This is a genomic window from Acrocarpospora pleiomorpha (assembly GCF_009687885.1).
Taxonomy (GTDB): Bacteria; Actinomycetota; Actinomycetes; order Streptosporangiales; family Streptosporangiaceae; genus Acrocarpospora; species Acrocarpospora pleiomorpha.
Genome location: NZ_BLAF01000071.1, coordinates 1 through 55,015, shown reverse-complemented (window position 1 = coordinate 55,015; position 55,015 = coordinate 1). Strand labels below are relative to the sequence as shown.

Annotated in this window: 37 protein-coding genes; 25 read left to right on the top strand and 12 right to left on the bottom strand. The window is 69.4% G+C overall.

Annotation, left to right across the window (positions count from 1 at the left end; translation table 11 throughout):
- Positions 1-210: 210 nt before the first annotated feature.
- The 3 genes from Aple_RS42480 to Aple_RS42470 are packed head-to-tail and all read left to right on the top strand — an operon-like array spanning position 211 to position 2,376.
- Positions 211-1,569, top strand: coding sequence for a S8 family peptidase (locus Aple_RS42480; RefSeq protein ID WP_155350443.1), 1,359 nt, complete (start codon positions 211-213; stop codon positions 1,567-1,569).
- A gap of 4 nt (positions 1,570-1,573) precedes the next feature.
- Entirely contained in the window at positions 1,574-1,813 is a 240-nt protein-coding gene (locus tag Aple_RS42475) for a hypothetical protein (protein ID WP_155350442.1), read from the top strand.
- Entirely contained in the window at positions 1,810-2,376 is a 567-nt protein-coding gene (locus tag Aple_RS42470) for a P-loop nucleotide/nucleoside kinase family protein (protein WP_155350441.1), read from the top strand. Before Aple_RS42475 ends, Aple_RS42470 begins: the two co-directional genes overlap by 4 nt.
- Positions 2,377-2,433: 57 nt before the next feature.
- Here the strand turns inward: Aple_RS42470 and rpsD are convergent, their stop codons facing one another.
- Entirely contained in the window at positions 2,434-3,048 is a 615-nt protein-coding gene (gene rpsD, locus Aple_RS42465) for a 30S ribosomal protein S4 (RefSeq protein ID WP_155350440.1), read from the bottom strand.
- A 72-nt stretch (positions 3,049-3,120) separates the two neighbouring features.
- Between rpsD and Aple_RS42460 the strand changes: the two genes are divergently transcribed.
- Complete coding sequence (locus Aple_RS42460) at positions 3,121-3,846, top strand: DUF2470 domain-containing protein (protein ID WP_155350439.1); 726 nt, start codon at positions 3,121-3,123, stop codon at positions 3,844-3,846.
- On the opposite strand, the gene Aple_RS42455 is transcribed toward Aple_RS42460, so the two are convergent.
- A complete protein-coding gene (locus Aple_RS42455; protein WP_155350438.1) occupies positions 3,824-5,239 on the bottom strand; it encodes a dihydroorotase in 1,416 nt (471 codons plus the stop codon). The two genes, Aple_RS42460 and Aple_RS42455, sit on opposite strands and share 23 nt — an antisense overlap.
- 92 nt (positions 5,240-5,331) lie before the next feature.
- Positions 5,332-6,084, bottom strand: a complete 753-nt coding sequence (locus Aple_RS42450) for an IclR family transcriptional regulator (RefSeq protein WP_155350437.1) — start codon at positions 6,082-6,084, stop codon at positions 5,332-5,334.
- Positions 6,085-6,182: 98 nt separating this feature from the next.
- Here Aple_RS42450 and Aple_RS42445 point away from each other — a divergent pair, with 98 nt between their 5' ends.
- Both Aple_RS42445 and Aple_RS42440 read left to right on the top strand, forming a co-directional pair.
- Positions 6,183-7,379, top strand: a complete 1,197-nt coding sequence (locus Aple_RS42445) for an NAD(P)/FAD-dependent oxidoreductase (RefSeq protein WP_155350436.1) — start codon at positions 6,183-6,185, stop codon at positions 7,377-7,379.
- Positions 7,376-8,056: a transporter substrate-binding domain-containing protein gene (locus Aple_RS42440; protein WP_155350435.1), complete on the top strand. Its 681-nt coding sequence runs from the start codon at positions 7,376-7,378 to the stop codon at positions 8,054-8,056. Before Aple_RS42445 ends, Aple_RS42440 begins: the two co-directional genes overlap by 4 nt.
- Before the next feature lie 26 nt (positions 8,057-8,082).
- Here Aple_RS42440 and Aple_RS42435 read toward each other — a convergent pair whose 3' ends face one another.
- Complete coding sequence (locus Aple_RS42435) at positions 8,083-9,219, bottom strand: ROK family transcriptional regulator (RefSeq protein ID WP_155350434.1); 1,137 nt, start codon at positions 9,217-9,219, stop codon at positions 8,083-8,085.
- A 130-nt stretch (positions 9,220-9,349) separates the two neighbouring features.
- Here Aple_RS42435 and edd point away from each other — a divergent pair, with 130 nt between their 5' ends.
- The 4 genes from edd (at position 9,350) to Aple_RS42415 (ending at position 13,926) form a co-directional block, all read left to right on the top strand.
- The gene (gene edd / locus Aple_RS42430; RefSeq protein WP_218038783.1) at positions 9,350-11,170 is read left to right on the top strand and encodes a phosphogluconate dehydratase; all 1,821 of its coding nucleotides are present in this window, start codon (positions 9,350-9,352) and stop codon (positions 11,168-11,170) included.
- A complete protein-coding gene (locus tag Aple_RS42425; RefSeq protein WP_155350432.1) occupies positions 11,171-12,130 on the top strand; it encodes a glucokinase in 960 nt (319 codons plus the stop codon).
- Positions 12,127-12,756, top strand: coding sequence for a bifunctional 4-hydroxy-2-oxoglutarate aldolase/2-dehydro-3-deoxy-phosphogluconate aldolase (locus tag Aple_RS42420; protein WP_155350431.1), 630 nt, complete (start codon positions 12,127-12,129; stop codon positions 12,754-12,756). Before Aple_RS42425 ends, Aple_RS42420 begins: the two co-directional genes overlap by 4 nt.
- Positions 12,757-13,008: 252 nt before the next feature.
- Positions 13,009-13,926: a tachylectin-related carbohydrate-binding protein gene (locus Aple_RS42415; protein WP_155350430.1), complete on the top strand. Its 918-nt coding sequence runs from the start codon at positions 13,009-13,011 to the stop codon at positions 13,924-13,926.
- Here the strand turns inward: Aple_RS42415 and Aple_RS42410 are convergent.
- Both Aple_RS42410 and Aple_RS42405 read right to left on the bottom strand, forming a co-directional pair.
- Entirely contained in the window at positions 13,916-14,938 is a 1,023-nt protein-coding gene (locus Aple_RS42410; protein ID WP_174889953.1) for a LacI family DNA-binding transcriptional regulator, read from the bottom strand. The genes Aple_RS42415 and Aple_RS42410 overlap by 11 nt on opposite strands.
- A 10-nt stretch (positions 14,939-14,948) precedes the next feature.
- Positions 14,949-16,559, bottom strand: coding sequence for a glycoside hydrolase family 13 protein (locus Aple_RS42405; protein WP_155350447.1), 1,611 nt, complete (start codon positions 16,557-16,559; stop codon positions 14,949-14,951).
- Positions 16,560-16,972: 413 nt separating this feature from the next.
- Between Aple_RS42405 and Aple_RS42400 the strand changes: the two genes are divergently transcribed.
- Complete coding sequence (locus Aple_RS42400; protein ID WP_155350428.1) at positions 16,973-18,277, top strand: ABC transporter ATP-binding protein; 1,305 nt, start codon at positions 16,973-16,975, stop codon at positions 18,275-18,277.
- A 10-nt stretch (positions 18,278-18,287) separates the two neighbouring features.
- Here Aple_RS42400 and Aple_RS42395 read toward each other — a convergent pair whose 3' ends face one another.
- Positions 18,288-18,914, bottom strand: coding sequence for an ACT domain-containing protein (locus Aple_RS42395; RefSeq protein ID WP_246265170.1), 627 nt, complete (start codon positions 18,912-18,914; stop codon positions 18,288-18,290).
- A gap of 358 nt (positions 18,915-19,272) precedes the next feature.
- Here Aple_RS42395 and pulA point away from each other — a divergent pair, with 358 nt between their 5' ends.
- The 5 genes from pulA to Aple_RS42370 all read left to right on the top strand — a co-directional run bounded on the left by pulA (position 19,273) and on the right by Aple_RS42370 (position 32,051).
- Positions 19,273-24,978: a pullulanase-type alpha-1,6-glucosidase gene (pulA, locus tag Aple_RS42390; protein WP_155350427.1), complete on the top strand. Its 5,706-nt coding sequence runs from the start codon at positions 19,273-19,275 to the stop codon at positions 24,976-24,978.
- 75 nt (positions 24,979-25,053) lie between these two features.
- Positions 25,054-27,045 carry a carbohydrate binding domain-containing protein gene (locus tag Aple_RS42385; protein WP_218038782.1) on the top strand — a complete coding sequence of 664 codons (1,992 nt, stop codon included), beginning with the start codon at positions 25,054-25,056 and terminating at the stop codon, positions 27,043-27,045.
- Between the two features lie 82 nt (positions 27,046-27,127).
- Positions 27,128-29,824, top strand: a complete 2,697-nt coding sequence (locus Aple_RS42380; protein WP_155350426.1) for a carbohydrate binding domain-containing protein — start codon at positions 27,128-27,130, stop codon at positions 29,822-29,824.
- Positions 29,825-30,171: 347 nt separating this feature from the next.
- Complete coding sequence (locus tag Aple_RS42375; protein WP_155350425.1) at positions 30,172-30,621, top strand: toll/interleukin-1 receptor domain-containing protein; 450 nt, start codon at positions 30,172-30,174, stop codon at positions 30,619-30,621.
- Positions 30,618-32,051 (top strand): TIR domain-containing protein, encoded by a 1,434-nt coding sequence (locus Aple_RS42370; RefSeq protein WP_155350424.1) that lies wholly within the window; start codon positions 30,618-30,620, stop codon positions 32,049-32,051. The genes Aple_RS42375 and Aple_RS42370 overlap by 4 nt, the downstream gene beginning before the upstream one ends.
- Before the next feature lie 161 nt (positions 32,052-32,212).
- Here Aple_RS42370 and Aple_RS42365 read toward each other — a convergent pair whose 3' ends face one another.
- Entirely contained in the window at positions 32,213-32,530 is a 318-nt protein-coding gene (locus tag Aple_RS42365; protein WP_155350423.1) for a hypothetical protein, read from the bottom strand.
- A 37-nt stretch (positions 32,531-32,567) separates the two neighbouring features.
- Between Aple_RS42365 and Aple_RS42360 the strand changes: the two genes are divergently transcribed.
- Positions 32,568-32,768, top strand: a complete 201-nt coding sequence (locus Aple_RS42360) for a hypothetical protein (protein WP_155350422.1) — start codon at positions 32,568-32,570, stop codon at positions 32,766-32,768.
- A 110-nt stretch (positions 32,769-32,878) separates the two neighbouring features.
- On the opposite strand, the gene Aple_RS42355 is transcribed toward Aple_RS42360, so the two are convergent.
- Both Aple_RS42355 and Aple_RS42350 read right to left on the bottom strand, forming a co-directional pair.
- Positions 32,879-33,349, bottom strand: a complete 471-nt coding sequence (locus tag Aple_RS42355; protein ID WP_155350421.1) for a hypothetical protein — start codon at positions 33,347-33,349, stop codon at positions 32,879-32,881.
- A 105-nt stretch (positions 33,350-33,454) separates the two neighbouring features.
- Entirely contained in the window at positions 33,455-34,081 is a 627-nt protein-coding gene (locus Aple_RS42350; RefSeq protein WP_246265168.1) for a TetR/AcrR family transcriptional regulator, read from the bottom strand.
- 114 nt (positions 34,082-34,195) lie between these two features.
- On the opposite strand from Aple_RS42350, the gene Aple_RS42345 reads away from it, so the two are divergent.
- Positions 34,196-35,041, top strand: a complete 846-nt coding sequence (locus Aple_RS42345; RefSeq protein WP_155350420.1) for an SDR family oxidoreductase — start codon at positions 34,196-34,198, stop codon at positions 35,039-35,041.
- A 198-nt stretch (positions 35,042-35,239) separates the two neighbouring features.
- A complete protein-coding gene (locus Aple_RS42340) occupies positions 35,240-36,511 on the top strand; it encodes a sensor histidine kinase (protein WP_246265166.1) in 1,272 nt (423 codons plus the stop codon).
- Positions 36,512-36,513: 2 nt separating this feature from the next.
- Here Aple_RS42340 and Aple_RS42335 read toward each other — a convergent pair whose 3' ends face one another.
- Positions 36,514-41,895, bottom strand: a complete 5,382-nt coding sequence (locus Aple_RS42335; protein WP_246265164.1) for a non-ribosomal peptide synthetase/MFS transporter — start codon at positions 41,893-41,895, stop codon at positions 36,514-36,516.
- 214 nt (positions 41,896-42,109) lie between these two features.
- Here Aple_RS42335 and Aple_RS42330 point away from each other — a divergent pair, with 214 nt between their 5' ends.
- The 6 genes from Aple_RS42330 to Aple_RS42305 all read left to right on the top strand — a co-directional run bounded on the left by Aple_RS42330 (position 42,110) and on the right by Aple_RS42305 (position 54,124).
- Complete coding sequence (locus Aple_RS42330) at positions 42,110-48,817, top strand: non-ribosomal peptide synthetase (RefSeq protein ID WP_155350417.1); 6,708 nt, start codon at positions 42,110-42,112, stop codon at positions 48,815-48,817.
- The gene (locus tag Aple_RS42325; protein WP_155350416.1) at positions 48,814-50,415 is read left to right on the top strand and encodes a condensation domain-containing protein; all 1,602 of its coding nucleotides are present in this window, start codon (positions 48,814-48,816) and stop codon (positions 50,413-50,415) included. Before Aple_RS42330 ends, Aple_RS42325 begins: the two co-directional genes overlap by 4 nt.
- 106 nt (positions 50,416-50,521) lie before the next feature.
- A complete protein-coding gene (locus tag Aple_RS42320; RefSeq protein WP_155350415.1) occupies positions 50,522-51,346 on the top strand; it encodes an ABC transporter permease in 825 nt (274 codons plus the stop codon).
- Positions 51,322-52,044, top strand: coding sequence for an ABC transporter ATP-binding protein (locus Aple_RS42315; protein WP_155350414.1), 723 nt, complete (start codon positions 51,322-51,324; stop codon positions 52,042-52,044). The genes Aple_RS42320 and Aple_RS42315 overlap by 25 nt, the downstream gene beginning before the upstream one ends.
- Positions 52,041-53,012 carry an ABC transporter substrate-binding protein gene (locus Aple_RS42310; RefSeq protein WP_155350413.1) on the top strand — a complete coding sequence of 324 codons (972 nt, stop codon included), beginning with the start codon at positions 52,041-52,043 and terminating at the stop codon, positions 53,010-53,012. Before Aple_RS42315 ends, Aple_RS42310 begins: the two co-directional genes overlap by 4 nt.
- On the top strand, positions 53,009-54,124 hold the full coding sequence (locus Aple_RS42305) for an LLM class flavin-dependent oxidoreductase (protein ID WP_155350412.1): 1,116 nt from the start codon (positions 53,009-53,011) through the stop codon (positions 54,122-54,124). Before Aple_RS42310 ends, Aple_RS42305 begins: the two co-directional genes overlap by 4 nt.
- 718 nt (positions 54,125-54,842) lie before the next feature.
- On the opposite strand, the gene Aple_RS42300 is transcribed toward Aple_RS42305, so the two are convergent.
- Positions 54,843-55,004 (bottom strand): tetratricopeptide repeat protein, encoded by a 162-nt coding sequence (locus tag Aple_RS42300; RefSeq protein WP_281361694.1) that lies wholly within the window; start codon positions 55,002-55,004, stop codon positions 54,843-54,845.
- Between the last annotated feature and the right edge of the window lie 11 nt (positions 55,005-55,015).

Below are 55,015 nucleotides of genomic sequence, written 5' to 3'. Positions count from 1 at the left end.
GCCCTTCCCTCGGGCTCCGCCTGCCCCCGTCATCCCCGTGGTTCCCCCAGGACAGCGGCCGTGACAATCCCGGGGGCCAACTCGCCCCTTGGATTTTCGTGACGTATCGCCCGGTCAGGGCGTGTATGACGGTCTTTATGCGGGTGGACGCGGTCGCGGGCGATGTACGAGGGTGGTCAAGTCCGGCAACCCCCTGCTCCGGAGTGACGCATGCGTGTTCTGATCCAGCTCCGCCCCTCCCCCGACCTCGTCGCCGCCGTGGCCGACCCGACCATGGTCGCCACCACCTCCGACGTGTCCGACGGCCTGCCAGGCGTCGTGCTGGACCACTCCTTCACCCCGGTGGCGGTGCCCCGTCCCGTGCCCGCCTCGCCCAGCGGCGACCCGCTGTCGTTGAACCAGCCCCTCGTCTATTCGATGGCGCCGGACGACGCCTCGGTGGTGCTGCGCGGCGAGGTGTCCGACGACGAGGTGAACATCCGCATGTCGCTGCTGCCCGGCCGCCGCGACGTGGTGGCCGTCTACGCCGATCCGGTCATCGAGACCTCGCTCACGTGCGGGGGCAATCCGCCGGTCGGGGACTGGCAGGACGTCGGGCGGCTGCTGCGGGTGAGCGAGCTGATCGCCGAGGGGCTGGACGGGTCCGGGGTCACGCTGGCCGTCACCGACACGGGCATCAACGCCGCCCATGTGGCGCGGCGGCTCGGGCGGGGCCTGACCATCGACCAGGAGCGCAGCTGGACTCCGCCCGGCGTGGCGGGCGGTCCCGGCGAGTTCGCGGTCGACCACGGCTCGATGTGCGCGTTCGACGCGCTGATCGCCGCCCCGCAGGCGTCGCTGATCGACATCCCGGTGCTGCTGTCGGAGCGTCCCGGCGGTTCCGCGCTGGACGGGCTGCTCTCCGACGCGGTGGCGGCGTTCGCGCATCTGCGTACCGTCCTGGACGCGCAGCCCGCCGCGACCCGCTCGCTGGTGGTCACGAACAGCTGGGGCTCGTTCTCGCCGCGCTGGGATTTCACGCCCGGACATCCCGGTAACTACTCCGACAACCCCGCGCACCCGTTCAATCTGATCGTGGGCAGCCTCGCCGAAGCCGGTGCAGATCTGCTGTTCGCGGCCGGGAACTGCGGCCGGGACTGCCCGGACGGCCGCTGCGCCTACCCCGACCGGCCGATCTCGGGCGCCAACTCGCACCCGAAGGTCCTGTCCGTCGGCGGCGTGGACATCACCGGGGAACGCGTCGGCTACTCCTCCCAGGGGCCTGGGCGGCTGACCGAACGCAAACCGGATATTTGCGCATACACCCACTTCGCCGGATCTCGCGCGTTCGGCGAGGAGTCCCCGGACTCCGGCACCTCCGCCGCCTGCCCCGTCGCGGCCGGTCTAGTCGCCGCGATCCGCACCCAGTGGCCCGCCGCCCGCCTGTCCCCCGGCCAGCTCCGCACACTGCTCCGCCGCAGCGCCGATGATCGCGGCGAGCTCGGGTATGACTATGACTACGGCTACGGCATCGTGGACGTGGCCGGAATCATCGGAGCCCTGCGCAGCAGGGCGGACAGAGCGGCATGACGCCATGGTTCTCATCACCGTACGGCTCACGCGGGGAGCGACGATGGACCTCGCGCTCCGCAAGCTCGGCCTGACCAAGCAGGACGTCGACCTCGGCTACGGCCTGATCCCACTGGATCCGGACAAAGGCAGCTACGGCATGCGGGTCACGCCGGAGGCCGCCGCCAAGCTCGCCGACGAAGGGCACGACTTCGAGGGCCCCTGGTCGGACCCCCGGATCGAGCCGTTCGGCCCGCCGCGTTGACCGTCTGGGTGGTCTCGGGCCCGCCCGGCTCCGGCAAGTCGACCGTGTGCGCGGCCCTGCTGTCCCGCCTGCGCCCGGTCCCGGCGCTCCTGGACAAGGACACCCTCTACGGCGACTTCGTCGCGGCCACCCTGGCCTCCCACGACCGCCCGCCGGGCGAACGCGAGGGTCCCTGGTATGACGAGCACATCAAACGCCACGAATACCAGGGCCTGACGGCGACCGCGCGGGAGATCCGCTCACACGGCTGCCCCGTCCTGCTCAGCGGGCCCTTCACCGGTCAGGTGCACGACGCCGAACGCTGGCGGCTCTGGGTGAAGGACCTGGGCGGCTCTCCCGTCCATCTCCTCTGGGTACGCTCCGACGCGGAGACCCTGCGCGAACGCCTGATCGCCCGGGCCTCGCCCAGAGACACCGGAAAACTCGCGAATTTTCCGGCGTTCCTGGACGCGATAAGAGTGGACGAACCGCCTGCCGTGCCGTACCTGGAGATCGACAACCGGCGCGGCGCGCGGTCGGTGCACGAGCAACTCGCGCGTTACCTGTCCGAGGCCGAGGGATGAGGAAGCCCGCCGCCGGTCCGCACCCGCGCAGGCGGAGATCGGCGGCGGGCTCCCGGCTCAGCGGGAGTAGTGCTCGACGACCAGCTGCTCGTCCACCGGGACCACGATCTGCTCCCGAAGGGGACGGCTCAGCAGGGTGGCGGTCAGGTTCTTGTGGTCCACCGATAGATACGGCGCGATCCGGTCATCGGCGTACAAGCCCTCGGCCGCGGCCACGAACGGCTGCGTCGCCCGGGACTTGGCCCGGACGCCGATCACCTGTCCCGGCTTGACCAGGTAGCTGGGGATGTCGACCTTCTTCCCGTCCACGGTGATGTGACCGTGGTTGACGTACTGCCGGGCCGCGTAGATCGACGGCGCGAGGCCCGCGCGCAGCACCACCGACGCCAGCCGGGTCTCCAGGATCGACACCAGCTCCTCCCCCGACCGGCCGGGACGGCGCAGCGCGAGATCCCAGTACCGCCGCAGCTGCCGCTCCGAGACGTCGTAGTACCAGCGCAGCTTCTGCTTCTCCAGCAGCCGCACCCCGTAGTCCCCCGCGCTCCGCCGGTTGGTCTTGCGCCCGTGCTCCCCGGGCGGGTACGGCCGCTGCTCGAAGTACTTCACCGCCTTCCGCGTCAGCGGGACCCCCGCCCGCCGGGACAGCCGCACCTTCGGACCCGTGTAGCGCACGCTCGCTCCTTTGTGGTTAGGTAAGCCTTACTTAGGTAAGACTAACCTTAGCCCATCGCCAGAAGGAGCGTCATGCAGCACCCGGTCACGGCACCGCCCATCCCCGAGCGCGTCCGCAGCCTCGCCGCCGGCGCCGCCCCCACCCACGTCTCCGTCGCGGGCTCGGCCCTCCCCGCCGCCGCCGTCCGCGGCGGCGTCGACGCCCAAGGCCGCCCGGTCCTCCTGGTCAAGCCCGCCGAACTCCTGTACGACCTGACGGACGAGATCGTCGTCACCGTCGACCTGGTCGCCACCCGCGCCATCGACGGCGTGGACCGCGCCCGCGGCATGCTCAAAGTCCGCGGCTGGGCCCAGCCCGTGCCCCCCGAGCAGATCCGCGACACCGCGATCGCCATCTCCGAACGCTGCCCCGACGAGGACCTCTTCGCCGCCATCGAATCCCGCGGCCCCCGCCTCCTCCGCGTCGACGCCGCCCAAGTCGTCTACCTCACCGGCCAGGAATCCGGCGTCCTGGACGCCGAGGACTACTTCACCGCCGCCCCCGACCCCCTCCTAGACGCCGCCGAACGCATCCTCCACCACGTCAACTCCTCCCACCGCCCCCAACTCGTCCACGCCATGACCGCCCTCCTCGGCACCCCCGTCCCCAACGCCTGGATCTGGGAACTGGACCGCTACGGCACCACCATCCGCACCGCCCCCGACCACCTCCTCCGCCTCCCCTGGCCCACCCCCATCACCTCCCCCGACGAACTCGAACACGCCCTCGCCTCCCTCATGTGCCCCAACCGCCACTAGCGGCGGAGCCGGGGGTGAACCGGCCGAACCCCGGCGAGGACCTGACCTCGCCGTGGTCCATGACGATCTCTCCGCGCACGAGCGTGTAGACGGGGGCGCCCTTGGTCGGCATGCCCGCCCACGAGGTGAAGCCGACCTTGGAGTGCATGTCCTCGTCAGCGAGGACGTTCTCCTGGTTCAGATCCACGATCGTGAAGTCGGCGTCGGAGCCGGGCAGGATGGCGCCCTTCTTCGGGTACTGGCCGAAGATCTTTGCGGGCTGCTCGGAGCTGAACCGAGCGAGCCGCTCCAGGGTGAGGCGCCCGGCATTGACCTGCGTGAGCATGAGCGGAACGAATTCCTGGACTCCGGTGACGCCGAGGGGCACGGAGAAGCTGTCCTCCCAGCCGGGCTCGACCTCTTCGCGGGTGTGCGGCGCGTGCTCAAGGACGAGCACGTCCGCGACGTCCTCGTCGAGCGACTGCCAGGCCCGCTCGGGGCTGTGCGCCCAGTAGTAGCTGAAGGGGCCCATCTTCTCGGCCTGCGCGCGGTTCATGAGCATGGCGCCCGCCTCGAGCTCGGCGTAGACCCGCTGGCCCCACTCCCGCTTGGCGAACTTGATCAGGTCGTACGCGCCGACCGGCATGACGCCCAGGTGCAGCACGTAGAGCCGGGCGCCGGCCAGGTGCGCGTAGTAGAGCGAGGACGCGAGACCGGCGACCATGCCGTGGCCGTACATGTAGCCCTTCTCGTAGGCCTCCCTGTAGGACCGGTTGTCGATCTTGCTCTTGTCGATGTAGTCGCGGAAGACCATGCGCTTGGTCCAGGCCGAGTCGTCGTGGTGAACGGACATGACCACGCCGGCGTCCGCCGCGGCTTCGTAGAGCTCGTAGAGCACACCGCGGTCGGTGACACCCAGTTCGGGGATGTAGGGGTAGGCATCCTTGGGGTGGCGGGTGTTGAACGCCTTGACCGAGATCGCGCCTGCCTTGGCCAGGAGCGAGACCTGGTCAGGGATCAGGCCACCGCCGTTGATGCCGAAGTCGACGTGGGCCTTGCGGGCCGCGATGTCGCGCTTCCGCTCGAAGGTCTCCAGCGTGGTCGGCGGCGGGCTGGTGTTGGGCTGGTCGATGCAGAAGGTGATGCCGCCGGCGGCCGCGGCTCGCGTGCCGGACTCGAAGTCCTCCTTCTCCGGGTAGCCCGGGTCGCGGAAGTGGCAGTGCGTGTGCCACAGGCCGGGCAGAACGTGCAGTCCCTTGGCGTTGATCGTCTTCGTCGCCGCGGTCAGCGTTCCGGGTGTCGCGACCACGCTGATGGCGCCGTCTCGAACACCGACGTCGGCGAGCTGAGGACCGTTGGGGAGATATACGGTCCCCCCGAGGATTGCCAGGTCACATGTGGCGCGAGGGGTCATGCTCTCGATCGTGCGCCGGGCCACCGGGGATCACGTAGCGCGTCTATCGCATAGTGAGAATGAGAACGTGTGCGCGCAGTCGCTGGAGGAGGTCAGCCCCAGGAGCCGTCAAGCCGGGTCGCGGCCTGTTGGAGGAGACCCAGGTACGGCGTGATCCGCGTCCGGATGCGCTCACTGGGGCCCGCCACGGTGAGGCTCGCGAGCACCCGCTTCTTGTGGGTGAGTGGCACGGCCAGGCCCGTCGTGCCGGGGTTGATCTCGCCGTCGGTCACGCAGTAGCCCGCCGCGCGAATGTCTTCCAGTTCGCGTTCGAGCGCGTCTCGGGACACGGTGCCGCCCGCGATGAGCGCCTTGCCGTCGGCGTCGGCCACGATGCTCTCGCGGCGCCGCCGGTCGAGGAAGGCGAGAATCACCTTGTTGGAAGCGCCGGCGTACAGCGGCATGGCGCGGCCCACCTCGTAGCTGAGGCGCACGGGGTGGAAACTGTACACCTGCTCCACGCAGACGGCCTGCGACCCGGCCGGCATCATGAGAAGCACCGTCTCGTGGGTCTGCTGGACCAGCCACTGCATCGTGGGCCGGATCGCCCACAGGATTCCCACCTCGGTGTGCCGTCGTGCCGCGTTGGCCAGGTCGAGCGTGGCGACGCCCAGCCCGATGTTCCCATCGGGCAGCCGCTGGACCATCCCCGCCGACTCCAAGGAGGCGACGAGCCGGTATGTCGTGCTGACCGGCAGTTCGACATGGCGGGCGATGCCGGACACCGACATCGGACGGCGGCCTTCCGAGAGCACCTGGAGCACCTCGGCGACTCGACGGACAGACTGGACACCGCTGGAAGTCATAGGCGTCACATTATCACTATGTGAGAGACAAGCTTCTTGAGCGGGGATCACTGGGCGCAGCTTGGACGGGTCGTCGCATCTGTTTCCGGAGGATTCCCATGACGCGGCAGAAGTACGACGTCGTCGTGATCGGTGCCGGGGTGCTTGGCGCCAGCAGCGCGTTCCACCTCGCCGAACGCGGCCTGCGGGTCGCGGTGGTGGAGGCGAGAACCGGCTACGCCGAGGGATCCACCGGGCTTTCCCTCGCCTCCGTCCGTGCCCAATGGGCCGACCCGCTCAACATCGAACTCTCCTGGCGAAGCATCCAGCGGTGGCGCGACTTCGAGAAGACCTACGGGTTCGACGTGGGCTACCTGCCCAACGGCTACCTCCTTCTCTTCCCCGAGGACACGTGGGCACGGCAGCTTGAGGCGGTCGAGACGCAGCGGTCCTTCGGAGTGCCAGTCGAGGTGCTCACGCCGGAGGAGGCGCAAGCGATCTCGTCATTCGAGTCCGGCGGCATCGCCGGTGCGACATGGTGCCCGACAGACGGGCAGCTGGATCCCCACGGCGCGACCGGTGCCCTGCTCGAATTGGCGAAGCGGCGGGCGGCCAAGGTGATCTACCGCTTCCCGGTCGACCGGATCGAGGCCCAGCCTGACGGCTCCTGGCTCGTGGGTGCGGCTGATCGGGCCGTCAGCGGTGAATACGTGGTGAATACCGCGGGCGGTTGGGCCGGCGAGGTCGGTGCGCTCGCGGGCTTCGAGCTCCCGGTCGTCCCTGTCCGGCACAATGTCTACGCGACCGCCGCCGGCACGGTGGACAAGCTCGTTCCCCTCACCATCGACTGCGGGAGGAGTCTCTGGGTCCGCTCCGAGGGAAGCCGCCTGCTGTTCGGGGCACCCCGACCAGACGAACCCGGCGGATTCAACACCCAACTGGACTGGGAATGGCTGGAAGGAGTCATGACCCTTGCCGCCGACCGCTTCCCATTCCTCCTCGATCTTCCCCTCGACAGGTCGGCCAGTTGGGCCGGCCCTTACGAGAACACCCCCGACCATGACGCGATCCTTGGCCCGGAGCCGTCGGCCCCGACCTGGATCAACCTGTGTGGCCTCTCCGGACACGGAATCATGCAGGCGCCCGAGCTTGGGCGGGTCGTGGCCGAGCAGGTCGCCGACGGAGCGATCACGAGCTACGACGCGACTCGCCTGTCGGTCGAGCGCTTCCGCGACGGCGGCGGACGCGATACCAGCGGAGCCGAGAGCGCCCCGATCGTGGCGACTCCGGGTCGAGTGACAGGAATCCGGACATGAGATTCGCATGGATCGACGAACGACCGTTCAACTACGAGACTGACGGTGTCCTGGCCGGGTGCGATGTGGCGCTCGCCCGCGCGGCGTTCGCCGTGCTCGGGCATCCCTTCGAACCGGTCCATGCCACGTTCGGCGAGATGCTCCCCGGACTCGAGGACGACCGGTGGGACGTGACGACGGGCATGTTCATCACGCCCGAGCGGGAGCGGCGGGCATTCTTCACACGCCCCGTTTGGTCACTTCGTGACGGACTGCTCGTGAGCGACTCCCATCGGTACATCTCCGGCTACGCCGCGCTCGCGGAGGGAGAGTTCATGGTGGCGGTGCTGTCGGGGCAGGTGCAGCGGGATCACGCGCTGCGGCACGGAGTCGCTCCCGCTGATCTCGTCGAGTTCGACACCTACGACGAGGCGGCCGCCGCGGTGCTGGATGGGCGCGTGGCCGCCTACGCGAGCGTGGCGCTGGCCCACGAGGAGCACCTCGCCCTCGATGACCGATCCGGGCTCACCTGTGTCCCGGTGCCGTCATCGGAGGTAGCTCCCGCCCCGGGCGCCTTCGCGTGTGCCTCCGAGGAGATCCGCGACGCCCTCGACAAGGCGCTCGGCCGGCTGCTCGGACCCGGCCTCCCCGGCGAGCCCTCGGCGGACCCCTCGGCGTGGCCGGCTGGGCGCGGCTGAGTCCTGGGTCCGCCCGGCGGCGAACCCTAGATGGCCTCTGGGGACAGGATGTGGTCGGTGACCAGGAGGGCGGAGCCGGTGAGGCCGGCGGCGGGGCCGAGGCGGGTGCGTTCGATGCGGAGGGTGCGGGTGGCCAGTTGGGTGGAGCGGCGGTAGACGACTTCGCGGACGCCGGAGACGAGGGGCTGGAACATTTCGGCGACGTCGCCGCCTAGAACGACGACAGCGGGGTTGAGGAGGTTGACGGCGCCGGAGATGACCTCGCCGAGGTGGCGGCCGGCCTGGCGGACGACGGCCATGGTCTCGGCGTCGCCGGCGCGGACGAGGGCGGTGACGTCGGCGAGGGTGTGGACGTCGCGGCCTTTGGCGCGCAGGTCGCGGAGGATGGCGGTGCCGCTGGCCAGGGAGTCGACGCAGTCGGTGTTGCCGCAGCGGCAGAGCACGCCGCCGCCGTCGCGGACGGGGATGTGGCCGATCTCGCCGGCCGCGCCGAGGGCGCCGCGCAGAATGGAGCCGCTGGAGATGACGCCGGCGCCGATGCGGGTGGAGACCTTCACGAACAGCAGGTCGCCGAGTTCGGCGGCGTAGGCGGCGCGGTGCTCGCCCATGGCGATCACGTTGACGTCGTTGTCGACCAGGACGGGGACGGGGAAGCGGGCGGCGATCAGGGGCGGGATCTCGACGCCGGTCCAGCTGGCCATCACGCGGGCCGATTCGGTGCGCCCGGCGGCGAACTCGACGGTGGCGGGCACGCCGAGGCCGACGCCGACGACCGGGGCGCGGCCGTAGAGCAGCTTGTCCCAGGTGTCCATGACGAGCGGGAGCACGACGCCGGGGCCTTCCTCGACGTCGATGACCACCTCGGTGCGGTCCAGGATGGCGCCGGACAGGTCGCAGACCGCGATCTGGGTACGGCTCGCGCCCAGCGACGCCACCGGCACGAACCCCCCGGCCGTGTTGAACCGCAGCCGCACGGGCGGGCGGCCCCCCGTGGACGGGCCTTCCGCGTCCTCCACGACGAGGCCGCGCTGGAGCAGTTCGGTCACCCGGTGCACCACGGCGGGCCGGGACAGGCCGGTCACCCTGCCGAGGTCGGCGCGGGTCACCGCCTCTCCGGTCCGGATGAGCTGAAGGACCTCGCCGGTCGTGGCTAGACGTGACATCACGCCGAAGCTAAGCACACGAACGAACCAAAGTTCAACGACTTTTCTATTCGGAGTTACAAAACTCGGCTTGAAAGAGCACATAACTTCGCGCTAATGTCCCTCGTGTCACATGAGTCAGGAGCCCCCGATGCACCCGATCGTCCACGAGGTCACCGAGCGGATCAGGAGCCGTGGCCGCGCGAGCCGCGCCGCGTACCTGGCCCGCGTGGACCAGGCCGCCGCCGAGCTGCGCGCCGAGGGCCCGGCCCGGGGACGGCTCGCGTGCGCCAACCTCGCGCACGGCTTCGCGGCGGCCGAGGGGGACAAGCCCGCGTTACGCGCCGCCGTCCGGCCGGGTGTGGCGATCGTGACGTCGTACAACGACATGCTGTCGGCGCATCAGCCGTACGAGACCTATCCGCGGGAGTTGAAGCACGCGGTGCGGGCGGCGGGCGGGGTGGCGCAGGTGGCGGGCGGGGTGCCGGCCATGTGTGACGGGGTCACGCAGGGGCGGGCGGGGATGGAGCTGTCGCTCTACAGCCGGGACCTGATCGCGATGTCCACGGCGGTCGCGCTGTCGCATGACATGTTCGACGCGGCGCTGCTGCTCGGGGTGTGCGACAAGATCGTGCCGGGGCTGTTCATCGGGGCGCTGCGGTTCGGGCACCTGCCCGCGATGTTCGTGCCCGCGGGGCCGATGACCTCGGGCCTGCCGAACAAGGTCAAGGCGCGGGCCCGGCAGCGGTTCGCCGAGGGCCGGATCTCCAGGGACGAGATGCTGGACGCGGAGGCCGAGTCCTACCACTCCCCCGGGACCTGCACGTTCTACGGCACGGCCAACTCCAACCAGCTGCTGATCGAGGTCATGGGGCTGCACCTGCCGGGCGCGACGTTCGTCAATCCGCGTACGGAGCTGCGGCAGGCGCTCACCCAGGCCGCGGGGCGGCGGATCGTGGAGCTGACCGCGCACGGCGGCGAGTACACGCCGATCGGGCATGTCGTGGACGAGCGGGCGATCGTGAACGCGGTGGTCGCGCTGCTGGCCTCCGGCGGTTCCACCAACCACACGATGCACCTGGTCGCGATGGCGGCGGCCGCCGGGATCGAGCTCACCTGGGATGACATGGCCGACCTGTCGAAGGTCGTCCCGTCGGTGGCGCGGATGTACCCGAACGGCCAGGCCGACGTGAACCACTTCCAGGCCGCGGGGGGCATGCCGGTGTTCATCGGCACGCTGCTGGAGGCGGGGCTGCTCTGGGAGGACGTGCTCACGGTCGCGGGCCGGGGGCTGCGGTCGTACCTGAACGTCCCCGAGTTGAAGGACCTGGAGGTCGTCTGGACCGAGCGGAACGGCGGTAGCGGCGATCTGGACGTGCTTCGCCCGGCGAGTGAACCTTTCTCCCTCGACGGGGGAATTCATATGATCTCGGGCAATCTGGGGCGCGCGGTGAGCAAGGTCTCGGCGGTCAAGCCGGAGCACCTCGTCATCGAAGCCCCCGCGAAGGTGTTCGACGACCAGCGCGACCTCCTCGGCGCGTTCGAGCGGGGCGAGCTGGACGGGCAGGATTTCGTGGCCGTCGTCCGGTATCAGGGGCCGAGCGCGAACGGCATGCCCGAACTGCACAAGCTCACGCCGCCGCTGGCCGTCCTGCTGGACCGGGGACAGCAGGTGGCGATCGTCACCGACGGCCGGATGTCCGGCGCGTCGGGCAAGGTCCCGGCCGCGATCCACCTCTCCCCCGAGGCCGCGGACGGTGGCGCCCTCGCGCTGCTGCGTGACGGCGATCCCATCCGTCTCGACTCGGTCGCCGGCACGCTTGACGTGCTGACCGACCTGTCGGGACGCACGCCGGCGGGCTTCCCGCCCCCGGCCGACAAATGGGTTGGAACCGGGCGCGAGCTTTTTGCGGCCTTCCGTCGTACGGTTGGACCCGCGGAACGCGGTGCCAGCATCTTCGGAGGGTTCTAAGTGAGCTACCCCTGGCTCGTCGCCGACATCGGCGGCACCAACGCACGTTTCGGAATCGTCACCCAGTCCGGCTCGCAGCCGGAATCGGTGGCCGTCCTGAACGTCGCCGAGCGACAAGGCCTAGCCGATGCCGTAGCCGCCTATCTCGCAGACCATGCGGGCGGAGTTCGGCCGGGGGCCGCGTGCCTGGCGATCGCCGGACCGGTGAAAGGAGACACCTATCGCCTCACCAACGCGTCCTGGAGCGGTTCCGTCCAGGAACTGGCCATCCCGCATGTGGAACTGCTGAACGACTTCGAGGCTCTCGCGGTCTCGCTGCCGCACCTGGCGGGCGACGACCTCACCCCGCTCGGCGGGCCCGCCCCGACGGCGGGCATGGTCAAGGCCGTGCTCGGCCCGGGCACGGGCCTCGGCGTGGCCGGTCTGGTCCCGGCCGGCTCCGGCTGGGTGCCGGTGCCGGGCGAGGGCGGGCACGTGTCCATCCCGTGCGTCACCGACCTGGAGTTCGAGATCGTCCGGGCGCTGCGCGCGGACGGCCTGCCGTATGTGGACGCCGAGCACCTGCTGTCCGGGTCCGGGCTGCCCCGCCTCTACCGGGGGCTCTCGCTGGTCCGGGGGATCGGCGCGGGGCGCAAGACGGCGTCGGAGATCGTGGCGGCCGACGACGCGCTGTCGGTGGAGACGATCGAGGTGTTCCTGGCCCTGCTGGGCGGGTTCGCCGGGAACGTCGCGCTGACGATGGGCGCGCGCGGCGGGGTCTACCTGGGCGGCGGCGTGCTGCCCAGGATCGTGACGCGGGTCAGGGACAGCGAGTTCCGGACCAGGTTCGAGCAGACCAGCCCTGGGCTGGTGGACTATCTGAGCCCGATCGCGACCTCGTTGATCGTGGCCGAGCAGCCCGCGCTGACCGGCGCGACGGCGTGGCTGGCGCAGCGGGCGGGCAGCGTGGAGCTGGTATGAGCATTCTGGATATCGCCCCGGTCATCCCAGTAGTGGTGATCGAGGACGTGGAGACCGCGGTGCCGCTGGCGCGCGCGCTGGTGGCGGGCGGCCTGCCGGTGATCGAGGTGACGCTGCGGACTCCGGCCGCGCTGGAGTCGATCAGGCGGATCGCCGCCGAGGTTCCGGACGCGGTGATCGGCGCGGGCACGATCCTGGTCCCCGGCGACGCCGCCAAGGCGGTGGCGGCGGGTTCCCGGTTCCTGGTCTCCCCCGGATCGACGCCGTCGCTGATCGACGCGCTGATCGACACGACGGGCGCGAGCGGCGTGCCGTTCCTGCCGGGCGTGGCCACCGCCTCGGAGGTGCTCGGCCTGTACGAGCGCGGTTTGCGGGAGATGAAGTTCTTCCCGGCCGAGGCGGCGGGGGGTGTGCCGTACCTGAAGGCGCTGGGCGGGCCGCTCCCGGGGGTGCGGTTCTGCCCCACCGGGGGGATCAGGAGGGAGACCGCGTGCGACTATCTCGCCCTTCCTAACGTAGGATGCGTCGGCGGCACTTGGCTGACCCCGGCCGACGCGCTCGCGACCGGCGACTATGCCCGGATCGAGAAGCTCGCCGGGGAAGCCGCCGCCTTACAACTCCCATAACACTCCTGACCTCGTCGGCCCATGCCATCCTCCCTCGGCTGGGCCGACGGCCATGCTCGTGTCCGAAACCCGGAAACACGATCATGGGTAACGGGCCCGTGACTCCCAACCGGGAAAGTCACGGGCCCTCTCCATATATTCCGGGCATTCCACAACAAGCTCCACAATTATCAATAATTGCTTTTCAGGCCCGCGTGGTGGATGACATTCGGCTTTGATTGACTCCGGAAGTCACCCTCTAGCGAGGCGGGAATGTCAGTTCAGAATCGCAGGAAACGCCGCGTCCGCCCGAATTCCAGCGCGCCCTCGGAATCGGGCAGACAGAAGATCATCCTCTGGGTCTGCGGCGCGGTGCTGGCTCCCCTGCTGGCCGGAATCCCCGCCTTCCTGGCGTACTCGGACGCGCAGGCGCCCACACCCGAGCTGTTCCAGAACGAGCGCAAGATCGTCTACACCGGCAACGGCACGATCTTCGCCGTCGACCGGGACGGAATCCTCCGCCGTTTCCAGCATCTCGGATTCGAGCGGGGCGAAAAACGATGGTCCGACCCGCCCGGCATTGAAGTGGGCGAAGGCTGGCAGCGTTTCGTCTGGCTTATCGCCGGAAATCCGGGCACGCTCTACGCGGTCGACTTCGAAGGGCGCATGTTCCTCTTCGATTATCTGTCCGGGCGGATGGACGCGGGCGACGGCAGGCTCATCAAGATCGGGCTTCCCTCGTTCAAGAGCTTCACGGGGGCGTACGACGTCTTCTACGGCCTTCGCGAGGACGGCGGGGTGTGCTGGTACCGGCATCTCGGGGCGGGCACCTGGGCCGACAACGGCACGTGCGCGCTGGTGAAGCACGGCATGCGCGGCTACGACCGCCTGATCGCCACCGGGCAGGGCGTGGTCTTCGCCATCGACGCCAAGGGCGACCTGCGCTGGTTCCGGCATCTCAACAGCGCGCTCGGCGGCTACACCTGGCAGGGCGACGCGTACGGCCCCAACGGCCAGGGCTGGATCGGGGACCTGGACGTGACGTCCCTGGACGGCGTCGTCTACGCCCTCACCCCGGGCTACGCCCTGAAGTGGTTCCGCTACGACACCCCCCAGGTCTACAAGAGCGGCGTCGAGGGCTGGTACAACCGGGGCATCATGCTGCTCCCGGCCGCCGGGGTCAGCGGTTGACCAGCGGCCCGGAACCGGTGGAGCCGCGCACGACCAGCTCCGGCTGGAAGACCAGCTCCAGGTTCTTGGCGGGGGTGCCGCCGATCACCTCCAGCAGGGTCTCCACGGCGGCCGAGGCCATCGAGCCGATCGGCTTGCGCACGGTGGTCAGCGGCGGGTCGGTGAACGGGATCAGCGGCGAGTCGTCGAAGCCGACCACCGAGACGTCGCCGGGCACCGACAGGCCGCGTTCCCTGGCGGCCCGGACCGCGCCGAGGGCCATCAGGTCGCTGGCGCAGAACAGCCCGGTGCAGCCGCGGTCGATCAGCGCACCGGCGGCGGCCTGGCCGCCCTCCACGGTGAACAGCGAGTGCTGGATCAGGTCGGCGGTGTCGGTGACGCCGAGCAGCTGCCCCATGGTCTGCCGGAAACCCTCGATCTTCCTGATCACCGGCACGAACCGGCGCTGCCCCAGGGCCAGGCCGATGCGCTCGTGGCCGAGGTCGACCAGGTGCTGCACGGCCAGCCGGGTGGCCAGCCGGTCGTCCGGCGAGATGAACGGCGCCTGGATGTTCTCGTTGTAGCCGTCCACCAGCACGATCGGCAGGCCCCGGTCGGTCAGCCGGGTGTAACGATCCATCCGGGCCGTGGTGTCGGCGTGCAGCCCGGAGACGAAGACGATGCCGCTGACGCCCCGGTCGATGAGCATCTCGGTGAACTCGTCCTCGGGGGCGCCGCCGGGCAGCTGGGTGCACAGGATCGGCGTGTACCCGTGCTGGGTGAGCGCCTTCTCGATGGCCTGGGCGAAGGCCGGGAAGATCGGGTTGTCCAGTTCGGGGGTGACCAGGCCGATCAGGCCGTTGCTGCGCTGCCGCAGCCGCTGGGGGCGCTCGTAGCCCATCAGGTCGAGCGCGGTGAGCACGGCCTGGCGGGTGGCGGCCGAGACCCCCGCCTTGCCGTTGAGCACACGGCTTACCGTGGCTTCGCTGACGCCTGCCTGGGCCGCGATGTCGGAGAGCCGCGCGTTGTTCATGACCGTTACTTTAGACATTCTCCACGGCCCACCATGTGGCCGAATCGGGAGCGAGCCGTACAACATTGCCGGAAATTGATGGATTAGAGCTCGCAAGCAGTGACTCGCCCGGACGATCCACCTCAATCCAGTCAGCGGTGAGGTTCATCAGGCACCGGAACGCGGGGCCGCGATCGAAGGCGAGCACGCCGTCCGGGGACGGGCGCCAGGTGAGGGCGCCGTCGCCGAGCGACGGGTGGGCCTTCCTGATGGCCAGCGCCCGCGTGTACAGGTTGAGGATCGAGTCCGGGTCGTCGAGCTGGGTCTCCACGGCCAGGTCACGCCAGGCGGGCGGGACCGGGAGCCAGGTCTCGGTGATGCCGGGCGGGGAGAAGCCGAACGGCGGCTCGCCGGTGGCGCTCCACGGGAGCGGGACCCGGCAGCCGTCCCGGCCGCTCTCGGCGTCGCGCAGCCGCTGCGGGTCGCACAGCACCTCCTCGGGCAGGTCGAGCACCTCCGGCAGGCCGAGCTCCTCGCCCTGGTAGACGTAGCTGGAGCCGGGCAGCGCCAGCATCAGCAGGGCGGCGGCCTTGGCGCGGGCCAGGCCGGCGGCGCCGCCGCCGTAGCGGGTGACGTGGCGTTTGACGTCGTGGTTGGAGAGCACCCAGGTGGCGGGGGCGCCGACCAGCGCGACCGTCTCCAGTGACACCTCGATCACGTGCCGGAACCGCTCGGCGTCCCAGGGGGTGTTGAGGAAGTGGAAGTTGAACGCCTGGTGCAGCTCGTCGGGGCGGACGTAGTTGGCCAGGCGCTGCGGGGTGGGCGCCCAGGCCTCGGCGACGCCGATGCGCTCGCCCGGGTAGCCGTCCAGGATGCGCCGCCAGGAGCGGTGGATCTCGTGCACGCCGTCCTGGTCGAAGTACGGCACGACCTGGGTGCCGACCATCCGCGCCTGCCCCGAGTAGCCCACGTCGGGCAGCCCCTCGGCCTTGACCATGCCGTGCGCGACGTCGATCCGGAACCCGTCCACGCCCAGGTCGAGCCAGAACCGCAGCACGTCGGCGAACTCGGCGTGCACCTCGGGGTGCGCCCAGTTGAGGTCGGGCTGCTGCGGGGCGAACAGGTGCAGATACCACTGCCCGTCCGGCAGCTGGGTCCAGGCGGGGCCGCCGAAGATCGACTCCCAGTCGTTGGGGGGCGCGTCGCCGTCGCGGAAGATGTAGCGCTCGCGTTCCGGCGACCCGGGCCCGGCCTGTACGGCGGCCTCGAACCAGGCGTGCCGGTCGGAGGTGTGGTTGGGCACCACGTCCACGATGATCCGCAGCCCGAGCGCGTGCGCGTCCTCGATCAGCGCCCTGGCGTCCTCCAGCGAGCCGAACACGGGGTCGACGCCCCGGTAGTCGGCCACGTCGTAGCCGAAGTCGGCCATCGGGGACGGGTAGAACGGCGTCAGCCAGATCGCGTCGACGCCCAGGTCGGCCAGGTAGCGCAGCCGGCTGCGGACGCCGAGCAGGTCGCCGATCCCGTCGCCGTTGCCGTCGGCGAAGCTTCGCACGTACACCTGGTAGATCACGGCGTCGCGCCACCAGCGGGTCGCCGGGACCGGCTCGGCGGGCAGGACGTCAGGCGAGAGTGCGCTCATCTTGGGGTCCCCGATTGTCGCGAAGGTCATCTCATCAACATGAAAGACCTTACAGAAAGTTGCCGCAAACCCTGCCAACCCGTCGATGCGACACTGTGACCTGGGAACGTCCCATGATTGGACGATATTTCGCCATTTTGGCGCTCCGGTATTCGTTGTCAGTAAAGGCAAATAGGGATGTGTCAAGACCCAGCAACACCGCAGTAACCGGCACGTTCCCCATTTTTCATGGCATGTATGGACATGGACCGTGCCGACACGATGTACTACCTCATCAATCACAACTGACATGGCGGGATCCGGGCACTGCGCGCCCGGGAGGAACGAGTTTCCATGATCGAGCGCCGCTCGCGAGGTATGACGGCCCGCGTACAGTGCACGAGCACATCCGTGCCGCCAGGCGAGGAGCAGGCATGAGCACGGTCGTCCTCGACAACGTGACCAAGGTGTACCCGGGTGGGTACCTCGCGGTCGACCGGATGAATCTGCGTGCCGATGACGGTGAACTCCTGGTCCTGCTCGGCCCTTCCGGATGCGGCAAATCCACCCTGCTGCGCATGATCGCCGGTCTGGAGGAGATCACCGGCGGCGACCTCTGGCTCGGCGGCAAGATCGCCAACCATCTGGCCCCCCGGGACCGGGACGTGGCGATGGTGTTCCAGAACGGCGCCCTCTACCCGCACCGCACGGTCCGCGGCAACCTCTCCTTCCCGCTGGAGATCGCCAAGGCGGACCCGGCCGTGGTCAAGGAACGGGTCATCGAGCTGTCGAAGGCCCTGCACATCGACGAGACTTTGGACCGGCGGCCTGGAACGCTCTCCGGTGGCCAGCGCCAGCGGGTCGCGATGGGCCGGGCGATCGTGCGCCAGCCGTCCCTGTTCCTGATGGACGAGCCGCTGTCCAACCTGGACGCGGGCATGCGCACCGAGTTACGCATGGAGATCTCGTCCCTGGTGCGCGCCCTCGGCGTCACCACCATCTACGTCACGCACGATCAGGTCGAGGCGCTCACGCTGGCCGACCGGATCGCCATCATGAACCGGGGCGTGCTGCAGGACATCGGCACCCCCGCCCAGGTCTACAACGACCCGGCCACCGCGTTCACCGCGGCCTTCCTCAGCTCCCAGCAGCTCAACCTGCTGGCGGCTACGGTGCGTACACCACAGAACCAGTTCATACTCCTCGACTTCGGTACGCACCAGATCACGATGCCCTGGACCGATCCACGCGCTTACGCCGTGTCACAACACACGGGCAGCCAGATCATCGTCGGCATCCGTCCTGACGCGCTCGCGCCGATGCCGGAGAAGGTGGACGGCCCCTCGTTCATGGGCCGGGTGCGGACCCTGGAGTACCACGGGCACGAGTGGCTGGCGTACGTGGAGGCGGGCATCCCGGCGGTGGCCGTACCGGAGCCGCCGGATCCGCGGATCCGCAACGGATACGCCAACGGCCACGGGAACGGCGTCGGGAAGGCGCGGTCGATGATGCGCCGCCTGCTCGGCCCGGCCGAGCAGGAGTTCGCGCAGGGCGAGTCCGTGCAGTCGGCGACCGCCGCCGCGCTCGGCAGCGGCTCGCACCGCCGGGCCGACCTGATCGTACGGCTCGGCTCGCGCCCCTTCTGGAAGGCCGGCGAGCACGCCCGGGTCGCCGTGGACGTCTCCCGCCTGATGCTGTTCACGCAGTCGGGCGCCAGGATCGACCCGCCGCGCAGGTAGTCAGGCGCAGTCAGGCCCGCTGCGCGCCGGCGTGCGCCAGCACGGAGACCACGTCGACCAGCCGGGCGACGCGGTCCAGTTCGGCCTTGTGGAAGGCCGGTCCCTCCCGGCGGGCCACCACCAGGTGCACGTCCTCGACCGGCACGCTGGCCAGGTGCAGCGCGCCCTCGGTGTGCGCGGTCGGCCGGATCGTGGTGAACTTCGCGGCGGGCACCACCTCGGGGGCCTGCGAGCTGCCGTGCATCACCGCGCCGGTGGCCGCGTCGAGCGCGACCGCCCATTCCGCGCTGACCAGGTCGGGCACCGCGTCGACCAGGGTGATCACCGCACGGCTGGGATCGCTCGCGATGTGGCCGAGCAGGTCGTAGTCGGGGTTGGCGCCGGGCAGTTCCCTGGTCGGCCAGGCCGCCTCGACCCGCACGCCCGGCACGACCGAGATGCGCTCGCTCAGCTCGGCGGCGCTGAAGATCGCCGACCAGGAGACGGTGAAGTCGTCGACCGCCCGCCCGGCCTCCCGCTCCAGCACGGTGACCTGGAGAATGTCCGCGCCCATCACGCCGAACGCGCGAGCCACCTGACCCAGCACGCCGGGCCGATCCGGCAGCGACACCCGTAGCCGCAACAGCACCTCGATCACCTCTCCTTCTGTTAACCAGAAACCCGTCCCATAGACAGCCGCATGGCCGCCGACCAGGCGGTTCACCGCTGCGGCTGTCCAGATCACGACTTTCTAGTTAAATCCGCCACGCGGTGTGGGCTCCACAGTGCCGCAGGCACGTTTCGGCGACGTTCCGGGGAGATGTCCAGCATAAAGCGGTTATGCGTGCGAGGTCCGGTTCGTACGGCTGTTCCGGGCCGCCCGCCGCCCACTTCTCCCCGATTCCCGAAATCTGTCGTTCTTGCATGAAATTTCAGCAAAGGATTGCATCCGGGCGGCAGCTTGAGTAACTTCCGGGCAACACCCCAGAAACAAGATTCCCGTGGAGGCACCCCCGATGCACCCCCCACGGCCCGCGACATCCGCGCGGCTTCGCCGGGCGGCCGCCGTCGTCGCGACGGCGTTGCTCGCCACGGTCACCCCCGTGTCCCTCGCGGTCCCCTCATCTGCCGCTTTATCCGGTTTATCCGGATTATTGCACTTAGCCGATCCGGTGGTGTCGGCGGTCAGCCGTTCCGCGCAGCCGGGTGACGCCCAGCTCGCCGGGGACGCGCTCCGCGCCGATCTGTCCCGGGAGCGGCTCTACTTCGCGATGACCGACCGTTTCGCCAACGGCGACCCCGGCAACGACCGCGGCGGCCTGACCGGCGACCGGCTGAAGACCGGCTTCGACCCCGCCGACAAGGGCTTCTACCAGGGCGGCGACCTGGCGGGCCTGATCGGCAAGCTGGACTACGTGAAGGGCCTGGGCAGCACCGCGATCTGGCTGACGCCCTCGTTCAAGAACCGCCCGGTCCAGGGCAGCGGGAACGACGTGAGCGCCGGATACCACGGCTACTGGATCACCGACTTCACCCGGATCGACCCGCACCTCGGCTCCAACGCCGACATGAAGCGCCTGGTCAAGGAGGCGCACAAGCGGGGCATGAAGGTCTTCTTCGACATCATCACCAACCACACCGCCGACATCATCGACAACCAGGAGAAGACCTACTCCTACCGCGGCAAGGGCCCCTACCCGTACGTGGCGACCGACGGCACCGCCTTCGACGACCGCGCGTACGCGCTGAAGGACACCTTCCCGAAGGTGAACGCGGAGTCGTTCCCGTACACGCCGGTGGTGACCGCGAACTCGAAGGTCCCGGCCTGGCTGAACGACCCGCTGATGTACCACAACCGGGGCGACTCCACCTTCACCGGCGAGAACTCCGAGTACGGCGACTTCTTCGGCCTGGACGACCTGTGGACCGAGCGTCCCGAGGTGGTCAAGGGCATGATCGACATCTACCAGACGTGGGTGAAGGACGCGGGCGTCGACGGTTTCCGGATCGACACCGCCAAGCACGTGAACATGGAGTTCTGGCAGCGGTTCACCCCGGCGCTGCACGGCTACGCGGCCAAGCTGGGCAACGAGAAGTTCTTCATGTTCGGCGAGGTGTTCAGCAGCGACGTGGCGTACGCGTCGCGGTTCACCACCAAGGGCGGCATGGACGCGACGCTGGACTTCGCCTTCCAGGAGAACGCGCGCTCGTTCGCGAGCGGCGCGCCCGCGTCGGGGCTCGCGGGCCTGTACGCGGCCGACGACTACTACCTCGACGCGGACTCCAATTCGGCGTCCCTGCCGACGTTCCTGGGCAACCACGACATGGGCCGGATCGGGTCGTTCATCAAGGCCGACAAACCGGGCGCTCCGGACTCGGAGCTGCTGGCCAGGGACACGCTCGCGCACCGGCTGATGTATCTCACCCGGGGCCAGCCGGTCGTCTACTACGGCGACGAGCAGGGCTTCACCGGCGCGGGCGGCGACAAGGACGCGCGGGCGCCGATGTTCGCCTCCCGGACGGCCGACTACCTGGACGACGACCTGATCGGCACGGCCGCGACGCACGCGGCCGACAACTTCGTCACGACGCATCCGCTGTACCAGTCGATCGCGGCGCTGGCGAAGCTCCGGGATCAGCATCCGGCGCTGGCGGACGGCGCGCAGGTCCAGCGGCTGGCCGAGGGCAACGTGTACGCGTTCTCCCGGATCGGGGCCAAGGAGCAGGTCGAGTACGTGGTCGCGGTGAACAGCGCCACGACGGCGGCCACGGTCCAGGTCCCCACTTATACCGCGAACGCGGGATTCACCACCGTCTACGGCGGGACCGGCGCGGTGACCTCCGGCGCGGACGCCAAGGTCGCGGTGAACGTCCCGGCGCTGGGCGCGGTGGTCCTGAAGGCCAACGCGAAGCTGGGCGTCCCCGCCGCCGCTCCGGCGGTGTCGATCACGCTGCCCGGCACGGAGATCAGGGGCACCGCCGAGGACGGCCGGGTGCCGGTCACGGCGGACGTGCCGGGCACCGGCTTCGACCAGGTGACCTTCGCCGCCAAGATCGGCAACGGCCAGTGGAAGGTGCTCGGCACCGACGACGCCCCCAATGGCCGTACCTTCCGGATATTTCATGACCTGAGCGGGATCGCGGCGGGGACCACCGTCGCGTACAAGGCGGTCGTGAAGGACTCGGCGGGGCGGGTCGCCTCGGCGAGCGCGTCCGCGACGGTCGCGCCGGAGCCGCAGACGCCCGGCGGCGGCACGGTCAAGCGCGACTACCTGGTCGTGCACTACCAGCGTGACGGTTACGACGGGTGGGGCCTGCACGCGTGGGGCGACATCGACCAGGTCGTCGAGTGGGGTTCCCCGGTCGCGCTGGAAGGCGAGGACTCGTTCGGCCGGTTCGCCTGGATCAAGCTCAAGCCCGGCGCGTCCAGCGTCGGCCTGATCACCCACAAGGGCGACGAGAAGGACGGCGGCGACCGCCTGGTCAACCCGCAGCAGACCGGCGAGGTCTGGCTGGTTCAGGGCAAACCCGACGTGTACGGCTCCCGCGCCGCGGCCCAGGGCTACGCCACGATCCACTACAACCGCCCGGACGCGAGCTACGACGGCTGGGGCCTGCACCTGTGGGGCGACGCCGTCAGCGAGCCCACCGACTGGACCTCGCCGCGCATGCCGGACGGCGTGGACGCCTACGGCGCGTTCTGGAAGGTCCCGCTGAAGGACACGGCTCCCCCGCTCAACTTCATCATCCACAAGGGCGACGAGAAGGACGGCGGCGACCGCGCGTTCGTCGCGGCGACGCAGTCCGACGCGTACGTGAACGCGGGCTCGGCCATCCTGCACCCAACCCTGGCCGCCGCCCAGAACACCCTCATCCTGCACTACAACCGCCCCGACAAGACGTACACCGGCTGGGGCCTGCACGCCTGGGGCGACATCGAGGGCACGGTCGACTGGGGTAACCCGATCCAACCGGCGGGTACGGACCAGTTCGGCCCCTTCTTCCGGGTGCCGCTCAAGCCGGACGCGAAATCGGTCGGCTGGATCCTGCACAAGGGCGACGAGAAGGACCAGCCCGCCGACCAGGCCGTCGATCTGACGGTCAACGGCAACGAGGTCTGGAAGCTGTCGCAGAAGGAGGGCTTCGTGCTGCCGCAGCCGCCGGGCACCGGCGCGGACGCCGACCTGACCAAGTCCACCGCGCACTGGCTCGACCGGACGACGGTGGCTTGGAAGGGCAAGACGTCCGCTTCGTCGAGATACGCCCTCGCGTACTCCCCGAAGGCGGACATCGCCTACGACGACCAGAAAGGTGACCTGACCGGCGACATCCACCTGATCCGGCTCACGCCGGGCGCACTGACCGACGCGCAGAAGGCCAAGTGGCCGCACCTGAAGGAGTACGGCGCGCTCACCGTGGACCCCAGGGACGCCGACCTGGTCAGGGCCGCGCTGCGAGCCCAGCTGGTGGCGATCGAGCGGGATCCGTCCGGCGGCCTGCTGACCGCGACCGGCGTGCAGATCCCGGGCATTCTGGACGACGTCTACGCCCCGGCCGCCGCCGGCGACCTGGGCCCGACCGGCGGCGTGCTGCCGAAGTTGTCGGTGTGGGCGCCGACCGCGCAGAAGGTCGAGCTCAAACTCCAGAGCCAGACCGTGCCGATGCGGCGCGACGACACGACCGGCGTCTGGTCGGTCACCGGCCTGCCCACCTGGTACGGCCGCTACTACACCTACCTGGTCACCGTCGTCGCGGGCGGGACGCTGGTCACCAACGAGGTGACCGACCCCTACAGCCTGTCGGTCTCCACCGACGGCAAGCGCAGCCAGCTGGTCCGCCTGGACGGCTCGACGGTCAAACCGTCCGGCTGGGACCACCTCGCCAAACCCGCCGCGGTCCGGCAGGACAAGGCGTCCGTCTACGAACTCCACGTCCGCGACTTCTCCGCCTCGGACACCTCAGTCCCGGCAGCCGAGCGCGGCACCTACAAGGCGTTCACCGGGGACGGCTCCGGCATGAAGGAGCTCAGGAAGCTCGCCGCCGACGGCCTCACCCACGTGCACCTGCTGCCCGTGTTCGACTTCGCGACCGTGCCCGAGCGCAAGGCCGACCGGACCGAACCGGCGTGCGACCTCGCGGCCATGCCCGCCGACTCCGAACAGCAGCAGGCCTGCGTCACCGCGACCGCCGCCAGGGACTCCTTCAACTGGGGGTACGACCCGCTGCACTACACCGTGCCGGAGGGCTCCTACGCCACCGATCCTGAGGGGTCCGGGCGGATCAAGGAGTTCCGGGGCATGGTGCAGGGCCTCAACAAGGCCGGACTCCGGGTGGTCATGGACGTGGTCTACAACCACACCCACGCCGCCGGGCAGGCCGAGGGCAGCGTGCTCGACCGGATCGTGCCCGGTTATTACCAGCGGCTCCTTGAGGACGGCACGGTGGCCAACTCCACCTGCTGCGCCAACACCGCGCCCGAGCACGCCATGATGGGCAAGCTCGTCGTGGACTCGGTGGTCACCTGGGCGAAGGCGTACAAGGTGGACGGGTTCCGGTTCGACCTGATGGGCCACCACCCGAAGGCCAACATGCTCGCCGTCCGGCAGGCCCTGGACGCGCTGACCCTCGCCAGAGACGGCGTGGACGGCCGCTCCATCCTCCTGTACGGCGAGGGCTGGAACTTCGGGGAGGTCGCCAACGACGCCCGCTTCGTCCAGGCCACCCAGGGCAACCTGGCCGGGACGGGGATCGGGACGTTCAGCGACCGGCTGCGGGACGCCGTACGGGGCGGCGGGCCTTTCGACGCCGACCCCGGCATCCGCGGCTTCGGTTCCGGCCTGGCCGATTCGCCGGGCCCGCAGCTGACCAACGCCGAAGAGCTGATCATGGTCGGCCTCACCGGCAACCTGAAAGACTACGTGCTGCCCTCCGGGAAGAAGGGCTCGGAGGTCTCCTACAACGGCTCCCCCGCCGGGTACGCCGCCGCCCCGCGCGACACGGTCACCTACGTGGACGCGCACGACAACGAGACCCTCTACGACGCGCTCGCCTACAAGCTGCCCCCGGACACGCCGATGGCCGACCGGGTCAGGATGCAGTCGCTCTCGCTGGCCACCGTGATGTTGTCGCAGGGCACCGCGTTCCTGCACGCGGGCACCGAGCGGCTGCGCTCCAAGTCGCTGGACCGCAACTCCTACGACTCCGGTGACTGGTTCAACCGGCTGCTGTGGGACTGCGCCCAGGGCAACGGCTTCGGCGCCGGGCTGCCGCCCAAGGCCGACAACGAGGCCAAATGGCCGTACGCCAAGCCGCTGCTGGCCGATCCGGCGCTCAAGGCGGACTGCGCGGCGATCAACGCCTCGCGGGCCAGGTTCGGCGAGCTCCTGAAGATCCGCTCCTCGTCGCCGGCGTTCGCGCTCGGCTCCCTGGCCGAGATCCAGAACCGGCTGACGTTCCCCGCCGCGGCGACCCCGGGTGTCATCACGATGCGCCTGGACGCCGCCGGCGTCGACCCGCGCTGGAAGTCGATCACCGTCGTCTTCAACGCGACCTCGCAGGCCAGGCAGCAGACCGTTGCCGCGCTCGCCGGGGCCACGGTCACGCTCCACCCCGTCCAGGCCGCCTCCGGCGACGCGATCGTCAGGCAGTCGGCCTTCGACGGGACGACCGGCACGTTCACGGTCCCCGCCCGGACGGTGGCGGTGTTCGTGCAACCGGTCTAAACGAAAAATCGGGTCCGGGTGTCGTAACCACCCGGACCCGAGACGGGTATCCCTCCACGCAAGAAGAAGGCCCCGATGAGACGATACAAAACCCTGATCGCGATCGCATCAAGCCTGATTGCGGCCATGATCGTGATCATCCCGCGCGCCGAGGCCGCTCCCGCCGGCTACGGCCCGATCGTCAAGCTCTGGAGCTGGAACTGGAACTCGGTGGCACGCGAGTGCACCGACGTGCTCGGCCCCGCCGGGTACGGCGCCGTCCAGGTCTCCCCGCCCAGCGACTCCATGTCCCGCGGCGGCGCCGTCTGGTGGGACATCTACCAGCCCGCCCGCTACACCCTGACCAGCAAGTTCGGCACCGAAGCCCAGTTCAGGGCGATGGTGGACGCCTGCCACGCGGCCGGGGTCAAGGTGCACGCCGACGCGGTCATCAACCACATGACCGGCCAGGGCGCGACCAGCTACGGCGGTTACTCCTTCAGCAAGTACGACTACCCCGGCCTCTACTCCGCGGCCGACTTCCACACCCCGTGCGTGATCAACGGCTCCGACTACACCAACGACGCCTGGCGGGTGCAGAACTGCGAGCTGGTCAGCCTGTCGGACCTCAACACCGGCTCGGAGTACGTGCGCGACCAGATCGCGGGTTACCTCAACCGGCTGACCGCGCTCGGCGTGGACGGTTTCCGGATCGACGGGGCGAAACACATCAACCCCGCCGACCTGGCGGCCATCAAGGCGAAGCTGACCGGGTCGCCGTACATCCATCAGGAGGTGATCTACGGCGCGGGCGAGCCGATCCAGCCCAGCCAGTACACGGGCATCGGCGACGTGCACGAGTTCGTGTACGGCCGCAAGATGAAGGAGCAGTTCACCGGGCAGATCAGGTGGCTGTCCACGTTCGGGGCGAGCTGGGGCCTGTCGGTGCCCAGCGACAAGGCCGTCACGTTCATCGACAACCACGACACCGAACGCAACGGCTCCACGCTCAACTACACCTACGGCGACACCTATCGGCTCGCCAACGTCTTCCTGCTGAGCTGGCCCTACGGCCTGCCCCGGGTGTTCTCCGGGTTCACCTGGTCGAACAGTGAGGCGGGGCCGCCGCACAACGGCAGCGGCTTCGTCACCGACACCGACTGCGGCAACGGCCAGTGGACGTGCTTCCATCGGCAGATGTCCGGCATGGTGGGCTTCTACCGGGCGGTCGAGGGCACCTCGGTCGGCAACTGGTGGGACAACGGCGACAATGTCATCGCGTTCAGCCGGGGCGACAAGGGCTGGGTGGCGATCAACAATTCGGGGGCCGCGCTCAGCCGGACGTTCACGACAGGGCTGCCCGCCGGGACGTACCCGAATGTGGCCGGAACGGGCACGGTGACCGTGGCCGGGGACGGGACGGCGAGCGTGAACGTGCCCGCCAAATCCGCAATCGCCATACGAGTGGGCACCTCGGCTACCCCCTCCCCCACTCCTACCGGCGGCAACACCGCTACCATCTACTACGGCACCTCGTGGACCACGGCGAACATCCACTATCAGCCGTCGGGCGGGTCCTGGACGGCCGTACCGGGCGTCGCCATGGATGAGACCGCCTGCACCGGATGGAAGAAGAAGACCATCAACCTCGCAGCGGCGACCAGCCTGAAGGCCGCGTTCAACAACGGCTCGGGGACCTGGGACAACAACGGCGGAAACGACTACACCATCGGCGCCGGCGTCAGCCGGGTCAGCGGCGGGACGGTGACAGCCGGCAACCCGTGCGAGTCCAATGGATCCGTGTCCGCCACCTTCAGCGCCACCGCCACCACGACGTGGGGGCAGAACGTGTTCCTGGTCGGCAACCTGAGCGCGCTCGGCGCGTGGAACCCGGCCAACGCGATCCCGCTCTCGGCGACGGCCTACCCCACCTGGTCGGCCACGCTCACCCTGCCCGCGAGCACCGCGGTCGAGTACAAGTACCTCAAGAAGAACAGCGACGGCACGGTGACCTGGGAAAGCGGCGCCAACCGCACCTTCACCACCCCGTCCGGCTCGACCGTGACGCGCACCGACACCTGGCGCTGACCTTCGGCTGATACGCACGCTCCTGTCCCGGGCATCCTGACCTGGCCCGGGGCAGGCCCTCACCTGACCTGAGGACAACCCCATGAAACGTGTTCATTTCGTCCTGCTCGCGTTCCTCTCCCTCGTGATCACCCTGCTCCATGCCGGCTCGGCGCGGGCCGCCACCAGCGCGACCGTCTTCTACCAGACCGGCTGGACCACGACCAACATCCACTACGGCATCGGCGGCACCTGGACCACCGTCCCCGGCGTACCGATGCAGACCGCCTGCGCCGGGTGGGTCAAACGGGTCATCGATCTCGGGACCGCCACGACTTTCCAAGTCACGTTCAACAACGGCTCAGGAACCTGGGACAACAACAACGGCGCCAACTACACCCTCGGCACGGGGAACGTGACCGTGGCGAACCGGGTGATCGGCTCCGGCGACCCCTGCGCGACCGGTCCCGGGAACACGGCCGAGGTGTTCTACCAGACCGGCTGGACCACGGCCAACATCCACTACGGCATCGGTGGCACTTGGACGGCCGTCCCCGGCGTACCGATGCAAACCGCCTGCACCGGCTGGCTGCAGCGCACCATCGACCTAGGCACCGCCACGACCTTCCAGGTCACCTTCAACAACGGCTCAGGAACCTGGGACAACAACAACGGCGCCAACTACACCGTCGGCACCGGCCGCACAACCATCCGAAACGGCGTCCTCACCCCCTCAGCCCCCAACCCCTGCGCTTCTCCCTCTCCCTCTCCCTCTCCCTCTCCCTCTCCCTCGCCTTCCCCGTCGCCCTCCCCGTCGCCTTCGCCACAGCCGTCGGGTACGCCTCTCGGCGGCGACCCCCGCGAAGACTCCATCTATTTCGTCATGACCGCCCGATTCAACGACGGCGACCCGGCCAACAACAGGGGCGGCAGCCAGCACACCCGCTCCGGCAACGCCGCCAACAACGACCCCATGTTCCGCGGCGACTTCAAGGGCCTGATCGACAAGCTCGACTACATCAAAGCCCTCGGCTTCTCCGCGATCTGGATCACCCCGGTCGTGCTCAACCGCTCCGACTACGACTTCCACGGCTACCACGGGTACGACTTCCACCGGATCGACACCCGCCTCGAATCCCCCGGGGCGACCTACCAGGACCTGATCAACCAGGCCCACGCCAAGGGCATCAAGATCTACCAGGACGTCGTCTACAACCACAGCTCACGCTGGGGCGCGAAGGGCCTGTTCACCCCCACCGTGTACGGCGTGCGCGACAGCCAGTGGAGCTGGCTCTACCAGCCCACGGTCCCCGGCCGCGAATACGACCCCATGGTCGAGCACCAAGGCGACGACCCCACCCTGACCACCGCCCAGAACGCCATGGCCAAGGGCAGGCCGTACAACGGGGACCAGTGGTCGACCACCGTTCCGCCCGGCAACACCTGCCAGAACTGGGGCCTGCCCACGCAGTACACCAGCCCAGAAGGTTTCCGCATCTACAACTGCCAGTGGCCCAGCCCCACCTCCGGCATGTTCCCCGCCCAGTACTACCACCAGTGCTGGATCGGCAACTGGGAGGGCGAGGACGCCCGCAGCTGCTGGCTCCACGACGACCTGGCCGACTTCAACACCGAAAGCCCCGCCGTCCAGAACTACCTGATCGACGTCTACAACAAGTTCATCGACATGGGCGTGGACGGCTTCCGCGTCGACACCGCCGTCCACGTCCCGCGCAACACCTGGAACCGCCGCTTCCTCCCCGCCCTGCGCCAGCACGCCACCGAGAGGTTCGGCCCCGAGAAAGCCGCCGACTTCTACGTCTTCGGCGAGGTGGCCGCCTTCGTCCACGACAAATGGAACCGCGGCTCCGTCAACCACTCCGCCCAGTTCTTCACCTGGAAGGAACGCCGCACCTACGACCCCGACGACGTCAAAGCCGCCATCGAGCAGTACGACTACGAGAACCTCCTAGGCCCCGCAGGCCAGCCCACCAGCGACAACGCCTTCCTGAACGGCAACACCTACCACGCCCCCGACCACTCCAAGTTCTCCGGCATGAACGTCATCGACATGCGCATGCACATGAACTTCGGCGAGGCCGCCAACGCCTTCACCAACGGCCGCGACTCCGACGACAGCTACAACGACGCCACTTACAACACCGTCTACGTCGACTCCCACGACTACGGCCCCAACAAGTCCACGGTCCGCTACGCGGGCGGCACCGACGCCTGGGCCGAGAACATGTCCCTGATGTGGACCTTCCGCGGCATCCCCACCCTCTACTACGGCTCAGAAATCGAATTCCAGGCAGGCAAGCCCATCGACTGCGGCCCCACCTGCCCTCTCGCCACCACGGGCCGCGCCTACTACGGCGACAAAATCGCCGGCACCCTCACCACCACCGACTTCGGCGTCGTCTCCGCCGCCTCCGGCCCGGTAGCGACCACCCTCTCCCAGCCCTTGGCCAAACACGTACAACGCCTCAACCAGATCCGCCGCGCCGTCCCCGCCCTCCAGAAAGGCCAGTACTCCACCCAGGGCGTCTCCGGCCAAATAGCCTTCAAACGCCGCTTCACCCAAGGCTCCACCGACAGCTTCGCCCTGGTCACGATCTCCGGCCCCGCCACCTTCACCGGCATCCCCAACGGCACCTACACCGACACCGTCACCGGCGACGCGAAAACGGTCACCACCGGCTCCCTGACCATCCCCCTGTCCGGCAAGGGCAACCTCCGGGCTTACGTACTGAACTCCACAGTAGGCAAGGTCGGCGCGACCGGCCCCTACCTGAACTGACACAACAAGAGGCCCCTGCCTGATGAGGCAGGGGCCCACGCTGTTCGTATTCGCGGCGGTTGGCGCCGCGCGTCGCTCAACGCCTGCCCATGAATCCGCAGCGCATGATTCACACGACCAAGGCTCACCTTTTCCTGCCGTGGTCCGGCTCATATGATCTCCGGCGTAAGCGGGTGCGAATGTTGACCACTTCTCACGACTGGCGGCCATGGAATCGCTCCAGGCGCTAGCCTAACGGCATAGATGTGGCGGAACTGGCCATCACGCTGGCGGGAACTTTGGCTGGCATTGTGGCCTCGTACTTTGCCTGGCTGCAGACTCGCCATTGACCTTCTGGAAAGTCACAAATGACCGTTTCCACCGCGCCACACCATGGGCGCGACGCCTTTGACGTGTTCATTTCCTACTGCCATAGGGACGCCGACGAAGTCGAGAAACTGGCCGTCGCACTCGGCAGCCACGGCGTCCGGGTCGCGATGGACACGTTGTTCCTGGGCCCCACCGACGTGCTCGTCCACAAAGTGGACAAGGCTCTGCGGGATTCGATGCACGGCCTGGTCGTTTACAGTCCCGCCTCGCTGACCAGCACGTGGGTGGCCAACGAATACGCCGTCCTGATGCGACGTGCCATCGAGAACGGCACACGATTCGCCCCGGTCCTCACCGGAAACGTGCGGCTTGACGACGTCCCCGAGTTCGCCCGCGCCCGTTACTTCACCGACCTGCGGTCGGTCACCCCACCGGTCTACGACATTCGCGTCAAAGAGCTCGCCAAAGCTCTCCGGAACCCTTCGTGACCGACGCGTTCATCTCACACGCCCCCGACGACATCGAATGGGTCCGCTGGGTCGCTGAGCGCCTCCGCCAGGAGGCCCTGACCGTTTCGTACGAAGAGTCACTGCGTTCCCCGGGCGAGCTCAAGGTCGACGTGATCGAGAACGCGATCCAGAACGCGGCCCACGGCATCCTCGTCTTCAGCAAGGCCGCTCTCCGCGATCGCTGGGTCCGGGAGACATACGCCACCCTGATTCGCCGCTCCGTCGAGAACGGCCAGCGCCTGATCCCCGTAGTGATCGAGGCTGTGACCCTGCCGGACTTCGCGCGCAATCGTTTCTCCATCGACCTGAGCGGTGCCGACGGCCCTGATCGTGACAGCCGCCTGGAAGAACTGATCCGCGCCCTACGCGGGCAGCCACCGATCCCAGCAGCGCCCCCGGATGACGAGACCCGGCCCGACCGGCCGCGCCACCGCCGCCGTGTGATCATCGCCGCAGTCGCGGCGGGAATCGCGGTGGTGGTCGTGGCAGTGACCGTGGCGGTCCTCGGCCCCTTCGACTGGCGGGACCCGGATGTCGTCGACGGGGACCGCGCGAAGCCGTCGAACGCGACGCAGCCGGCCGTCGTGGGCGACGTCCGCAAGGCCGACCCCTGCTCGATGCTCGACGCGAAGGTACTCGCCCGCTTCGGCGACACCAGGATTGACACGAACTACGGAGAGTTCGATAGGTGTGACGTCCTGGTGAGCAAGAAGGACAGCGGCCACGCGGTCGCCCACGTCAACCTCAACTTCGTCAGCAAGCTCATAGGGCCGGGTTCCGTGAGGCGAACGCAGGAGGGCCACGTGGCCGTCGGCGAGCCGCAGAGCCGTGCGAAAGAATGCGCCCAAAACCTCCTGCTCGCCGACGGTAACCAGGTCTTGATCCGGGCGAAGCAGCTCGAGTCCCCGGCGCCCGACCCGTGCGCGCTCGCCCAGGTCGCCACCGACCACGCGGTGACGGTGCTCAACCGCGGTCCGGTGCCGGAGCGGCCGGTGCCTTTCCCCGCGAATTCGCTGGCCAATATCGACGCCTGCGCGCTGCTGGACGACGCCGCGCTCAGCGTGATTCCCGGCATCAGCGCGCATGACCCGGAGCGCGACTTCGCCAACTGGGGATGCGAGTGGAGGAGCACCACGGCCAACGCCGGGGTCGACCTCGAGTTCAGCCAGGACGACGACCTGACGGACAACGGGCAGCCGACACGCCTCGGCGGCAGGCGTAGCTATGTGGCGCCGGAGGACCGCACCTGCGTCGTACATATGGAGCACCGCAGTTACACGGACGCCGTCGGCGAGCCCACCATCGAGGTGGTCATGGTGACCGTGGACGGACCCCAGCCGAACAAAGCGCTATGCGACACCGCCGAGGCGCTCGCGACCGCGGTCGCGAAGAAACTGCCGAAGCCATGAGCTCACCGAGCACGAGAGAGCCCCGCTTTCCGGGGTTCTCGGTGTGAAATACGGTCCGCTACGCGGACCGACGCCTGGGCCGAGAGGTTTCCCTCGCCGGAAGGGAGCCCAGAGCGCGGGCGCGGCGGGCCTGAGCCGATCCGTGCGAGTCCAGGTCGCTTCTAGGCGACTGCCGCCACCACGCGCAGGACGGCCGGTACCGGGGTCATCCCCTCGTGCGTACCGCGGAGAAGCAGCACGCACTCGAACTGCGGGCACGGCGTGGTGATGCACTGCTTGGGCGACGGCACGCATAGGTGCCCGGGCGGGCACACGCCTGGGCATTTGGCCGCCGGGTCCGGCGGGCAGGGGTCTTGCGTATGCGAGCGGACCGCGTCGGCGGCCGCCCACGATGGCATGGCCGACAATCCGGCCCCGAGCATGGCGATCACGATGAGCTTGCGGATCATGTCTCCCCCGAAGACATCCGATGGAACCACTGACACAATCATGATCGCAGGCGGGCGTCAGGGAGCCGTGGAAGCATTCTCCGGGCGCGGCGTGGAGCTCACGGGGCGAAGGGCGCCCGCCGGAAAGCGACGCCCCTCGCTTGTTCAGATCCTGGCCATTGTGGCGATGGATCGCAAGGTCGCCGCGCAGCCGATGTTGTCGTTCATGATCCCCTCGCGAGCGTGGATCCGTGCGCAGCGTCTCGAAACAGCGGCGGGTATTGGCTAGGGCGTGGCGGCACAGTTCCTCCCAGCCCTTGACCGCGTCGCTGGTGCCGAACCGGATATCCCATTGATCATCCGGAGACGGGACGGTAACCCGGTCTCCCCTCTAGGGGCTCATGCGGAGACCTCTACGGGTCCGAAATCTCCCTTTGTGGCTTTGCGCGCCTTGGCGTACTGCGATGGATCGGCCTTGATCCGGGCGGTTGCCCGCCAGCCTGCGATGACCTCCTGCGTGGTGGCATCGACTTCCAGTTCCGCGGCGTCAGAGAGCGCCTCGACCAGTTCGAGGGTGAAGGAACGCAGCTCATCAGGGGTGAGGTGGCGTACCCACGGAAAGACTTCGGGCATGGCGATGACGAGCGCACGGGCGGTCGGATCGTGTTTGATCAAGGCGAGGAACAGGCGGGACGCCGTGGCCAGGGTCTGGTCCCGCTGATCTTCACGGTCGGCGGCCGTCAGGTAGAAGTCCGGGGCATCGCGGTGAGTGACCCGCACTCTGCCCACGCTGGCGGCACGTTCGGCAACCGCTCGGGGGTTCCTTGACAGGTCTGAGAACGTCACAGCGTCGGCATGGCTAGCGCTCATGCCACCATCGTAAGTCAGAATACATTCTGACTGACGGTAACCCGCAAGCTTGGCCCCGCGAATCAGCGACTGGTCGGGCCAGCCCTCGACGACGACTTCCCGCCATCACTGCCTAAGGTCGTCGGGATCTCCTGACGGCTGGCCGAGTGAGTCGATCCAGCGTTCCAAGCGGTCGCCTTCGCGGGTCATGAGCTCGGGGTCGCGGAAGGTGTTGGTGAGCAGCGAGATTCCCTGGTAGGCGGCGATCAGGGCGACCGCGAGGTCGCGGGAGTCGCTTCGGCCCATCGAGCGGAACTGTTGCTCGCTCCAGTCGATCAGGCCCTGCATGACCTTGGCCGCGGTGCGGTCGAGACCGTCGGCGCGTTTGTCGAGTTCGGAGCAGAGGGTGCCGGTGGGGCAGCCGAACCGGGCGGCGAGGTCGCGTTGCCGCACCCAGCCGCCGATGAGCGTTTTCAGCCGGTCCTGCGGAGTGGGGAGCTCGTCGAGTGAAGCGATCATTGCTTGGAGGCCCTGCGCGTGCGCGCCGATGGCCGCCTCGATGAGGTCGTCCTTGGTCTTGAAGTAGTAGTAGATGTTGCCTACGGGGACGTCGGCCGCCCGTGCGATGTCGGCGAGCGTTGTCTTCTCAACGCCCTGCTCATGCAGCATTTTCACGGCGGCGGCGGTCAGGCGCTCCTGCTTGCCCCGCTTCGTGACTACCGGAGCCCGATCGCTCTTCTTCAAGTCGGTCACCTAACTAACTATAGACAGCCGAGGTTCGGCTGCTATGTTGCTACTAAGTTAGTCAACTAACTGAGCCGGGGGAAGACCCCTGGCATGAGTGATCGCAATCCATGGGAGAAGTTCATGATCGTAGTGACGGGAGCCACCGGCAACGTTGGCCGACCGCTCGTGCGGGCACTCGCGGCAGCCGGTGAGCAGGTGACGGCGGTGTCCCGAGGGGTCTCGGGCGGGGCAGTGCCGGAGGGTGTCCGGCACCGGCAGGCAGACCTGGCCGCCACGGAGAGCCTTCGGCCCGTTTTCGACGGCGCTGACGCGGTCTTCCTCCACGATGGCGGTGCCGGTGCGCACCTGCTGAGCCCGCAGGGCATCCTCGATGCCGCGAAAGCCGGCGGGGTTCGACGGGTCGTCCTGCTGTCCTCCCAGGGAGTCGCGACTCGACCGCAGTCGTCCTCCCATGGGGCCGGGGGACGGTCCATTGAGGACGCCATCCGGCAGTCGGGCATGGACTGGACGATCCTGCGTCCTGGTGGCTTCGCCTCCAACACCTTCGCGTGGGCCGAGACGATCCGCGCGCAGCGCACGGCCGCCGCACCGTTCGGCGATACCGGGCTGCCGTTGATCGACCCGGCCGACATCGGCGAGGTCGCCGCCGCGGCCCTGCGCGAGGACGGTCACGCCGGGCAGGTCTACGAATTGACCGGGCCCGCCCTCATCACGCCCCGGCAACGAGCCGAGGAGATCGGCGAGGCCATCGGAGAGTCGATCCGGTTCATCGAGCAGACCCGCGACGAGGCCCGCGCGCAGATGCTGCGGTTCATGCCCGAACCCGTGGTCGAGACCACCCTCGCCATCATCGGCGAGCCCACCCCCGCCGAGCAGCGGATCAGCCCCGACGTCGAGCGAGTCCTCGGCCGCACGCCTTGCACGTTCGCCGAATGGGCGGTCCGCAACATTGCCGCCTTCAGATGACCAACCCGAGGTGACGTTCCGCCGCTTCCGCGCTCCGTTCGGGGCGGGACTTGGGCGTCGCTTGAGGTTGTCGCGGACAGCTGTTGAGGGGCTCGTCAGTAACCTCGGGGGATGTCCCTCCCCTGGTCGCGGATCCGGTCTATACGCGGGCGTCTGACACTTGGCGCGATAGCGGTTGCGGCGATCACTCTCATCCCCGTGGGAGTGGCGACCGACGTGATCACCCGGCAATGGGTCGCCACGAACATCTGGGAGGACGCGAAGGAGGTGGCCTCGCAGGTGGCGACGCGGATCCGCAATGGGGAGGTGGTCATCAACCCGATCCCGCCGCAGGACGGGGTGGACATGATCCAGGTGGTCGCGCCCGGCGGGCGCATCCTGGCGACCAGTAACGCCGCCCGGGATCTGCCCGCGTTGAGCCCGGTCTGGCCGGGGCCCTACGACCGGATCAGGGAGCTGATATCCTGCCCGCTGCCGGACGGGCGGTGCGTGCACGTGACCGCGGTCCGGGCCACTCCGGCGCCGAACTCCCCGGTCGTGTACGCGGGAAAGCAGACCCCGCTCATCGTCCGCAGCCGCATCCTGGCCACGGTGATCGCGGTCCAGCTGGTCCTGTTCATCGTGTTCATCGGCTGGGTGGCCTGGCGGATCGCGGGGCGGGCGCTGCGGCCGGTGGAGGACATCCGGGCCGAGCTGGCCGAGCTCACCGAGAACGATCTGAGCCGCCGGGTGCCGGAGCCGGAGAGCGAGGACGAGATCGCCAGGCTGGCCAGGACCGCGAACCGGGCGCTGGACCGGATGGAGCAGGCCGTGGTGAAGCAGCGGCAGTTCGCCGCCGACGCCTCGCATGAGCTGCGCACGCCGATCGCGGGGATCCGGGCGCAGCTGGAGAGCGGGCGGCTGCATCCGGACGACATGGCGGACGCGATCGAGGCGGCGCTGCGGGACACCGACCGGCTCGAGGCGATCGTCACCGACCTGCTCTTCCTGGCCAGGATCGGCGCGATCCAGACGACGACGCGAGAGGCGGTGGATCTGGCCAACCTGGTCGCCTCCCATGTCGCGGTCCGGCCCGCGCGGGTGGTGGCCAAGCTGAACCTGGAGCCGGGCGTCCGGGTCGAGGCCGTGGTGTCGCAGCTGGCGCGCGCGATCAACGAGCTGCTGAGCAACGCCGACCGGCACGCGGCCACGGAGGTGAGCGTGGACGTGCGGCGCGTCGGCGATCAGGCGGAGCTGACCGTCTGGAACGACGGCGAGCCGATCTCGGCCGCCGACCAGGTGCGGATCTTCGAACGGTTCACCCGGCTGGACACGGCCCGCAGCCGGGACAAGGGCGGCACCGGGCTCGGCCTGGCCATCTCTCGCGAGGTCGTGGAGGCGCACGGCGGAACGCTCAACGTCGAGTCAGAACCCACCGGCGTGCGCTTCGTCATCCGGCTACCGTTCCCCGGCGCCCGGCGTGCCCGATAACGTCACACGGTTTGGCGTTCGGTGGCTTCCGCGCGGCGGCGTTCGACGGTCTGGAGGCCGAGGAGGTCGTCGGGGGGCGCGTCCGGGACGTCCGCGTCGAAGCGGGCCAGCCGCCGCACGCGCAGCGCGATGACCGCGATCAGCGCGATGGCCAGCGCGAACACCACGTACATGAAGCCGATGCCGCGGCCCTCGCCGACGCCGATCACCGCGCCGACGGTTCCGGCGAGCGGGCCGCCTTCGGCCAGGAGCGGCTCGAACAGAGCGCTTCCGTAGGGGGCGACGAGGCCGAACGCGAACGGCAGGGTGGACCAGGCGATGAGCGTGTTGAGCGCGATGACCCGGCCGTGGAACCGCATCGGGACCTTGACCTGGATGATCGTGGCGTAGATCCCGTTGACCAGGGTGAGCGCGAGCGACATGCCGAACGCCCCGGCCGCGATCACGAGCAGGTCCTGCCGTACGCCGGTGACCAGGCAGAACACGGCCAGCACCAGGGTGGCCAGGAGCACGCCGCGCAGGCGGTGGCGGCGCGGGCCGCCCCAGACGGTCATGGCCAGGCCGCCGAGCAGGACCCCCGCGCCTCCCGCGAAGGACACCCTGCCCACGTCGGTGAGCGTGGCGAAGGCCAGTACGAGCGGGCTGAGCAGCAGGAACAGCGGGGACAGGAACACGTTGAGACCGGCGAAGAAGAGCAGCATGGCGCGGAAGTTGCGGTTGCCCCAGGTGTAGCGGAAACCTTCGGCCATCTCGGTGAGCAGGGGTTCGCGGCGGCGGAAGCCCATCGTCTTCGGGAACCGGATCAGCAGCACCGAGGTGAACGCGAACGCGTAGCTGACCACGTCCAGGATCAGGATGCCCTCCAGGCCGATCGCGGCCATCAGGCCGACGGCGATCAGCGGGACGATCAGCTGGGCGGTGCCGGTGACCATCTGCACGATGCCGTTGGCGTGGCCGAGGTATCGCTTGGGCACGAGCTGCGGGATCGCCGCGCCGTACGCGAGTCGCTGGAAGGTGAGGGCCACCGAGAGCAGCGCGAGCAGCGGGTAGACGTGCCAGGTCTGCAGGTTGCCGGTCCAGAGCAGCAGGCCGAGGGCGAGCTGGGTGCCGCCCGCGCCCGCGTCTCCGGCGAGCATGACGCGGCGGCGGTCATACCGGTCGGCGATCACTCCGGCGAGGGGGGCGACCAGCATGCCGGGGACGAGGGCGATGACGGAGAACAGGGCGAAGCTGACCAGGGAGCCGGTGGTGACGTAGATCCAGAGCGGGATGGCGAACTCGGTGAGCGCGGACCCGACGATGGAGACGAGCTGGCCGGCGGCGACCGCGCCGAAGCGTTTCAGGCTGGGGCGGGTGGCGGGCGCGGGCACGTCGCCCGGCGTGGATGTTCCGTGCAGCCACCAGGAGCGGTCTGGCGAGCGTTCTATCCGTTCGGTACGGCCTGCGGCGATCGCGTCCTGCGTGCCCGTGACGATCTCAGCCAGTTCCGCCGCGCGGTGCTTGAGGAAGAAGTGGCCCGCCTCGTCCAGGACGACCAGGGCGGCGGCGTCCGTGAGGTGGTGCCATTCGCGGTAGCGCTCCTGGTAGAACTCGGTGGCCGGGTCGCGTTCGCCGACGACCGAGATGATGGGGGCGGTGAGACGGTCCGCCGTGGTCTCGCTGGCGTACAGCCGGGTGAAGTACGTCTCCGCTTCGCGGGTGCCCTCGCGGCGGTTGCGGATGATGGCCTTGAGCTGGTCGTCGTCGAGTTCCTCGATGTCGAGTCCGGCGGCGATCAGGGCGTTGGCCCAGACGCGGTCGCTGCGCAGGCGTTCGCCCAGGTCGCGGAGCGGGGTGGCCATCGAGGAGGGGCGGGCGAAGGGGAAGATGCCGCCGACGTGGACGGCGTCGACGGTTCTGCCCTCGGCTTCGAGGCGGCGGGCGATCTCGACGACGAGCATGACGCCGAGGCCGCAGTGGCCGTACAGGGAGAGCGGGCCCTGGACGGTGGTGAGGATCTCCTGGACGCAGGCGTCGGCGATCTCGGCGATCGGCCGGGTCTCCTCGTCCAGACCCCATTCCTGCCCGGGTACGGCTACCGAGTGCAGGGACCATTCGGGGGGCATCGCGTCGGCCAGCGGCTGGTAGATGGCCGCGCTGCCGCCGCCGTAGGGGACGCAGACGAGGGTGCGGGTGGCCGGGCGGGCGGGGGTGAGCCGGTGCAGGAAGCGGCGCGGGCCGTCGTCGTCGGCGCGGGAGGCGAGCGCGCGTACGGTCCGGTGGCGGAAGATGTCCATGATGGTGACCGGGCGGTCGGTGACCTTCCGGAGCCGGGCGACGACCTGGGCGGCGAGCAGGGAGTGCCCGCCGAGCGCGAAGAAGTCGTCTTCCGCGCCGACCCGGTCGAGTTCGAGGACTTTCGCCCAGACGTCGGCGATGGCCTGTTCGAGCGGGGTGGCCGGGGGGACGTAGACCTCCTCGGCGGATCGTTCGTCGGAGGGCTCGGGCAGGCGGTCCCGGTCGACCTTGCCGTGGGACTTCAGGGGGAGCTCGTCGAGCCAGACGTAGCGGGCGGGGATCATGTAGTCGGGGAGGCGCTCGGCCAGGTAGCCGCGTAACGACGGTTGTTCCCCGGTGGACTTTCCGACGAGGTAGGCGGCGAGGCGGTCGCGGCGGAAGTCCACGACGGCCTGGGCGACGGCGTCGTGGCGGGTGAGGACGGATTCGATCTCGGGGAGTTCGACGCGGTAGCCGCGTACCTTGACCTGGAGGTCGCGGCGGCCGAGGAATTGCAGTTCGCCGGAGGGTAGCCAGCGGCCGAGGTCGCCGGTGCGGTACATGCGGGAGCCAGGTTCGCCGTACGGGTCGGGGATGAACTTCTCGGCGGTGAGCGCCGGGCGGCCGAGGTAGCCGCGGGCCAGGCGGTCGCCGCCGAGGTGGATCTCGCCGACCACGCCGATGGGGGTGGGTTCGCCGCGTTCGTCCAGGATGTACGCGCGAGTGCCCGGGAGTGGCCGTCCGATCGGGAGCAGGCCGGTGGCGGTGCCGACGTCGTGGGTGGTGACGCCGACGGTGGCTTCGGTGGGGCCGTAGTGGTTGACGACGCGAAGGCCCGGGCGGACGAGGGAGGCAGCCCAGTCGGCCTGGGAGGCTTCGCCGCCGAGGATGAGGAGTTTGCGCGGGAGGACGTCGGCCTCCTGGAGCAGGGACGCCAGGTGGCTTGGGGTGATCTTCAGGTAGTCGGTCCGGCGCAGGGTCTCCGCCAGTTCGGTGGCGGGCAGGCGGGGGTTGAGCAGGTGGAGGGTGCCACCGGTCATCAGCGACAGGTAGAAGATCGTGATGCCGAAGTCGAAGGAGAGGGATTGCAGGAGGGCGTAACTCCCCCCGGGCTCGACGGCCAGGCGCTCGCGCACTCCCGCGAGGTATTCGAGGACCTGGCGGTGCTGGACGGCGACCCCTTTGGGACGGCCGGTCGTGCCGGAGGTGTAGATCACATACGCGAGGTCGCCGGGGCCCGCAGAACCCGAACCATCGGCGTCCCGCGGAATCTGACCTGGGTCGCCGACCGTCGTGACGTCCGGGGACGTCGAGCCCGAAATGACGGCGTCCGGGGGGATTGAGTGATCGACGGGGAGCTGCGCGGTGGTGATCGCGATCCGGATTCCCGCGTCCTCGATCATGTACGCGAGGCGGCTGGCGGGCTGAGCCGGGTCGAGGGGCACGTAGGCCGCACCCGCTTTGAGCACAGCGAGCACGGCGACGGCCACCTCAACGGACTGTTCCAGACATATCCCGATCCGGGTGTCGGCACCCGCGCCGAGCTCGCACAATCGTCCAGCGAGCGCGTCGGAACGCTCGGCCAATTCCGCATATGTCAGGGAATGGTCGCCGCACGTTACCGCGACCCGCGCCGGCGGCCCCGACACGACCTCATGAAGAAGGGCGGCGATCGCCGGTTGCCCGCTGGGGATCGCAGAAGCCGACGCGGAGTCGGCAATGGAGCCGGAGGCCAGGCCAGACACGGAGGCCGAGGTGGCGAACCTCAGGACCTGGGCGCGTTCCTCCGAATCCAGTAGGGCCAGTTCGGACAGCCGCCGATTCGGATCGGCCACGATCTCCCGCAGCAGATTCGTGAAATGTCGGGACATCCGCGCGATGGTCGCCTGGTCGAACAGATCCGTGTTGTAGGCGAACTGACCCACATACCCATCGCCGGTCTCGTACAGGTACAGCGACAGGTCGAACCGGCTGATCCCGGGCTCCACCGGAAACGCGCTCAACCGCAGCCCATGCTGGTCCAGCCCGGTCCTGAAGTTCTGCAGCGCCAGCGTCACCTGCGCGATCGGCGACCTGCTGACATCCCGCTCGACGTTGAGCTCGCTCACGAGCCGGTCGAAGGGCAGATCCTGATGGGCGTACGCGTCCAGGGCGAGCGACCGGGTCCGCGCCAGGAACTCGCTGAACGGCGGATCCCCGGACAGATCGGCCCGCATCGCCAGCGTGTTGACGAACATGCCGACGACCCGATCCAGCTCGGGCAGGCTGCGACCGGCCACCGGCGTGGCGACGGCGAAGTCGCTCTGCCCCGAATACCGGCCGAGCAGCACCTGATAGGCGGCCAGAAGGATCATGTAGGGGGTCGCCCCGCCGACGGCCAGCGACCCGAGCGGCACCTCTACCGGGAAGTCGAACACCGCTCCCGCGTGGCCCATCTCGGCTGGTCTGGGCCGGTCCGTGGGCAGTTCCAGAACCGGGACGCCTTCGAGCCGGTCCCGCCAGTACGCGGTTTCCCTGCCGAGGTCACGGTCACGCTGCCAGTGGGCGTAGTCGCCGTACTGAACCGGGGGCGGCGCGGGCGTCTCGCCCCGGCACAGCGCCAGGAGCTCCGAAAGGATCACGTCGAAGGAGATGCCGTCGGTCACCAGGTGGTGGGCCGCGAGGAGGAGGACGTGGTCGCGGGGCGCCAGCCGTACCAGCAGGGCTCGCAGGAGCGGGCCCGTGGCGAGGTCGAAGGTCCGGGCGAGTTCGGTTTCGATCAGGAGGCGGGCTTCGGCCGGTGAACCGGCGTCGGCCTGCCGGAATTCGGCGCGCGCGCCGGGGTCGACGGTCACGACCGGGATGCCGTCCTCGGTCGCCGTGAAGCGGGTGCGCAGCGCCTCGTGGCGCTGGACGATCTCGCCGAGCGCCGCCTCGACTCCGTCGAGTTCGCCTTCGATCCTGACGGTCAGCGGAACGGTGTAGGTGGTGGTGCCCGGCCGGTACTGCTCCAGGAACCAGAGCCGCTCCTGGGCCGGCGAGAGCACAAGTCCGGCCGAGGGGTCGCGCGGCGGAATGGCGCGGGTCTCCTCGCGGCGGCGTAGCCGCTGGGCGAGCAGGGCCCTCTTGTCGGCCGACAGTGTGCTCACGACATCCTCCGACTGACAGAGATCTGTAAAGATACTTACCGGAAAGAGTCTTTACAGTTTGCGGATGATCGACAGTGTGACACGGTCCATAAACCACCGGCAAGGCGCTAAAACTAGGGCTTGTCGCGCTCGCATGCAGCGTGGTTCACTGACGCCGTCCTCAGATCTGTAAGCAAACTTTCCAGTAATAAACTTTCCAGTTTGGCGGTCTCCGTTGGCACAGCCGCTCTCGTACGGGCAGGAACGGCTCTGGTTCCTGCATCGGCTCGACCCTGAGGACCACTCCTACAACACCTGTCACGCCGACCGGCTGCGCGGCCCGATCGACCTCGAACGCCTGGCCGCGGCCTTCACGGCGGTGGCCGCCCGCCAGGAATCCCTGCGCACCCGCTTCGAGGAGATCGACGGCACGCCGGTCGCGATCCTCTGCCCGCCCGAGCCGATCACGATCACCGTCAGGGACGCCGCGAACCTGGACGAGGCCCGCCAGATCGTCTCCGCCGCCGCCAACGCGCCGTTCGACCTCTCCGCCGCTCCCCCGCTCCGGGTCACCCTGGTACGGCTGGAGTCCGACGACCACATCCTCGCGATCACGCTGCACCACATCATCGCCGACGGCGTGTCGACGGCCCTGCTCAGCGACGAGATCGCCCACTACTACGCCGGACGCCCGCCGCTGCCTCCGCTGCCCCTGCAGTATGCCGAGCACGCCCGCGCGGAACGCGCCAACGGCCCCGCCGAGCTCGGGCGCTGGGCGCAGGCGCTGGCCGGGACGCCCGTGCTGGAGCTTCCCGCCGACCGTCCCCGGCCGCCGCAGCGGACCGGGGACGGCGGCGAGGTCGAGTTCGTGGTCGCGCCCGAGCTGGTGGCGGGGGTCGCGGAGCTGGCGCGGCGGCATCGTTGCACGCCGTTCATGGTGTGGCTGACGGCCTACCAGGTGCTGCTGGCCCGGCACAGCGGGCAGGAGGACTTCTGCGTGGGCTCGCCGGTGGCGCGGCGGGATCGGACCGAGCTGGAGCCGCTCATCGGGCATCTGTCCGGGACGCTGGTGCTGCGGACGGATCTGAGCGGGAATCCGAGTTTCCTGGAGGCGGTCAAACGCACCCGGCGGACGGTGATCGAGGCGATCAGCCACGCGGACGTGCCGCTGGAACGGCTGCTGGGAGCGCTGGAGGTCGAGCGCGATCTGAGCCGGACTCCGCTGTTCCAGACGATGTTCGCGCTGCACACGCAGGTCACCGGGGAGGCGTCGGCGGGTCCCGTGCCGGGGACGGACGCGACGCCGTTCACGCCGGGGTGGATGGCGGCGCGCACCGATCTGTCGCTGGATCTGTGGCCGTCGAACCGGGGGCTGGTGGGGTCGCTCATCTACAGCGCGGACGTGTTCGCGGAGGCGACCGCGCTGCTGCTGGCGGAGCGGTTTCAGGTGCTGGTGGAGTCGATCGTGGGGGCGCCGGAGACGCGCGTACACGAGCTGGAGATGGTGCCCGCGGGGGAACGGGACTGGCTGCTGAGCAGGGGGTCGTTCGCGGAGGTTCCGCCGGTCACGCTGGCCGATCTGGTCCTGGCTCAGGCTGCGGCGACCCCGGACGCGGTTGCCGTCGATGAGATGAAATATGCGGATTTAGTGGGGCGTGCTGCCGGGCTGGCGGCGCGGTTGCGGGACAAGGGCGTCGGGCGGGGGTCGCTGGTCGCGGTTCAGGTCTCGCGAGGGCCGGGGATCCTGGTCGCGTTTCTCGGGGTGACCCTGGCGGGGGCGGCGTATCTGCCGGTGGATCCGGAGTATCCGCAGGCCCGGGTGGATTACGTGCTGCGGGATTCCGGGGCCGTGCTGGTGCTGACCGACGACGATCTCGGTGATATCGGGGAGCCGGTGCCCGGGTGGCTGCCGCGTCCCGATGACACCGCTTATGTGCTGTACACCTCCGGGTCGACCGGGCGGCCCAAGGGCGTGGTCGTGCCGCATGGGGCGCTCGCCAACCTCCTGCTCGCGATGCGGGAGCTGATCGGGTCGACGCCGGAGCACGCCTGGCTGGCGCTGACGTCGACGGCGTTCGATATCTCGGCGGTCGAGCTGTTCCTGCCGCTGATCACCGGCGGCCGGGTGGTGATGGCCTCCGCCGACCATGCCCGCGACGGGATGGCGGCGGCCGACCTGATCCGCCGGAGCGGCGCCACCCACGTGCAGGCGACCCCGTCCGGGTGGCGCATCCTCCTGACCGGCGATTTCCAGGAAATAACCGGAATCACCGCAGGGGAGCCACTATCACCCCAACTCGCCCTCGCGTTGCGCGCCCGCACCACCCGCCTAATCAACGGTTACGGCCCGACCGAGACCACGATCTACTCCTCAACCTGGGACGTCGACTCCTCCGACATCACCATCGGCCACCCAATCACCAACACCAGGGCCTACATCCTCAGCCGATCCGGCCTGTCCCCCATCGGCGTCCCCGGCGAACTCGTCCTCGGCGGCCACGGCGTCACCACCGGCTACCTCGGCAGAGCCGCCCTCACCGCCGAAAAGTTCGTCCCCTCCCCGTACGGCCCCGCGGGCTCTCGCCTCTACCGCACCGGCGACCTGGCCCGCTGGCGCCCCGACGGCACAATCGAGTTCCTCGGCCGCACCGACAACCAGATCAAACTCCGCGGCCACCGCATCGAACTCGGCGAAATCGAATCCGTCCTGGACTCCCATCCAGGGGTACAGCAAGCGGTCGCGACCGTCCACGACGACACCTTGATCGCGTTCATCGTGCCCACCGCCGACGTTCACGACCGTTCGAGCGGATCCGGCGCAGACGGCGACGCTCGCGAACATTCGAGCAAGTCCAATGCGAACAGCGCCGTTCATGACCACACGAGCGAGTCCACTGCGCATGGCGACGTCCACGACCGTATGAGCGGATCCAGCGCGGACGGCGACGCTCGCGAACATTCGAGCAAGTCCACCGCGGACAGCGCCGTTCATGACCACACGAGCGAGTCCACTGCGCATGGCGACGTTCACGACCGTATGAGCGGATCCGGCGCGGACGGCGACGCTCGCGGGCATTCGAGCGAGTCCACTGCGCATGGCGACGTTCGTGAACGTATGAGGGGATCCGGAGCAGGCGTGATTCGCTCGCGGGCCGTCATTTCCATCGCCGACGATGTTCGCGCGCATGCCGCGCGGCTGCTGCCCGGTTACATGGTTCCCCGGCAGGTCATCGTGCTCGACGAGATGCCGATGACGCCCAACGGGAAGGTGGACCGGGGCGCGCTGCCCGGGCACGCCCCCGCCGCGCGGACGGATCGCACGCCGCCCCGGACGGACGCTGAGCGGCTGGTCGTCTCGGTGTTCGCGGAGGTGCTCGGGCGGGACGCGGGCGAGATCGGGGCATATGACGACTTCTTCGCGCTTGGCGGGCACTCGCTGCTGGCCACGATGGTGATCGCGCGGTTGCCGATCCGGGTTCCGGTCCGGGAGGTGTTCACGCGGCCGACCGCCGCCGCGCTGGCGGAATTGCTGGAAGCTCCCGGCGTACCGGATCATGCGGGGCCGGTGCCGAGGCCGGCCGGGGTGACGCCGCCGCTGTCGAGCGGTCAGGAGCGCCTCTGGTTCCTGAACCGGCTGTATCCCGAGACGGACGCCGCGTTCAACATGTGGGTGGTCCGCCGCCTGCGCGGCCCGCTCGACGTGGACGCCCTCCGGAACGCGTTCAGCGCGGTGGCCGGACGCCACGAAAGCCTGCGCACCCACTTCCCCGACGCCGACGGCGTGCCCATCACGGTGATCGGCCCGCCAGGCCCCTTTCCGGTGGAGTATTTGACCGGCGCGGGCGCGATGCAGGCGACCGACCCGCCTGAGAGCCTCCCGGTGGGGCCGTTGGCCGATGTCGACGTGGCACAGGCCGTAGCCGAGCGGGTGAACGCGCCGTTCGCGCTGGATGAGCGGCCGCCGATACGGGTGACGCTGATCCGGCAGAGTGCTGACGATCATGTGCTTTGCCTGGTGGCGCATCACATCCTCGGGGACGGCTGGTCGCTCAATCTGATGCTGGACGAGCTCGCGGACGCCTATTCCGGGCGTTCGCTGCCCGAGGTGCCGTTGCAGTTCGGGGACGTCGCCGCCTGGCAGCGGGGGCGGGATACGGCGGGGCTGCTGGAGTACTGGCGGGACCGGCTGGCCGATCCCACGCCGCTCGACCTGCCCACGGACCGCCCGCGAAGCGTCGGCAGCGCCGGGCGGGGAGCCACCGTGGACTTCCGGCTCAGCGCCGGGGACGCGGCCGCGCTGACCGCGATGGGCCGCCGGCACGGTGCGACGTTGTTCATGACGTTGCTGGCGGCCTACCAGGTGCTGCTGGCCCGGCACAGCGGCCGGGACGACATCCTCGTCGGCACCTCCAACGCGGGACGAGACACGCTCGAACTCGAATCCGTGGTCGGCTACCTCACCGACATCCTGGTCCTGCGCGGCGACCTGTCCGGCGATCCGGCGTTCACCGACCTGCTGACCGCGACCCGGACAAGCGTGCTGGACGCCTTCGCACATCAGGGCATCCCGTTCGAGGAACTGGTCAGCACACTCAAGCTCGAACGCGACCTGACGCGCACGCCGGTGTTCCAGACCATGGCGATCCTGCACACCGAGGACTCCGGCCGGGACCCCCGTCCGTTCGCCGGGCTGACCGTCGAGGGCTTCCCAGGCGGGCACGCACAGGCCAAATTCGACCTGATGCTTGAGGCCTGGCACGACGAAGGCACCGAACTACTCGTACAACTGGAGTACGACACGGCGCTGTTCGACGCGGCGACGATCGAAGCGATGGCGGCCCGCCTCGAACGCCTCCTCCTGTCCATCACAACCGATCCATCCCAACCCCTCTCGGCCCTCCCCCTACTCACCGGAGCCGACGAAACGTTCCTCACGACAGTCTCCGAAGGCCCTCACCTCCCGGCGCCACGACCCGTCCTCGACCTGATCACCAACTCGATCCAGAAATATCCGGATCTGGTCGCCATCAGCTGCGGCGATCGCCAAGTCACGTACCGCGAACTCGGCGAGATGATCGAGAAAACCGTCTCAAGGCCTAGCAGCGAAGGCACCCTATATCCGGGCAACGGCGGCACCGCCGAAAATGCCAGTGGCGGCGAAGTCGCGGGCAAGGGCGGGAACGCCCAAGATCCGGGCGGAGCCAGGGCCGTCGCCAGGGGTGAGGAAGTCGCGGGCAAGGCTGGGAACGTCCAACGTCCGGGCGAAACTGGAGCAGTCGCCAGTGAAGTCGCGGGGAGGGGTGGGAACGTCCAACGCACGGGCGAAACCGGGGCGGTCATCCGTGGCGGGGAAGACGTGGGCAAGGGCGGGAACGTCCAACGTCCCGGCGGAATCGGGGCGGTTGCCAGTGGCGGGGAGGACGCGGGGATCTGGGAGGTGTCGCTGGAGCGGTCGCCGGAAGGGATCGCGGCGTTGCTGGGTGCGTGGAGGTCTGGTACCGCCTATCTTCCGATCGATCCGGCCCTTCCGGCTGAGCGAATCGCCTTCATGCGTTCCGAAGCCACCGTGACGGCCGCCGATGGCGTAGCCTGCGTGCTCTATACCTCGGGCTCCACGGGGGTTCCCAAGGGTGTTCTCATCGAGCACACCGCTCTGGCGGCTCGGGTCGCGTGGATGGTAACCGCGTATGGCATTCGTCCGGGTGATCGGATCGTGCAGTTCGCTGCCTTGAGTTTTGACACGCACGCTGAGGAGATCTATCCGGCGCTCGCTGCGGGGGCCACGCTGGAGCTCCTGCCGGATGGGGCAGTCACGCTCCCGGATGTTCTTGCCACGCCGAACGGGCAGGGGGTGACGGTTCTCGATCTGCCGACGGCGTACTGGCACCATCTGGTGGGGCAGATCGACGAGATCGCGTGGCCGGAGGGGCTTCGGCTGGTCATTCTGGGTGGTGAGGAAGTTCAGGCGGCGGCTGTCGACCGGTGGCGTTCACGGTTCGGGGAGCGGATCCGGGTCGTCAACACGTATGGGCCGACCGAGGCCACCATCATCGCCACGGCGGCCGACCTGATTCCCGCCGATGATCAATCCCGGCCGCCGATTGGTAGGCCCATCGCGGAGACGCGGGTTGTGGTGCTCGATCGGTCAGGAGTGCCGGTGCCGCCAGGGGCTCCTGGGGAGTTGTGCATCGGCGGAGCCGGAGTGGCGCGGGGATATCTGCGGCGTCCCGAGCTGACCGCCGAGCGGTTCATCGCCTGGGGCGAGCAGGGGGCCCGGTTCTACCGCTCGGGGGACCGCGCCCGGTGGCGGCCCGACGGGCAGCTGGAGTTCCTCGGGCGGATCGACGAGCAGGTCAAGGTCCGGGGGTTCCGGGTCGAGCCGGGTGAGGTGGAGGCCCGGCTGCTCGCCCACCCCCGGGTGCGGCAGGTCGCGGTGACCGCCACCGAAGACCGGCTGGCCGGGTACGTCGTCGCCGACGGCGTCACCCGAGCCGAGCTGACGGCGTTCGCCGCGGAGGCGCTGCCCGCCTACATGGTCCCTTCTGTGTGGGTATGGCTGGACGAGTTGCCGCTGACCCGGCACGGGAAAGTGGATCGGCGGGCGTTGCCGTACCCGGAGATCGAAACCCAGGCCGCGAGCGTGCCGCCGCGGACGGACGCGGAGCAGCTGGTCGCCGAGGTGTACGGCGAGGTGCTCGGCGTCGGCGAAGTCGGCGCTTTGGATGATTTCTTCGCCATTGGCGGGCATTCGCTGCTTGCGGCGCGGGTCATCGCGCGGATCCGGTCGATCACCGGGGTGGACGTGCCGATTCGCACCATGTTCGACGGTTCCACGGTTGCCGCCCTGGCGGAGGCCGTGGAGACGCTGCTGGTCGAGGAGCTGGAGGAGCTCTCCGACGAGGAGGCGGCGCTGCTGGCCCGATCTGTGAGGAGCGACCCATGATCATCGCCCGTTTCCGCGCGGCGGAGGCGCGCACAGGACCGCTGACGATGGGCCAGGCGAACATGGTCCGCTGCGTGCTCACCGACCCGCCCGAGCACATGAACTACCGCGCCGTACGCCCCCTCCCGCCGGAGACGACGCTGGCCGCGCTGGCCGAGGCGGCCGGCCAGCTGATGTCCCGGCACGAGTCGCTGCGCACCCTCGTCCACGACGACACCCAGCACGTGCTCGCCACCGGCGAGCTGGCCATCCCGGTCCGCGACTCCGCCACCCCGGAGGAGACCGCCGAGGAGCTCGCCCGCGAACTCCAGGGAACGCGGTTCGCCCTGGATTCCGAGGTGCCGTTCCGAGTCGCGGCCGTCACTTGCGGCGGTGTCCCCCACCAGGTCGTCCTGGTGACCACCCACAGCGTCGTGGACGCGGCTGGCCTGGCGGTGCTGCTGGCCGAATGGGACGCCCTCATCCTGGGCAAACCCCTCCCCCCGGTGACCGCCCCGCAGCCGCTGGACGTGGCCGCGAGCGAGCGCAGCCCGGCCAGCCTGCGCCGCGCCGAGGCCGCGCTGCGCTACTGGGAAGGCCACCTGCGCTGCATCCCCCGCTCCACCCTGACGGTCTCCGTGGACGACACCGGCACCGAATGGCTGCTCCCCCGCCTGCGCGTACGCTCGGCCGCCGCCGCCCGCGCCCTGCGCCGGATCACCGCGCGCACCGGCGTGAGCGCGTCGGCGGCCACCCTCGCGGCCTTGGCCACGCTCCTCGGCCTGCGCGGCGGCGCTTCCGTGGTGCCCGTCCTGTCCATCTCGGCGAACAGGTTCCGCCCGGACCTCCGCGAGTACGTGGGGCCGCTGGCCCAGGATGCCCTGGTCCCCGTGGATCTCAGCGCCGGAACGTTCGACGGCGTGCTGCGGGGGGTGCGGACGGTCACGCTCGCCGCGTACCAGAACAGCAGGTTCGACGCCGCCGCCCTGATCCGCGTCATGGAGACCGTGCAGCGCGACCGTGGCGTGTTCTTCGCCAGGGATGTCGTCTTCAACGACATGAGCGTGCCCGGCCAGGGCGGGCGTGTGAGCCGTGCCGACGACGGCGTGCATTCGACCTGGCTGCCGGAGGCGACGCTGCCGACCCGGCTGTCCCTGTGGGTCAACCGGCTCGAGGGCGAGTTCGACGTCACGCTCTGGGCCGATCCGCGTGTCATCCCTCGCGCGGACTCGCAAGCCGTCGGCGAGGGCATGGCCCGCCTGCTCATCGACGCGGCCACCCGGGACGTCCCGCTCGCCGAACTCGCCGTCACGCCGCTCCCCCGCGACCACAACTGGGTCAGGTCCGACAATTGCTGGACCGATCTGGCGGAGGTGCGCCGGCTGCTTCCGCCGGGCTCGGAGGTCGTGGCGGTGCCCGATGAGGTACTGGGGGCGCGGCTCGTGGCGTACACGACGGCGAACACCACGCCGGAGGAGCTGCACAGCGCCTGCCTGGCCGCCCTTCCGGGGCGCATGTCCGCCATCGCCCCGCATCACTACACCATCTGCGCGTCCTCGCCCGCGCCGGGTGAGCGCTGGGAGGACCAGCTCCGTCTGACCGAAGGCAACGGGCGCTGAGAGATCATCTCCGGCTGGGTGACCGGCCTGGAGATTACCCGATTGACTTGGTAGGAAATATAGGTAACCCTGAAGCGACAGTGCCCCGCGCTTGTGAGGTTCGCCTATGTCCGTCATCGAACTGGAGGCCCCGGCCGACGCCAGGCCGCGTTCCCGGCCTCGGCCGTCCCGGACGTCCGGGAAAGCCTGGCAACGCTGGCTCAGCCCGGTCGCGGTCATCGTGATCTGGCAGGTCGCCAGCAGCACCGGATTATTGCCGCCGCGGCTGCTGGCGGCTCCCGCCACCATCGCCGCCACCGCCGCCGACCTGGTCCAGTCCGGGGTCCTGCCGACGGCCGTCGGCGTGTCGCTGCAGCGCGTGCTGCTCGGGTTCGCGGCGGGCGCGGCGGCCGGGATCCTGCTGGCCCTGGTCGCCGGGCTGAGCCGGCCGGGCGAGAACGCGGTCGACCCGCTCATGCAGATGTTGCGGGCGCTGCCGTTCTTCGGGCTCATCCCGCTGTTCATCCTCTGGTTCGGGATCGGCGAGACCCCGAAGGTCCTGCTGGTCGCCCTGGCCGTGTCCTTCCCGCTCTACCTGAACACCTTCGCCGGCATCCGCGGCGTGGACGGCAAGCTCGCCGAGGTCGCCCACACCCTGAAACTCGGGCGAGCCGCGCTGATCCGGCACATCGTGCTGCCGGGCGCGCTCCCCCAGACGCTCGTCGGGTTGCGGCAGAGCCTGGGCGTGGCCTGGCTGGCGCTCATCGTGGCCGAGCAGGTCAACGCCACCGCCGGGCTCGGATACATGATCAACGACGCCCGGGAGTTCCTGCGCACCGACGTGATCGTGGTCGGGCTGCTCGTCTACAGCGCGCTCGGCCTGGCCACCGACGCCCTCGTCCGGCTGCTGGAGAGGAGGGCCCTGTCATGGCGGCGCGGCTTCCTGGGGTGAAGGCGGTGGCCTCCGTACGGGAGCTGACCCGGGCGTTCGGCGAGCGGGTCGTGCTCGACGCGCTCGACCTGGAGATCGGCTCCGGCGAGTTCATCGCCCTGCTCGGCCGCAGCGGCTCGGGCAAGTCCACCCTGCTGCGCGCCCTGGCGGGCCTCGACCGCGAGGTCAGCGGGGAGCTCACGGTCACCGACTCGGTCGCGGTGGCGTTCCAGGAACCCCGGCTCGTGCCGTGGAAACGTGTCCTGGCTAACATCACCCTCGGCTTGGACGGGCCAGCCGAGCGGGCGCACGCCGCGCTCGCCGAAGTCGGCCTGACCGAACGGGCGCAGGCCTGGCCGCTCACCCTCTCCGGCGGCGAGGCCCAGCGCGCCAGCCTGGCCCGCGCCCTCGTCAGGGAGCCGGACCTGCTCCTGCTCGACGAGCCGTTCAGCGCGCTGGACGCGCTCACCCGCATCACCATCCACCAGCTCGTCGTGGAGCTGTGGACCCGGCACCGGCCCGCCGTCCTGCTGGTCACCCACGACGTCGACGAGGCCCTGCTGCTGGCCGACCGCGTGCTCGTGCTCGACGAGGGCCGCATCGCCCACGACTCGCCGGTGACGGCCCCCCGGCCCCGGCACCGGGACAACCCCGAGCTCATCACCCTCCGCGCCGACCTGCTGACCGCGCTCGGCGTCGCACCCGAAGGAAGGTCATGATCAGCACCGCCCGCCGGCTCCTCGCCGTCCTCCTCCTCACCGCCGCCGGTACGGCCTGCGGCTCCGAGGACCCCGCCACGACCGGCAAGCCCGCGAAGGTCACGCTCCGCGTCGGCGACCAGAAGGCGGGCTCGCAGGCGCTCCTGAAGGCCGCGGGCCTGCTGGAAGGCACCGACTACACGATCACCTGGTCCCAGTTCACCTCCGGGCCGCCGCTGCTGGAGGCCGTCAACGCGGGCGCGGTCGACGTGGGCGGGGTCGGCAACACGCCGCCGGTGTTCGCCGCCGCCGCGGGGTCCAAGATCAAGGTGGTCGCCGCGTACCGGCAGAATGTGGCCGCCGCCGCCATCGTGGTGCCCGACGCCTCGCCGATCACCGCGCCCGCCCAGCTCAAGGGCAAGAAGGTCGCGGTCGCCAAGGGCAGCTCCGCCCACTACCACCTGCTGTCGGTCCTGAAGAAGGAAGGCCTGACCTTCGCCGACATCCTGCCTCAGTATCTCCAGCCCGCCGACGCGCTGGCCGCGTTCTCCGGTGGCACGGTCGACGCCTGGGCGATCTGGGACCCCTTCACCTCCCAGGCCTCCATCCAGCACAAGGCCCGGCTGCTCGTGGACGGCGAAGGCTATGTCAACGGGCTCAACTTCCAGGTGGCCGCCCCGTCCGCGGTGGACGGCAAGGAGGCCGCGCTGCGCGACTTCCTGACCCGGCTGGCCAAGGCGCGCGCCTGGTCGGTGAACCACAAAGCCGAGTGGGCGAAGGTGTGGGCGGCCGAGACCGGCCTGCCGCAGGAGGTCGCCGACGCGGCCGTGGACAACGCGGTGGCCACCCCGATCGTGATCGACGACGCCGTGGTGACCTCCGAGCAGCAGATGGCCGACGCGTTCAGCGCGGAAGGCCTGATCCCGGGCAGCCTGAAGTTCGCCGACTTCGTCGACCAGCGCTTCAACGATGTGGTGAGCGCCCAGTGAGCGCGCCGCGATTCCACTGGTTCCTGCCCACCACGGGCGACGGCCGCTCGATCGTCGGCGGCGGGCACGGCCTGTCCCGCGTGCACGGCCGGTCCGAATACCGGCCGCCCACGATCGACTATCTCGGGCAGATCGCCCGCTCGGCCGAGCAGCTCGGCTTCGAGGCGGTGCTCACCCCAACCGGCACCTACTGCGAGGACGCCTGGCTGGTCACCGCGGCCCTCACCCAGGTGACGACCAGGCTCAAGTTCCTGGTCGCCTTCCGGCCCGGCCTGCTCTCCCCGACGCTCGCGGCCCAGATGGCCGCCACATACCAGCGGATCTCCGGAGGGCGCCTGCTGCTCAACATCGTCACCGGCGGCGAGGACGTCGAGCAACGCCGCTTCGGCGACCACCTCGGCAAGGACGAACGATACGCCAGGACCGACGAGTTCCTCGCCATCGTCAAGGGCGCCTGGAACGGCGGGTACGACTTCACCGGCGACTACTACGACGTCGAGGACGCCACCGTGGCCGAGCGGCCGGAACCGCTGCCCGAGCTGTATTTCGGCGGTTCCTCCGCGGCGGCGGGGACGGTCGCGGCCAAGCACGTGGACGTCTACCTGACCTGGGGCGAGACGCCCGCCGCCGTGGCCGAGAAGGTGGCCTGGGTTCGCGGGCTGGCCGCCGAGCAGGGGCGTACGCTGCGGTTCGGGATCCGGTTGCACGTGATCACGCGGGACTCCTCGGCCGAGGCCTGGGCCGAGGCGGGGCGCCTGCTGGACCGAATCCCGCCCGAGGACATCGCCAAGGCCAGGAAACTGCTCGGACAGAGCGCGTCGGTGGGCCAGCAGCGCATGCTGGCCCTGCACGCCGGATTCCAGGGCGGAACGGCCAGAGACCTCGAGGTCCATCCCGGCCTGTGGGCGGGCGTCGGCCTGGTACGCGGCGGCGCCGGCACCGCCCTGGTCGGCAGCCACGCCGAGGTCGCCGACCTGATCGAGGAGTACGCCGCCCTCGGCATCGAGGAGTTCGTCCTGTCCGGCTACCCCCACCTGGAAGAGGCCTACTGGTTCGGCGAGGGCGTCCTCCCCGAACTCCGCCATCGCGGCGTGCTCCCCAAGGCGGCGTAACCCCTGCTGACGGCACCCGAGAAAGGATCCACCGGGCGGGCCACAACGCGTGCCTCCGCCCGGTGGGGATGGCGCTCCCAGGTCCCTTCCGGTCAGAAAACCCGGACCGAACCAACCACAAGCCACGCTAAACAAGCCCACTTATGTATGTCAATTAAACAAACTAAGATGCTATCGGACTCGATGAAAGTTACATGGGCATTCCTCTCCAACCCGGCCACTGCGCTGGTCAGGGCGGGTTCAGGATCCCAGGCGACGTTCCCAAGCCGGAGGGGATACGTAGGCCGACCACTGTCCGCGCCCAGGCGTCGACTCCTAGTCCCGCGTCGCCCTCACACCCGCCGTGTTGAGATCGACCACAGCGACATGACCACCATCGGGAATAGCGACTCGCCTCCAATCGGGGGACCCGCGGAGCGCGACTGCCCGTCCATCATCGCCGAGGTGAGTGGGCCCCTCCATGAGGCCGATAGGACTGTCCTTCTCGAGGACCGAGCAAAGTGCCGACGCGAGGTTTCCAAAGAGACGGGCGTCGTCAGCGACCGGAAAGTTCGTGAGGGCCCCCGATATGTGGGTACCCGGACGGCGGAATTATGCCTTGTGGCTATAGCTGGGACTCCAGGCATGACGGGTCGTTATACATGTCCGGATCACGGCCGGGGGACCGCCTTCATCACTCTCATGATCACTGCACGCATCATGTCCAGCGGTCACACCTTTACGGTGATGACGGCTCTTCCTCTAACCCGCCCAGGTTGCTCAGCACGATCGCCAGGTTGTTCCGGCTGGCCAGCGTGTCGGGGTGCTCCTCACCCAGAACCCGACGGCGCAACTCCAGCACAGCCCGGTGCTCAGTCTCGGCCTCATCCAACCGCCCCAGATCGCTCAGCG

What these genes read in the sequence shown, in the direction of transcription:
- Aple_RS42480 (WP_155350443.1), top strand. Translation starts at nt 211, where the DNA reads ATGCGTGTTCTGATCCAGCTCCGCCCCTCCCCCGACCTCGTCGCCGCC.
- Aple_RS42475 (WP_155350442.1), top strand. Translation starts at nt 1,574, where the DNA reads ATGGTTCTCATCACCGTACGGCTCACGCGGGGAGCGACGATGGACCTC.
- Aple_RS42460 (WP_155350439.1), top strand. Translation starts at nt 3,121, where the DNA reads ATGCAGCACCCGGTCACGGCACCGCCCATCCCCGAGCGCGTCCGCAGC.
- Aple_RS42455 (WP_155350438.1), bottom strand. Translation starts at nt 5,239, where the DNA reads ATGACCCCTCGCGCCACATGTGACCTGGCAATCCTCGGGGGGACCGTA.
- Aple_RS42450 (WP_155350437.1), bottom strand. Translation starts at nt 6,084, where the DNA reads ATGACTTCCAGCGGTGTCCAGTCTGTCCGTCGAGTCGCCGAGGTGCTC.
- Aple_RS42445 (WP_155350436.1), top strand. Translation starts at nt 6,183, where the DNA reads ATGACGCGGCAGAAGTACGACGTCGTCGTGATCGGTGCCGGGGTGCTT.
- Aple_RS42440 (WP_155350435.1), top strand. Translation starts at nt 7,376, where the DNA reads ATGAGATTCGCATGGATCGACGAACGACCGTTCAACTACGAGACTGAC.
- Aple_RS42435 (WP_155350434.1), bottom strand. Translation starts at nt 9,219, where the DNA reads ATGTCACGTCTAGCCACGACCGGCGAGGTCCTTCAGCTCATCCGGACC.
- edd (WP_218038783.1), top strand. Translation starts at nt 9,350, where the DNA reads ATGCACCCGATCGTCCACGAGGTCACCGAGCGGATCAGGAGCCGTGGC.
- Aple_RS42420 (WP_155350431.1), top strand. Translation starts at nt 12,127, where the DNA reads ATGAGCATTCTGGATATCGCCCCGGTCATCCCAGTAGTGGTGATCGAG.
- Aple_RS42415 (WP_155350430.1), top strand. Translation starts at nt 13,009, where the DNA reads ATGTCAGTTCAGAATCGCAGGAAACGCCGCGTCCGCCCGAATTCCAGC.
- Aple_RS42410 (WP_174889953.1), bottom strand. Translation starts at nt 14,938, where the DNA reads ATGAACAACGCGCGGCTCTCCGACATCGCGGCCCAGGCAGGCGTCAGC.
- Aple_RS42405 (WP_155350447.1), bottom strand. Translation starts at nt 16,559, where the DNA reads ATGAGCGCACTCTCGCCTGACGTCCTGCCCGCCGAGCCGGTCCCGGCG.
- Aple_RS42400 (WP_155350428.1), top strand. Translation starts at nt 16,973, where the DNA reads ATGAGCACGGTCGTCCTCGACAACGTGACCAAGGTGTACCCGGGTGGG.
- pulA (WP_155350427.1), top strand. Translation starts at nt 19,273, where the DNA reads ATGCACCCCCCACGGCCCGCGACATCCGCGCGGCTTCGCCGGGCGGCC.
- Aple_RS42385 (WP_218038782.1), top strand. Translation starts at nt 25,054, where the DNA reads ATGAGACGATACAAAACCCTGATCGCGATCGCATCAAGCCTGATTGCG.
- Aple_RS42380 (WP_155350426.1), top strand. Translation starts at nt 27,128, where the DNA reads ATGAAACGTGTTCATTTCGTCCTGCTCGCGTTCCTCTCCCTCGTGATC.
- Aple_RS42375 (WP_155350425.1), top strand. Translation starts at nt 30,172, where the DNA reads ATGACCGTTTCCACCGCGCCACACCATGGGCGCGACGCCTTTGACGTG.
- Aple_RS42355 (WP_155350421.1), bottom strand. Translation starts at nt 33,349, where the DNA reads ATGAGCGCTAGCCATGCCGACGCTGTGACGTTCTCAGACCTGTCAAGG.
- Aple_RS42345 (WP_155350420.1), top strand. Translation starts at nt 34,196, where the DNA reads ATGATCGTAGTGACGGGAGCCACCGGCAACGTTGGCCGACCGCTCGTG.
- Aple_RS42325 (WP_155350416.1), top strand. Translation starts at nt 48,814, where the DNA reads ATGATCATCGCCCGTTTCCGCGCGGCGGAGGCGCGCACAGGACCGCTG.
- Aple_RS42320 (WP_155350415.1), top strand. Translation starts at nt 50,522, where the DNA reads ATGTCCGTCATCGAACTGGAGGCCCCGGCCGACGCCAGGCCGCGTTCC.
- Aple_RS42315 (WP_155350414.1), top strand. Translation starts at nt 51,322, where the DNA reads ATGGCGGCGCGGCTTCCTGGGGTGAAGGCGGTGGCCTCCGTACGGGAG.
- Aple_RS42310 (WP_155350413.1), top strand. Translation starts at nt 52,041, where the DNA reads ATGATCAGCACCGCCCGCCGGCTCCTCGCCGTCCTCCTCCTCACCGCC.